This window comes from Arthrobacter sp. AL05 (assembly GCF_029960715.1).
In the GTDB taxonomy this organism is placed as follows: Bacteria; Actinomycetota; Actinomycetes; order Actinomycetales; family Micrococcaceae; genus Arthrobacter.
Window position 1 is genome coordinate 1 of the sequence record NZ_JASBRC010000005.1, and the last position, 55,766, is coordinate 55,766.

The following is a 55,766-nucleotide window of genomic DNA, read 5'->3' on the forward strand; positions in this document are numbered from 1 at the left end:
TCACTCAAGGGTCAGCCACCAGCAAGCCGCGTCACTAACCTCCGTGGTTAATACATCTAGCGCCCTGAGAGGCCCCACCATGTCCGTTGAGACCACTCCGGAAGTAAAGCCACCACCGAGCCGCAACAAGTTGCTCATCATCATCGGAGCCGCGGTCGTGGTCCTCTTGGCGGTCATCGCCATTGCTGTCTCGTCCCAGGCAATCCGGGCTGGCCAGGAAGCCGACGCCAAAGCCAGTGCTGAAGCCAGTGCCGCCTCCATGTCGGCGGCTTTGGATGCCGCTCAGAAGGTCATCGACGACCAGCGCGCAGCCGACGCCAAGGAAGCCAACACCGTTTGCGAGAAGCGGCTCATCCAGAAGCACCCCACAGCTACGGCTCAGGCGGGTAAGACTAAGTCCACCTACAAAGCTTCAGACAACAGCTACGACACCACGGGTGGGTACACCGACGTTCCGGCCGGAAACACCATCCCGATGCAGTTTGTCTGCTCCTCCATCAAGACCGGTGCCACGAGCTGGAACGTGTTCCTGAAGAATGATGGGCACGGTTCGTTGGTGCCATAGTGGGGATCTATATTCAAAAGACGGCAACCCATATGGCGTGGATTATGGAGTAAGAGAATGAACCTCAGGCAGAAGCTGGGAACAGCGGTCATCGGCGTGAGCATCCCAGCGATTGTCATCTTCGGTTCAAGCCTGCTGCAAGGCCCTACCGCAAACCAAGCGCCGAATGCCGCCGAATGGCTAAGCGCTATCTCAACGTTCTGGGGAGCGATTGCGGGTGCTATTGGAGCCATCGGTACGGCCGGCGCCCTGTGGCTAGGTGCCATTACTTTCCGCCGGCAGGTCAACGATCAACACCGCGCCCAGGCAGCCGCGGTCACACTACACGTAGCTCTAGAGGGCGGCTTAGACAACAGCCATGTCGTCCAAGTTGCAAGCAGCAATAACCTGCCCATCTACAACATGGAGCTAGTCTGTCTGGATTCCGAAGGCGGGCAGCTTGATCGTTTTGTGAAGCATGTCGTCACCCGCGAGTTCAGCCAGTACTTAGATGACGCATTGCCGTTGCACGAGGCTTTCGTTACCTTCACGGATAGCTCCGGCGTGCGTTGGCAGCGCTGGTCGAAAGGCAAGCTAATCGAGCTGGGGCGAGAGCCCGCTGATTTCGACATCGTAGAGACTCCCGCAGCCTCTTATGAAGAACGCAACAAGAAACTTCAGGAAAGGATGGTGCGGCGGCAAGCTACGCACGATGGGTAATGAAGGCCTCGTAAATCATTCTGGAGCCCGCCTGGCTGCGGCTGCCTGGCACCACAGTCGTGACGACTTGGATGCTGACGTGGCTGGTCTCATAGCCGCGGATAAGGCGGGTCACCTGGTCTCAGATTGACTTGGCTAAGTCTGCACAAACGGTTGAAAGCTTGGCTGCCATTGCTAACTCCTAGTGTGGTCAGAACTTGCTCCTTTGAGCAAGAATCGTTTTGTGAACGCCGGCCTGAGCCGCCCGTCGTGCGTAGTAGAAAAGCAAGTGGTGCGCAGCATCATGATTTTTGGGCTGAGCCACTGCCTCCTTGGCGTGCTTCGCCTTGCCACTGGGATAGACATATATCAATCCTCAGTTCGCTGGCACTTCATGCGATTTAATCAGTTAACTCGGGCAGCAAAAGTAGCGAAGATCGCCCATGCCCCGTTCTGGATTGAATCTAAAGGATTTCTTCTTATCGCTCAGAAAGTCGCCACGCGATACCTTGCACTCAATGAGTATGCATTTACCGCCGACTCTGAAACCTACGGCGTCCGCGTGCTCAATGTTCCAACAGAAGAGACGGCCAACAACGGGGTATCCTTGCCGGCTCAACATCTCAGCAGACTGTCCAAAAACCCTTCCTACCCGGCGCCACGCTTCTTGGCGAACACGGACCAGATGCCGTGGTCCCGGCATAGGCGCTGGACCCTGTTTTCGCCGGCCGTGATGCCCTTGCCGGGGAGTTCGTCGGAGATGAAACGATATCCGAACGCCGGGTCGTCGTCGTGGATGTCCAGGGCGGCGTTGACCAGGTGCGCATCCGCCCAGTCCCGGTCCGTCACCGGGCTGGCTCTCCACCGGTACTAGCCTTGCTTGCTGAATCCCAACACCCTGCAGGTCACCGCGACGGGAACACCGTCGGCGGCAAGATCCGTGACCAGCGGGTACATCATTTTGGGTTGATGTCCCTCGCCAAATCGGCAGCAGGCCGGCGCAGAATTTCATTCTCCTGCTCCAACAGGCGGTTGCGCTTCTTCAGCTCCCGCATCTCGGCCGACTCGGCGCTGCCGGGACGGCTCCGGAATCTTTACGTTCGGCGATGGCAATCCACCGTTTCAACGTGGTGACCGACAGCCCGAAATCCTTGGCAATCTGCGCCAGCGGCGCTTCGCCCTTGCGGGCCACATCAATAGCATCCTGGCGGAACTCCGCCCCATAAGCCGTCGGCATGGTCAACATCCTTCCACGAGCACCAGCTCGCTAGGTCAAGGAGTCAGCAAAACCGGGGGCAGTCCCGAACTCCTTGTGTGAGACTGGACTGGGCGGTAGGCCAAGCCCTTCATGTCATCACCCGCGGCCGTATTCAGGCTGACATCATTGAAAATTACGAGGCCGCCGCGCACTAAGGGGCATACCACTCAAAATCGGAGTCCCTCCTCTTGATCCTGATCAATGTGCCGTTTTGAGACTGCCTGTTTTTGGACGGCTTTTGAGACTGTAGGATGCGCAGAAATCGCCCTATGAGCTCGATGTAGAAAATTCTTCCGCTCCCGTCCCGGCCGCGGGACCGGACTTCGGGTTTCTAATTCGACAACAAGTCACTTCAGAAGATCAAAATACGCCGTATCGGTATTCCAAGCTATTGGATGCAGTAGCGTACCCACAGCGGGATTCAACGCGCTGTACATCATGCCGTCTCCCGCGTAGATGCCGACGTGTCCCCAGTTGTTCGCCCCTTGTGCGTTCTGGACCACCAGGTCCCCCTGCTGCGGATTGTCGGTCCGCGTACCGACCCTCCATTGCTCCACTCGCGGCAGGTTGACCCCGGCCTGCCTGTAGATCCACTGGACGTAACCGGAGCAGTCCCACGCCTTGTACGCCGTGCCACCCCATACGTAAGCACCGCCGACTCCTTCCTGGGTAAACCGCAGGATGTCCTTGCGGATTTGGCTAAGATTTGCGGGCACGACCGTGTCCGTCGGGGAAGGCACCGTATCCGAGCACCTGGCCGGAGACATCCCACCGTCGAGCGCCTCAACAATGGCCGTTGCTTCGGCCTCCCACCGCGCATACAGCTCAGGGAACGCCGACACCTGAACGGCTTGCGCAGCCTGGCCTTTATTCATGGATTGCCAACCCCGGATATCCAACAACCCCCGCGGGCTGCCACGGTTGGGGCCGGCAGGTCCGCCGTAAAAGGCCCGCACATTGAACTTGGGATCCATCAACTGCTCAACGGTCCCCCAGCCCGCAGCGGGACGTTGCTGGGCGGTGCCGAGGGAATCGTGATCGCTGCCGAGACCGTCATACGGGTACTGGAGCGACTCTGGTACATTCACGTTGGCGAGGACTCGGAGGCTGGATTCCTGAAGAGCCATCATGATTGCGATGATCTGACCCTCCCGGGGGACCCCCAATTGCTGGCCAATGGAAACGTAGTCCCCCGCGACGGCCATTTGCCTGACGGTCACACTGACCAGAGCCTGGTTGCTTGTGCGGATGCTCAGGGCACCGGATCCGCTGGTGGCTGGCTCGCCAGCCACGCCACTTTGCGAGCAGACGGACGGGGTGTCGGCTGCGCGCGCGCCGAGCACCGCCACGGCTGCGCTAAATGAAATGGAACCCACCAGGACCAAGGTTGAGGCCGCGGCCAGCGTAACCCGCAGAAGGGTCCGGCGCTTGACCAGCCCAGCCAACACCACGGCGGCCGGCATCAATAGACGATCCTGCTCGGGGCGGCGTAAAAGCCGACCATGACGCAGTGGTCCGTCGGGGCCGTCACAGCCGGCGGACAGTTCACCATGACGCTGACAGGTGCCGTATAGGTGTTGCGGGCAGAGAATGATTGATCCAGAACGCTAACGGAAGCGGTGCACACATGCAGTCCCTCCCATGGCGCTGGCCGCTCCCGAACCTTGGCCAGCTCGCTGTCGCAGTGCAGGGATTCGACCGCGGCCGAACGGTGCGCCTGCTGGTCAGCCAAAGTCGCGTAGCTTCCCGCGTTGACCCCGGTCGCTTCGAACTCCTGCACCAACACTGCCAAAGGATTGGACCCGTCCGGCAGCACGTCCCACCAGTCACGGAGCCGTGAGTAGACCTCCGAGTAGGAGGACGTTCGCGTGTCCCAGGTGTAGATCGCCGTTGCAGCCGCGGCGGCGAGCTGGCGGAAGTCAGCAGTGCGGGGTGCGCCCTCCGGATCGGCAATCACAACGTCGGGAGCCACCGTGGGAGTTTGTGCCGGCGTCCCGGGGTAAGCGTTCGCCGGGTTCTGAGGGATCGCCGTCGTCGACGGCGCTGCAACCGGAGCCTCTGCGGGCGTGGGCGACGGCCGCGTGAGAGCGAAAAGCGCCATGACCACAACCAAGAGCGCGACTGCTGCGATCCACCATCCACGCCGGCTGCTTGGACCATATTGAGCGTTCTTCTGCATCACGGACATTCGGGCCTCCTTGTCGCCGTTCATGGCGGGAGGACTGGTCCACAACATGACTCAGTAGGCAGTCCGCGGCCCGGCCTGGAGAATCCTCCAAGCCGTTCGATACAACCGGCGCGCGAAGCCGATCTGGACAGCCACATAGCGCTCGGTGACGCCCAACTGGGCCGCCAGAACTTCCAGAGCCCTCTTCCGTTCGGGTCCTCGAAGGCCGGGGCGAACGATACTTTCGGCTGTTCTGCGGAGTACCAGTGTGGGCAGGCACTCTGCTGCGTATTGGCACAAGTCTCCGATATTGCCAATGGCCCCCTGCTCAACGTCAAGCGCCTTTTGAACGGTTTTCGCCGTCTTGCGCACCACGGTCACCGCGTGCCAGCGCCGGCGGTCCTGTGGCGACGGCGGACCGTAGTGTCGCGGCCCGGTGAGACTGTCCACGGCAAGATCCCAAACTCTTGCCGGCACGCTGGCCCGGGTCAGCTCAATGATCATTCGTGCCCATTGCTGGTCAATAATCTGCTCGGCACTTTGAACTCCACCCCGGTCCATGCCCAGCAACGCCAAAGGAACAAATGCCGCCGGCCCGTCGGCATTCCCTGGTTCCATGATCAGCGGGAGTGTCTGATGGCTCAGCTCCCGACGGGTGTGCGCGGCGCACACGTTCGCGCACACCCCCTGAACCCACGCACCGAACGGAATACCGGGAAGCTGGCGGTAATGCCCCCGGGTCACCCCATCCCACACCGCGACCCGGATGTCCTGCATAACGTCGTCCACGTCGCAGGCCCGGCCGATCCGCGAGAGATGCGAAACCACGTACCGCTGTACACCGTCGACGGCGATCATGATTTGATCTACCGGAACGACAACCGTGGCGGGCTCCGGCGCACCGCGCAGGGAGATGTCGATACTTCCTACATTTGGATGATCTTGTGGGGCCTGATTCAATCTGGCTTCGACTCGCATGGTCTTCACCGCTTCAACTAAACGATTCCAATAAGTCCGGCACCGGCACGACCGGCGCTCTAAGAGTGGCAGCGAAACCCAAGGGCGACCACTACGACAGGAAAGCTATACAAACTATTTTCAAAGATAACTAAAGTATCGTCAAGACTGCGGGTCTTACTTTTCGGAGATCGTTAGGTGAGAATGGTTCCATGCCCAGGATCACTCAGCCTCACGACGAAGCCTGGTCGAACGAAGTCGAAGCCGCTGTCGCGACGTTTGGCAATAGATCACGGAACGAGATCCTCCGCTACCTCTCCGCGCACGGTCCGGCGACCCGCGGTGACATCGTGGCAGCAGTAAGCGCCGGCGAGCCGAGCGTAGCCAAGCACCTGCTTGCACTTGAGGAGACCGGCGCCATCGCGGTGGACCTTGAGCCGGGCCGACGCCATGGCCGCTCGCCGCGCTATTCAGCCAACCCCGCGCGGATCAAGGAGTTGCTGTCGGCTCATCTTCAGTATCTTCTGGAGGATTAGCTTCTGCTGCCTCTTCCGCTCCAGGATGGCGCTCTATGTCCTTGTTGAGGTATTCAGAGATGGCCCTCAACGTCTCCGGAGAAACATCACCCAGCGTCCGCGCCGCGAAGGTCTTCACCCTGGCCGCACGAAGCGACTTCACAAACTCGAGTTGCGAATCGATCCGCTCGGGCAAGTCGGCGCTGTCGCCGATCAGGTACGAGGAGTCGACGTTGAAGATGTTGCACAGCTCGGCCAAAAGCACCGGATCGCTAACCAGGCGACCAGTCCCCTCTTTCATATAGAACCAGCGCGCGCGGGACAACTTGATGCCCCGTGCCTCAAGTTCGGCCTGGACCTCGCGGAACGTTACGGGCTTCCCACGTTCGGCAACCACGACGTCGAGCAGCAAATTCAGACGACGGGCCAGCTGGGCCTGGGGAGACAACCTGTCACCGCGACCTGCCTCATCCATCCGCGCTGCCCACCCCTCGATCTGATGCGGGGCCGGAAGCCCGGTCAGGCGCTCCTACTCCCTTTTGCCCCAGTATTGCCTGAGTCATCCTGTGCGGCAATCAATTGCTCAATCCGACGGTCCACGTAGGCCATCAGGACTTGCTGGGCCGACGGGCGCAGGGGCAGGTTCCGTACCGCCGGCGCTGCCATGTCCTGACCGGCTTTGAGGAGCTCGAGCGGGAGTACGTCATTCGCGTCGAAGTGGTAGCAGACCTCGGTCAGGACTTCACTCAGAGCACGCAGGAACTCGGCCTGCTCGCGTGCGGATCCGTGTTGCCAGTACCGCTCGGCACGAAGCAGTAGCGCAGCCTCGGTGAAGGCCCTGATCTGCGGGTGGTCTGCCATGGCCTGATCCTCGATCCCTTTGGGGATTCATTGACGCGCACTGGTCTTTCCAACATGACCTCAACCGGAGTAGCCTGCTGCTGTAGACCCGTCTACAGCAACCCTTCACCATTCAACTGGTTGTGGTCCCCATGTCGAGCATTTTGATGAACCGAACACGAAGCCGAATCATCCGCTTCCTGATCAGGAACGGGCCCTCGACCTGTGGCCAGATCGGCAGGGAACTGTGCGCCTCACCTTCGGCCATCCGCAGGCAACTCGGCCTGCTCACCGAAGCCGGGCTGGTGCAGCGCTCATCGGCTCAGTTCAGTGCCTCAGCCGAGCAGGTGCAGCTCCACGCCGCGGCCCTCGAAGCGAGTTTCCAGGTCACCGTCATGCCGCCGTGATTTCCGGCGTACATGGATGGGGACAGGACTCGCGCCGGCGGTCCTCGCCGCATATCCACGAAGGGATCGGACAGGGGCATGAAACTTGAATTCTTCGAACCAGCCGAGGCTGCCACCGTCCTCAAGTGTTCAGAGGCATGGCTGAGAGACGGGGCTGCCAAGGGTGAGTTCCCGCACGCTGTCTGGGGCAAGGGGAAGATTGTCTTCACGTCGGTTCACCTCAGGGAGATTGCAGAGCTACGTGAAGTCCGAACCACTGGACCTGCGCCGCAGTCCGTTCGCATGATCGGGACGCGGGCACAGGCCCGCCAGAAGTACTCCTAGGTAACCCATCCACCCGGACGCTATCCGCGCCACACAACCGCGGAACGCTCGACGGCGTCGGCGGCATCCTGGAGCGCCTGCGGCATCAGGTGGCCATACACCTGCTCAGTCGTTCGCGTAGATGCGTGCCCGAGTCGCCTAGAGATCGTGAACAGCGAGACGCCATCCTGGATCAGCCAGGACGCGTGCGTATGGCGCAGATCGTGGATACGGGGTGACTTCTTCAGTCCACGCGCTTGGGCCGCTTTCACGGCGGTACTCCAGTAGTGGTGCCAATACAGCTTGTGGACAATTCGCTCGCCCTTGGGAGTGGTGAACAGGAGTTCTGAGCTAGGGCGGCTGGCCACCAGCGGAATCAGGACTTCCACCAAATGGGGATTCAGTGAAACCGTCCTCTTGCCGGCACCGGTCTTGGTCGCTCCAACGTAATACTCGGAGTCAGTACCGCGTTTCCATGCTTTGTTGATCCGCATCGTTGCCGGCTTCGACATCAGGTCCACGTCGGCCACAGTTACCGCAGTCGCTTCGCCAAAACGGGTACCGGTCATGACCAGGAACTCCGTGAACGACTTGTACCGCTCCCCCATGCATTCCAGGATCAGGCCGAACTCAGCATGCGTCAGGAACCTGGTCTCATCCTCTGCCTTTTCGCCAGACGGCAACTGGACGCCCCGGCACGGATTATCTTTCCGGTAGCCGAGACGGACAGCCGTCTCCATCGCCGAGAAAATCAAGCCATGGTTGTTCTTGATGGTTTTCGCAGACCGGCCTTTGGTCTGCATCGTCTTCATCCAGTAGGTCAGATGCCGGTAGTCGAGCTTGTCCACGGGTATGTGCCCGATGACGTCCGCGATGTGCAGCTTCAGCATGGTCTGATACGTGTGGACGGTGCCAACGGAGGGCCGGACCAGAAGGTCGATGTGCTCTTGGATCACGGCGGCGACGGTGGGCGCTTTGGTCTGGTTCGCGAGCATCGCATGCTGCGCGATCTCAAACGATTGGTTGTTGGCGTCAAGGAGGCGCTTCAGGGTGATCGCTTCGGATTCCGTGGGCAGCGTGATGCCTTGTTCCTGGCGGTTGGCCGGGTCCCGCCAGCAGACCATAAAGGACGTCGTACCGTCCTTTTTCGTGCGTTTTCTAATGCTGGCCATAGGAAAAATGCTACGCCGCTGTCCACACTTTAAGTACTTTTGTCCACACTCAGCACCTCTAAAAGCCACTGACCTGCGGAAACACTGTGCCCGAGGTGGGACTCGAACCCACACACCTTTCGATACCGCATTTTGAGTGCGGCGCGTCTGCCAATTCCGCCACTCGGGCGCGGAGTACACCAGGAAATAATCGCAGAGACACAGTGCTGTGAGCAACGCGATCGCTTCCAGTGCGCGAAATTACTCTACATGCAGATAGGCTGAATTCCAGAATCGCGCCAGTGACGCCGCATCGAACATGTCCGGTCCCAGCAGCGCAGCGGTGACAACCTAAGATGGTCTAGTTCCCGCCGCACCTTTCCAAGGAGTTCCCGTGTCAGAACAGACGGAGTCAAACACCACGTCCAAGCCGGCGCGCCGCGTGGTTGTCGCCGAGGACGAGACCCTCATCCGGCTCGACATCATCGAGATCCTGCGGGGTGAAGGCTACGACGTCGTCGGTGAAGCGGACAATGGCGAAAAGGCCGTCCAGCTCGCCGAGGAACTTAAGCCGGACCTCGTCCTGATGGACGTCAAGATGCCAATCATGGATGGCATCACAGCTGCTGAGAAAATCGTCAAGGCCCGGATCGCCCCCGTGGTCCTGCTCACCGCATTCAGCCAGAAGGAACTCGTCGAGCGCGCCCGCGACGCCGGCGCCATGGCCTACGTGGTCAAGCCCTTCACTCCGGCGGACCTCATCCCCGCCCTGGAGATCGCACTCTCCCGCCACGAGGAGATCAAGGCCCTCGAAAGCGAAGTGACCGACCTCCAGGAACAGTTCGCCACCCGCAAGCTTGTGGAGCGCGCCAAGAGCCTCCTGACCACCAAGATGGGACTGACGGAGCCGGAGGCGTTCCGTTGGATCCAGAAAACCTCGATGGACCGCCGCCTGAGCATGCGTGAGGTGGCCGAGACCATCATCAACCAGGTCAACTAGCCGGGCCGGGAACACCATAGCCTGATTCGCACGACAAAAGGGAGGGTCCCCGCCAGTGGCGGGGACCCTCCCTTTTGTCGGCAGTGACGGAACTAGATTTTGCTGTTCCGCTTCTTCCGTTCCGGCCACGGGCCCACCTTGTCCTTGGTGACCTCGGTGTTGCCGTGGCTTCCGGCGTCCGCGAGGTCGCCGACACGGTGTACCTTCAGCATATTCGTGGAACCGGCCTTTCCGGGAGGCGAACCGGCGGCAATAACCACCATGTCACCGTCGTCAACGAGGTCCATGTCCAGCAAGCTGCGGTCAACCTGGGCAGTCATCTCATCCGTGTGGCCCACCATCGGGACCAGCACCGGCTGGATGCCCCACGTGAGCGCCAGCTGGTTCCAGACGTGCTCCACCGGGGTGAAGGCGAACACCGGACGGATCGGACGCAGGCGCGACAAACGCCGTGCCGAGTCGCCGGACTGGGTGAAGGTACAGATGTACTTCGCATCCAGCTGATCGGCGATTTCGACGGCGGCACGGGTGATGGCGCCGCCCCGGGTCTTGGGCTTGGTGCCCAGCGGGGGGACGCGTTCCAGGCCGTGGACCTCGGTTGATTCGATGATCCGGGCCATCACCTTGACGGTCTCGATCGGGTACTTGCCCACGCTGGTCTCGCCAGAGAGCATCACGGCGTCGGCACCGTCGAGCACTGCGTTGGCGCAGTCAGAAGCCTCAGCGCGGGTCGGGCGCGGGTTGTCGATCATGGATTCGAGTACTTGGGTTGCCACGATGACCGGCTTGGCCCAGCGTCGTGCAAGTTCGACGGCTCGCTTCTGCACGATCGGCACTTCCTCCAGGGGAAGTTCCACACCGAGGTCGCCACGGGCCACCATAATGGCGTCGAACGCGTCAATGATCTCCGGGAGCTGCTCAACGGCCTGGGGCTTCTCGATCTTGGCGATCACCGGTACGCGGCGGCCTTCTTCGTCCATGATCTCGTGGACGCGGGTGATGTCCGAGGCATCGCGGACGAAGGAGAGGGCCACCATGTCCACGCCGCGGCGCATGGCCCAGCGCAGGTCGTCCTCGTCCTTTTCGCTCAGTGCCGGGACGTTCACGGCAACGCCGGGCAGGTTGATGCCCTTGTTGTTCGAGACGTACCCGCCAACGATCACCTGGGCAACCACCTTGACGGCGTCGACGTCGATCGCCCGAAGGGCAACCTTGCCGTCGTCGATCAGCAGCGCATCGCCGGGGTTGACGTCCTCGGTGAGGGTCTTGAGGGTCGTGGAGCAAATGTCCTTGGTGCCCGGGACATCCTCGGTGGTGATGGTGAAGGTGTCGCCTACAGCCAGCAGGTGCGGCCCGTCCACAAACCGGCCGAGGCGGATTTTCGGCCCCTGCAGGTCGGCCATGATGGCAACTGCCTTGCCCAGCTGACCGGCAGCCTTGCGGACGTTCTCGTATGTGTTGTCGTGCACGGCGTAGTCTCCGTGGCTCATGTTCATCCGGGCCACGTCGACCCCGGCTTCCAGCACGGCGAGCGTGTTGTCAAAGCTCGCGATCGCCGGTCCGAAGGTGGCCACAATTTTTGCGCGTCTCATATACCTACCCTAGTTGTCTCTTGGTTGTTTTAAGTTGTCGCGGGGACGAACGGCTGGCGTCCGTCCCGGCACCGGGAGGGGCCGGACTACAGGACGGCCATGGCCCGGTCGCTCGGGGATACTGGTGCCGGAAGAATGGTGCTGCCCATCAGGAACTTATCCACCGCCGCGGCGCAGGCGCGTCCCTCCGCGATGGCCCAGACGATGAGTGACTGGCCGCGGCCAGCGTCTCCGGCGACGAAGATTCCCTCCGTGTTGGTCATGTAGTAGCCGTCGCGGGCCACGTTGCCGCGGCCGTCGAACTCGGCGCTGACCTGCTCGGTAATCCCTGCCGGTTCCGGACCGGTGAAGCCGAGCGACAGCAGGACCAGATCGGCCGGGATGATCCGCTCGGTGCCGGCCTTCGGGAGCCGCTTGCCGTCGACGAATTCGGTTTCGGCTACCTTAACTCCGGTAACTACGCCGTTCTCGCCTACGAACTCCACTGTGGAGGCGAGATAGGTGCGCTCGCCACCTTCCTCGTGCGCGCTGGCCACTTCGAACAGGGTCGGGAACGTCGGCCAGGGCTGGTGGCCGGCCCGCTCCGCCGGCGGCTGCTTACCGATCGCCAAGGTGGTCACCGACGCAGCCTGGTGCCGGTGCGCGGTCCCGAGGCAGTCCGCGCCGGTGTCGCCGCCGCCGAGGATCACCACGTGTTTGCCGGCCGCGCTGATCTGGTTCTCCACGCTCTCCCCCGCCACCACACGGTTGGCCGGGACAAGGTAGTCCATTGCGAAATGCACTCCCTCAAACTCGCGGCCCGGGATCGGCAGGTCACGCGGTACGGTGGCGCCGGTGGCGACGACAACTGCGTCGTACCGGCGCCGGAGCTGCTCCCAGGTCACGTCGCTGCCGACGGCGACGCCGGTCCGGAAGCGGGTGCCTTCGGCCTTCATCTGCTCCAGGCGGCGGTCAACGTGCTCTTTCTCCATTTTGAAATCAGGGATTCCGTACCGCAGGAGGCCGCCGATCTTGTCATCGCGCTCGTAGACGGCGACAGTGTGGCCTACCCGGGTCAGCTGCTGGGCGACGGCGAGTCCGGCGGGACCGGAACCGACGACGGCGACCGTCTTACCGGACAGGCGGGCCGGCGGCAGCGGGTTGACCCAACCATTCTCGAACGCCTGGTCAACGATCGAGACCTCCACCTGTTTGATGGTGACTGCCGGCTGGTTGATCCCCAGCACGCAGGACGCCTCGCAGGGTGCCGGGCAAAGCCGGCCGGTGAACTCGGGGAAGTTGTTGGTGGCGTGCAGCCGTTCCATGGCTTCCTCGCCCTTATCCCGCCAGATGAGGTCGTTCCACTCCGGAATGAGGTTGCCCAGCGGGCAGCCCTGGTGGCAGAACGGCACACCGCAGTCCATGCAACGGCCGGCCTGGGCCTTCAGGACACCGTTTTCCTGCGCCTCATAGACCTCTTTCCAGTCCATGATGCGGACCGGGACGGGGCGGCGCGGCTGTGTTTCGCGCTGACGTACTTTCAAAAATCCGCGTGGATCAGCCACCGGTCACCTCCAGGATTCGAGACCAAACTTCTTCACCGTCGGGGTCCAGCCCCTCTTCGATGGCATCAAGACGGGTTTGCAGGACTGCCGCATAGTCGCGCGGCAGCACCTTGGTGATGCGGGCCGCTGTGTCGTCGAAGTTCTCCAGCAGCCGTGCCCCCAGCAACGACCCGGTTTCCTCGGTGTGCTTGAGCAGCAGTCCGTGGACTATATCCCGGTCCTCGGCATCCAGCTCGTGCAGCTGCAGTTCGCCGGATTCCAGGGCCTGCTTGTTCACGCGTTCGGTCTTCAGGTCCAGCACGTAGGCCGTCCCGCCGGACATGCCGGCACCGAAGTTTCGGCCGGTACGCCCGAGGACGAGCGTCTGGCCGCCGGTCATGTACTCGCAGCCATGGTCGCCGATTCCTTCAGCCACCGCCGTAGCGCCTGAGTTGCGGACCATAAACCGTTCGCCGACCTGGCCCCGCAAATACATCTCGCCGCTCGTGGCACCGTAGCCGATCACGTTGCCGGCGATCACATTGCGTTCCGCCGGGAAGACATTTGTGCGGTCCGGCCGGACAATGATGCGGCCTCCGGAAAGCCCCTTGCCGACATAGTCGTTGGAGTCGCCGAACATCCGCAGCGTAATACCGGCCGGCAGGAAGGCTCCAAGTGACTGCCCAGCGGTGCCCGTCAGGGTGATGTCGATGGTGTCCGTCGCCAGCACGTCGGTGCTGAAGGTCTTGGTGACCACATGACCGAGCATCGTGCCGACAGAGCGGTCGGTGTTGATAACATCCACGGCGATCCGAACCGGGGTCCGGTCACTTAGGGCTTCCGCAGCCATCGCAATCAGGCGCTGGTCGAAGTGCTTGTCCAGCTCATGGTTCTGTCCGGTGAGGTTGCGCAGCGGGGCCTCGTCGTCGAACTCGAGCCCATGCAGAATCGGGTCCAGGTCCAGCCCGTCGGCCTTCCAGTGATTGATCGCTTCGCGGGTGTCGAGCATCTCGGCGTGGCCAATCGCTTCCTGAATGCTCCGGAAGCCAAGCTCGGCCAGGATCTCCCGGACCTCCTCGGCGAGGAATTCGAAGAAGTTCACCACAAATTCCGGTTTACCGCTGAAACGGGAACGCAGCTCCGGGTTCTGCGTTGCGACGCCCACCGGACAGGTGTCCAGGTGGCAGACACGCATCATAATGCAGCCGGACACCACCAGCGGGGCAGTGGCAAAACCGAACTCCTCACCACCGAGCAGCGCGGCGATCACAACGTCCCGGCCGGTCTTGAGCTGCCCGTCCACCTGCACCACCACGCGGTCGCGCAGCCCGTTGAGCATCAGGGTCTGCTGGGTTTCGGCGAGTCCGAGTTCCCACGGCACACCGGCGTGCTTCAGCGAGTTCAGCGGCGAGGCGCCGGTTCCGCCGTCGTGCCCGGAGACCAGCACAACGTCGGCCTTGGCCTTCGTCACGCCGGCGGCTACCGTGCCGATTCCAACCTCGGAGACCAACTTGACGTGCACCCGCGCGGAGGGGTTGGCCCGCTTCGCATCGTAAATCAGCTGGGCGAGGTCCTCGATCGAGTAGATGTCGTGGTGCGGGGGCGGGGAGATGAGCCCGACGCCGGGCGTCGAGTGCCGTGTCCGGGCCACCCAGGGGTAAACCTTCTGTGCCATCAGCTGACCGCCTTCGCCGGGCTTGGCACCCTGCGCCATCTTGATCTGGATGTCATCGGCGTTGGTCAGGTAGAGGCTGGTCACGCCGAAACGCCCGGAGGCAATCTGTTTGACCGCCGAGCGCCGCGTCGGGTCGAGCAGCCGGTCCACGTCCTCGCCGCCTTCACCGGTGTTGGACTTTCCGCCCAGCCGGTTCATGGCGATCGCGAGGGTTTCGTGGGCCTCCTGGGAGATCGAGCCGTAGCTCATCGCGCCGGTGGAGAACCGCTTGACGATGCTGGAAACAGATTCCACTTCCTCCAGCGGGACCGCGGGACGCAGCCCGGCCTTGAACTTCAGGAGCCCGCGAAGGGTCATGAGGTTCTCGGACTGGTCGTCAACGCCGCGGGTATAGGCCTTGAAGATGTCATAGCGGCGCTCACGGGTGGCGTGCTGCAGCCGGAACACGGTCTCCGGGTTGAACAGGTGCGGCTCGCCATCGCGGCGCCACTGGTACTCACCGCCGCCGAGCAGCGGCTGGTGGGGCTGCTCAATGCCGTTTTCGGGGTATGCCATCCGGTGGCGGGCGGCGACCTCCGCGGCAATGACGTCCAGGCCGATCCCGCCGAGCTGGGAGTGGGTGCCGGAGAAATACTCGTCCACCAGGTCCTGGCCCAGGCCAAGGGCTTCGAAGGTCTGGGCCCCTGTATAGGAGGCCACTGTGGAGATGCCCATCTTTGACATGATCTTCAGGACACCCTTGCCGAGGCCCTTGATCAGGTTGTAGACACCGTCATGCTGGGTGACCCCAACAACGTCGCCCGCGGAGATCAGCTGTTCCACTGATTCCATCGCCAGGTACGGGTTCACGGCGGAGGCACCGTAACCGATCAGCACGGCGACGTGGTGCGTTTCCCGGACGTCGCCGGCCTCGACCACAAGGGCAGTCTTGGTGCGGTTGGCGCTGCGCAGCAGGTGGTGGTGCACGGCGCTGACAAGCAGCAGCGAAGGGATCGGCGCCCACTGGGCGTTGGAGTCGCGGTCCGAGAGTACAACGTACTGCACTCCGCGGTTGATGGCACCGGACACCTGCTCGCAGATTTCAGTCAACCGAGCGCGCAGCGCGTTCTCGCCGCCCTCGGGGCGGTACAGGCCGCGGACCTTCATGGCGACCCTGTCCCCGTCGGGGCTCTCGATGTTCGCGATCTTGGCGAGCTGGTCATTGTTGATCACGGGGAACGGCAGCGAAACCTGCGGCTGGCGGACCTGCTTGGTGTCCAGCAGGTTACCGTTTGGGCCGATGGCACAGGTCAGCGACGTGACCAGTTCCTCGCGGATGGCGTCCAGCGGCGGGTTGGTGACCTGTGCGAAGGACTGCACAAAATAGTCGAACAACAGCCGGGGCCGCTTGGAGAGCACAGCCACGGGAGTGTCCGATCCCATGGCTCCGAGCGGCTCCGCGCCGGTCCGGGCCATCGGGCCGAGCAGAATCTTCAGTTCCTCGGTGGTGTAGCCAAAGGTGCGCTGGCGGATATTGACCGAGGCCGCCGTATGGACCACGTGCTCGCGTTCGGGCAGGTCCTTCAGGTCGATCAGGTTTTCCTTGACCCAGTCCGCCCAGGGGTTGGCCGCCGCCACCTCGGCCTTGACCTCTGCGTCGCTGATGATCCGGCCGGCGTCGGTGTCCACCAGGAACATCTTCCCGGGTGAGACGCGCCCCTTTTTCACCACCTTGGAGGGTTCGACGTCGATCACACCGACCTCGGAGGCGAAAATGATCAGGCCGTCTTCGGTGATCCAGAACCGGCCCGGACGGAGCCCGTTGCGGTCCAGGGTGGCGCCGACGAGGTTGCCGTCGGTGAAGGAGACGGCGGCGGGACCGTCCCACGGTTCCATCAGCATGGAGTGGTATTCGTAGAAGGCACGGCGGGCCGGGTCCATCGTGGCGTGGTTTTCCCAGGCCTCGGGGATCATCATCATGATCGAGTGCGTGATCGGCCGGCCCGAAAGCCAGAGCAACTCCGCTACCTCGTCGAAGGAGGCCGAGTCGGAAGCGCCCGGGGTGCAGATCGGGTACAGCTCCTCCGGCGAATCCCCCAGCAGCGGGTTGGCCAGCTGGGACTGGCGGGCACGCATCCAGTTGCGGTTTCCCTTGACCGTATTGATTTCGCCGTTGTGGGCGATGGTCCTGAAGGGCTGGGCCAGCGGCCAGGACGGGAAGGTGTTGGTGGAGAAGCGGGAGTGGACGATCGCGAGCTTGGTCTTAAAGCGTTTGTCCGAGAGGTCCGGATAAAACGGCTCGAGCTGGGCCGTTGTGAGCATGCCCTTGTAGACGATGGTCCGGGAGGACAACGACGGGAAGTACACGCCGTATTTGTTCTGCGCCCGCTTCCGGATCCGCCAGGCCCGCGAGTCGAGTTCGTTGCGCTCCAGCACTTCCCCGTTGCTGGAGGCAAAGAAGGGCTGGGAGAAATACGGCATGCAGGCCCGGGCCATCGCCCCGACCAGGTCAGCGACGATCGGCACCTCACGCCAGCCGAGGACCGTCATGCCCTCGTCCGCGGCAAGGCTTTCGATGCCCGCCTTCGCGGCGTCGGATTCGCGCTGCTCGGCCGGGAGGAATGCCGTCCCCACCACAAACTGGCCGGGGGCGGGAAGCTCGAAGTCGGTAACTGCGCGGAAGAATTCGTCCGGGACCTGCATCAGCAGTCCGGCGCCGTCGCCGGTTCCCTCGTCGGCGCCCACGGCACCGCGGTGCTCGAGGTTGCGCAGGGCTGTCAGGGCCGCGTCAACAATGTCGTAGCCCGGCTCGCCCCGCAGCGTGGCGATAATGGCGAGGCCGCAGGCGTCCTTCTCCTGCTCCGGGTTGTAGAGTCCGGCCGCTTCGGGAAGCGCCGCGAACCGCTTGAAAGGTGACATGGCGGCCTGGTTCGGCTCGGACCAACTGGGGCTGTGCAGGGTTTGGGTCATGGGAGACGTCCTTCCTCCTGATCGTGCGTATGGGAGGGACAACATTGGCCCGAATCGGTGCGCCGGTGTGACGGGTGCAACAGAGTATGTTCTTACTCGAATTGTAGGCCAGCGCCGCTTCCTGCACTAACAGTTACGCGGCCCCGGCCCGGGCTTGCTCGAAACACCAACTGTTTAATGTCCGTTGCTTCCCTGCCGCCACGACGCTGTGGAACGGGCCTTGCGGGGGGTGACCCCACAGCCCGGCTTTCGGGGACTGAGCTACTTGGTGCCCTCAGCCTCCGGCGCGGTCCCGGTGCTCTGGCGTCCGGGTGTTCCGGCTGCCGGTGCTCCCGCGGCGGGCTTGGTGCCGCCGCCGGGTTCCTGTGACGTCCCAGCTGGGGCGGAAACGTGACCTGGACCGCTTTGGTTCTCAGGGAGAGTATCACGCAATTCACTATCTGAGACAGCAGAATCCGAATGGTGGACGTCGCCAGAGGACGCCGGAACGGTCGCCGGCACCTTGTTTTCCGCGCCGTTTCCGGCCTTAGTACCCTCCGCGGTGGGGGCGTCATCTGCGGCATGGGCCGCGTCATGGTCGTCCGGAACCGTGATTTCCTCCGCATCCGCGTCGGCGTCCGTATCCGCATCGGCGTCCGACGGCGCACGGCCCGCCAGGTACACGGTGTCGAGCTCGGTGCGCTTGCGCAGGCCCAGGATGACGAAGATGGCCAGCGCGCCCAGCAACACGACGATGCTGGTCCACACGTTCAGCCGGGTGGTAATGCCGAAGAAGGTGATCTGCTCGGCGTCATCGATCCGCATCGCCTCGATCCAGACCCGGCCCAGCGTGTAGTAGACCGCATACAGGGCGAACAGCCGGCCGCGGCGGAAACGGAACTTGCGGTCCAGCAGCAGCAGGATGCCCACCCCGGCCAGGCTCCACAGGGATTCGTAGAGGAAGGTCGGGTGGAAGAGTGTGCCAGCGGCCATACCCGGCGGGAAGTTCGGATTGTCCGCGTCGATCTGCAGCCCCCACGGGAGCGTGGTGGGCCCGCCAAAGAGTTCCTGGTTGAAGTAGTTTCCCCAGCGGCCGACCGCCTGGGCCAGCAGCAGCCCGGGTGCGGCGGCGTCGAGGAACCCGCTCAGTTTGACACCTGCCCTGCGGCAGCCGATCCACGCGCCCACGGTGCCAAGCAGCACGGCGCCCCAGATCCCCAGACCGCCGCGTTGGAGCTGCGGGATCAGGGACAAGTCGCCGGTGCCGTCGAAGCCGGGGCCGAAATAGGCATCCGGCGAGGACACCACGTGGTAAAGCCGGCCTCCGATGATGCCCAAGGGGATGGCCCAAATGGCGATGTCCCAGACGCTGCCCTCCGGGGCGCCGCGCTTGGCCCAGCGGACGGACGTGAGCCACAGCCCCACGACGATGCCCAGCAGGATGCACAGGGCGTAGGCATGAATGCGCAGTGACCCCCATGGCAGCGGGATGTCGAAACCGGACCATTCCGGGCTCGGAATACTCGCGGGGATCATCGCTGCCGCGTGGAGGACTGACTGCATGTGTTTAAGCTTCTTCCCTGGTGAGGCCGGTACTGAGGTCTTTCGTCAAGGACGCTACCGCATCGACGCCGCCGTCGCCGATGGCCACGACCAGCGCGGTGCCAACAATCACGCCGTCCGCGTAGGCGGCAATCTCGCGGACCTGGTCCGCGTTGGAGACGCCCAGTCCCACGCAAACCCGTTCAGCGCCGGCAGCACGCGCGGCGGCGACGACGTCCTTGGCCGCGGAGCTGACCGACGTCCGGGCCCCGGTGACGCCCATGATCGAGACGGCGTAGACAAAGCCCCGGCTCGCGTCAACGGTGCGCTTCATCCGCGCCGGTGAGGAGGACGGTGCCACCAGGAACACCCGGTCCAGGCCGTATTTGTCCGAAACGGCCATCCATTCGGCGGCTTCGTCCGGGATCAGGTCCGGGGTGATGAGACCGGCTCCCCCGGCTTCGGCGAGCTGGCGGGAAAAGTCCTCCACACCCATCCGGACCACGGGATTCCAGTAGGTCATGACCAGCACCGCAGCGTCAGTCTTGCTGGTAATGCCGCGGACGACGTCGAAGACATCCTTAACGTGGAAGCCCTTGGCGAGGGCCTGCGTCGTCGCTGCCTGGATGACGGGGCCATCCATCACCGGGTCCGAATACGGGATGCCGATTTCGATCAGGTCCGCGCCGTTCTCCGCAAGGGCGATGCCGGCTGCGATGGTGTCTTCCACGCTGGGGAAACCGGCCGGAAGGTAGCCGATCAGAGCTGCACGGCCCTCGGCCTTGGCGCGGTCAATGGCCGCAGCGGACTTGCTGGCGGTCCGGGCCGCCCCGGCGTCGGTCAGGTCATTCACAGCTGTTCCCCTTCGGCGGCGATCTCGTGTTCGGGTGAATCCTTATCCAGCAGGTCGAACCATTCGGCGGCGGTAGCCACGTCCTTATCGCCGCGGCCGGAGAGATTAACGATCATGATCTTCTCGGCTGCCCTTCCGGGCCCGACTTCGGCAGCGAGCCGCTGGCCCACCTTGATAGCACCGGCCAGCGCATGCGCGGACTCGATCGCCGGGATAATCCCCTCGGTGCGGCAGAGCAAGCGGAAGGCGTCCATGGCTTCACTGTCAGTGATCGGTTCGTAGCTCACCCGTCCAATGTCCGCGAGGTAAGAGTGCTCCGGTCCGACGCCGGGATAGTCCAGGCCTGCCGAAATAGAGTGCGATTCGATGGTCTGGCCGTCGTCGTCCTGCATCAGGTAGGAGCGTGCGCCGTGCAGCACTCCGGGCTTGCCGAGCGTGATGGTGGCGGCATGGCGGCCGGTTTCGACGCCTTCGCCGCCGGCCTCGAATCCGTAGATCTTCACCGAAGGATCATCCAGGAAGCCGTGGAAGAGGCCAATGGCATTGGAGCCGCCGCCGATGCAGGCGCACACCGCGTCGGGCAGGCGGCCGGTCTGCGCCAGGATCTGGGCGCGGGCTTCCTCGCCAATGACCTCGTGGAAGTACCGGACCATGGCCGGGAACGGGTGCGCCCCGGCGACCGTGCCCAGCAGGTAATGCGTGTTGTCCACGTTGGCCACCCAGTCGCGCAGCGCCTCGTTGATGGCATCCTTGAGGGTCTGGGAGCCGTTGGTCACCGGAATGACAGTGGCCCCGAGCAGTTCCATCCGGGCCACGTTCAGGGCCTGCCGGCGGCAGTCTTCGGCGCCCATGTAAACAACGCATTCCAGGCCCATCAGGGCGGCGGCAGTAGCGCTGGCGACGCCGTGCTGCCCGGCGCCGGTCTCGGCGATGAGCCGGGTCTTGCCCATCCGCTTGGCCAATAGTGCCTGGCCCAGGACGTTGTTGATCTTGTGCGAGCCGGTGTGGTTCAGGTCCTCGCGCTTGAGGAAAAGCCGGATTCCGCCGGCGTGCTCGGCGAAGCGCTTGGCTTCGGTCAGCAGCGAAGGCCGGCCGGAGTAGTTCTTGTTCAGCTCCGCAATTTCTGCGGTGAACTCGGGATCGGCCTTGGCCTTCTCGAAGGTGTCTTCCAGCTCATCCAGGGCCGCGATGAGTGATTCCGGCATCCATCGGCCGCCGTAGGAGCCGAAGTAGGGTCCGGGGGCATGCCGCAGGGATTCTCCACCCTGCAGGAACGCGTCCACGGTGCTTTCGCCTGAGCTGGCTGCTGGCGCATCGACCATCAGTCTCACCATCCTGTTCCACTGCTTATTTGATCTGGGGGCCGCACGGAAGCCTGGCCGGCTCCGGACGGGCATCGCCCGGCCGGAGCACGGATCAGGAACGTGCGGCGATTTCTTCTGCTCCTGCGGCCATAAATTCGGCGATCCGCTCCCGCGGGGTCGCGTCGCTGACCAGCGTTTCGCCCACGAGGACGGCATTGGCGCCGTTGGCGGCATAGTGCCGGACGTCGTCGACGCCGCGAACACCCGATTCCGCGATGACCAGCGCGCCGGCGGGGATGTCACCGGCGAGTTCGGCGAAGACGGCACGGTCGACGTCGAGTGTCTTAAGGTTGCGTACATTGACCCCGATGATCCGGGCATCGGCAGCAACAGCCCGTCCGACTTCTCCGGCGGTGTGCGTCTCGACAAGTACGTTCATCCCGAGTTCGCGGCTAAGGGCCGTGAACTCGCGCAGTTGCGCGTCGGACAGGGACGCCACGATCAACAGGATCAAGTCCGCCCCGTGTGCCCGGGCCTCCCAGATCTGGTATTCATCGATCATAAAGTCCTTGCGCAGCAGCGGAATGTCCACGGCTGCCCGAACGGCGTCGAAGTCGGCCAGCGAGCCGTTGAAGCGGCGCTGTTCGGTCAGGACGCTGATCGCGGCGGCACCGCCGTCGGCGTACTGCACCGCCAACGAGGCGGGGTCAGCGATGCTGGCGAGGTCGCCTTTGGAGGGACTCCGGCGCTTGATTTCGGCGATGACCTTCAGCTGCTCCCGGCTCGCCGAAGCGCCGCCAAGGGCGGTCCAGGCGTCGCGCGCAGGCGGGGCTGCAGCCGCGCGCTCCTTCAGTTCTGCGAGCGTCACAAGGCGCTGGCGGCCAGCCATATCCTCCCTGACACCGGCATTGATGTCATCGAGAACGCTCACCCTTAGTGGCCGGCGTTCTTCAGCTTGCTGCCGCCAACACCGTATCCGGCTTTGCGCATGGCGAAACCAATGACCAGGCCGATCGCCATCACCACGCCGCCGGCGATGAAAATCGGGGTGTTGGCGATAACAAAGGCGATCGACATAATGAGCGCGCCGACCAGCATGACCAGGACGGTGGTCCAGGCGGCCGGGCTGTTGCCGTGGCCCGTCGGTTCGCTGTGGTCAACGTCGTCGTAGGAGTAGCCGGTTCCGGCAGCCGGCTTGGGGGCGGAAACAGGGGCATTGCTCATGGGAATCTCCTCAGGGTAAATACTGCTTACATTCTGCCATTTATTGTCCGTGTAGTTGGCCGCGCCCGCGGAATCGGCTCAAGTGGGGTCGTCACCGCGGGACAACCGGTCCCAGCTGTCGATCTCGTCAGTTGGGCCGGCCGGCGCCGCAGCCCCGCCGGCGGCGGCAGTTGCCGCGGTGTCATATTTTGTGCGCGAGCGCCAAAAGCGGCCTGCGGGGATGATCAGCAACGCGCTGAGCCCCAGCAGGACGCCGGCGACGACGGCGAGGACCGGGAACACCGTCACGTCCACCTGGACGTCGCTGCCGGAGATTCCGGTGGCGGCGGCGATGGAGCCCTGGGCTGCGGCCGCCGGGTCCGCGAGGACGAGCACGGCGGCGCCGACGATGCCGGCGGCGGCGAGCAGGATCAGCGCGGTGATGATCCAGCGGGCGATCCGGCCGGCAATCGACGCGGCCAGGCCGCCGGCGAGTGCCACCAGGGCCAGTGCCGTGACTGTGGTGGCGGCTTTGCTGCCTTGCACGTGCAGGCCGTCCTGGCTGCTGACGGCCGCCCCGAGCTGGGCCGGATCGAGGTGGACGGTTAGCCAGCCCTGCGTTGTGGTGCCAAAGACGGCAAGTGCCAGCGCCGTAATGGCCAGGACCAGGGTGGACTTACGTGCCCAGCGCGGAACCACCGGGCTGGTGCTCTTCACGACGGTGCCGCTCATGGCTGCGTCCCGGGAATGGAAATCGAGTCCGCCGTGATGTTGCGCAGCGACCGGGCAGAGTGGACGGCCCGCATCGGGGCGGCGGCCTTGTTGACCGTCTCCAGCGCCTCGGCGGCGTTGACGGAGTCGGCCACAATGCCGCCACCGGCCTGCACGTAGGCGCGTCCTTCCCGCAGCAGGGCAGAGCGGATGGCAATCGCCATGTCCATGTCGCCGGCGAAGTCAAGGTAGCCCACCACTCCCCCGTAGATCCCGCGGCGGTGCGGCTCAAGTTCGTCAAGCAAGCGCAACGCCCGCGGTTTAGGAGCGCCCGAGAGCGTTCCGGCGGGAAATGTCGCCTTCAGCACTTCGTAGGCGGTGGCGTTGGGGGCCAGTTTGCCCACCACTGTGGAAACCAGATGCATGATGTGGCTGAACCGCTCGACTTCCATAAACTGGGTCACGTCAACGGATCCGGCGACGCAGACCTTGGACAGGTCGTTGCGGGAGAGATCCACAAGCATCAAATGCTCGGCGCGTTCCTTTTCGTCGGCGAGGAGTTCTTCAGCCAGCGCCGTGTCCGCCTCAACGGTTTTGCCCCGCGGTCTGGACCCGGCGATGGGATGGGTGATGACGTCCTCGCCGGTCACGGTCACGAGTGCTTCCGGGGAGGACCCGACGATGGAGTACTGCCTGCCGGCAGTATCCTCGAGGCTGAAGATGTACATGTACGGGCTGGGGTTGGTATTCCGCAGAACCCGGTAGACGTCCAGCGGATCCGCGCCGCATTCCATTTCGAAACGCCGGGAGATGACCACCTGGAACACTTCGCCGTCGACGATCGCTTCCTTGCCGCGGTCCAGGGCGGCGAGGTAGTCCGCTTCCTCCCAGCGTTCCTGCACGCTCGAGGCGAAGTCGAGTGCGGCGGCGTCGAGCACGGAGACCGGCTGCCGGACGGGGGCGCTGACCTTGGCCAGCAGGGCCTTGACCCGGGCGACGGCGTCGTGCCACGCCTCGTCGACGCGCTCGGTGCTGTTGTCGAAGTTGATGGCGTTGGCAATCAGCAGCACGGTGCCGTCCATGTTGTCGTGCACGGCCATGTCAGTGACGAGGTTCAGCGCCATGTCGGGCAGCTGAAGGTCGTCCTCGGGCGGGCTGGTCAGCTTTTCCCAGTGCCGGACGGTTTCCCAGCCGAGGAATCCGACCAGGCCGGAGGTGAACGGGGGCAGGCCTTCGAACCGGTCGGTGCGGAGGGCCTCGACGGTGTCGCGGATCGCGTCCACCGGGCTGCCGCCGAGCGGGACGCCGACCGGCGGTTCGCCGAGCCAGTGCGCCTGACCGTCCTTGGTGGTTAGGGTGGCCCGGGACCGGGCACCGATGAAGGAGTAGCGGGACCAGGCGCCGCCGACAGCCGCGGATTCCATCAGGAACGTTCCGGGCTGGCCCTGGGCGAGTTTGCGGTACAGCCCAATCGGGGTCTCGGCGTCAGCCAGCACCTTGAGCCGGACGGGGATAACACGGCTGTGGCCTGCGAGTTCACGGAACTCCGCCAGGCTTGGGCTAATGATTCCAAGGTCCTGCATGGCTGTGATTTCCGCCTGTTCTTTCAGTGGTGGTCCTGATGGTTGCTTGGCTCTGGCCGGATAGCGGCGCCGCCCCGGTGCGGTTGTCCGCCGCGGTCAACTGCCGGGTCAGTCGGCGGGGCCGGTGACAGCGTCGAGATCGCGGCCCGCAAAACAGGTCCGGGTCCCGGTGTGGCAGGCGGCACCGACCTGGTCCACCCGGACCAGCAGCGCATCGCCGTCGCAATCCATGGCGAGCGACTTGACCCACTGCACGTGACCGGAAGTGTCGCCCTTGCGCCAATACTCCTGGCGGGAGCGGGAGAAGAACGTCACCCGCCCGCTGGTCATGGTGCGGCTAAGTGCCTCGTCGTCCATCCAGCCCAGCATCAGCACTTCATGGGTGTCAAACTGCTGCACAATCGCTGCGACCAGCCCGGCGCTGTCGCGTTTTAACGCTTCGGCGAGCCCTGCGGGGAGCGGGCCCGCAGGCGCGGCAGGAACGGTCGCGGCGACGGCGTCCCCGTTATCCGGAGATCCATCAAGCGGGTGGGCACTACCAAGGGCGGGGGCGGGCTGCTCAGACATCAGCTCAAGTCTAGTGCCTTCACTCGGGCCGGCGCCCAGTTGGCCCGCGGTCCGCTTGCAGCGCGGTCCGCCGAGGATCGGCGCCACCGCGATAAGATCGGGGCCGCTAATGCCAAAACTACGGCAATTCAAGTGCACACGAGCCGCTGTCTCGTGCTAGTTTCACAAGTGATGCATTTCGTCGATCCCTCCCGAGAATTCTTGGCCGAAACCCTGCTCGCGGCCGGCCCTGACTCCCCCACGCTCTGTGCCGGGTGGCAAACCCGGGACCTTGCCGCGCACTTGTACCTGCGCGAGCGGAAGGCCGCCGTTGGTCTGGGGCTGCTGGTGAAGCGGCTGGCCAAGGCATCGGACCAGGCCACGGCCGCACTGGCAGCGAAGCTCACGGCGCCGGAGGAGTACACCAAGCTGGTGAGGTTATTCCGTGCCGGTCCCTCCGCGTTCTCGCCAATGAAGATCAAGGCCCTGGACGAAAGCGCCAACCTGATCGAATACTTCGTCCACACGGAAGACGTCCGCCGTGCCGTCGACCGCTGGGCGCCCCGTGCCCTGGACGAGGACTACTCCGACGCCCTCTGGGACGATCTGATCAAGCGCGCCGCCATCTTGTACCGCGGCGTGGACCTGGGCATTGTGCTGGTGCGCCCTTCTGGCCCCCGGCACGTCGCCAAGCGCGCACCGGTATCCGTGGCGATCGTTGGCGAGCCGGGCGAGCTCCTGATGCACGCCCACGGCCGGACCCGACATTCGCTCGTAACCTTCGAAGGCCAGCCGGACGCCGTCGCGCTCCTGCAGTCAGCCGAAGTCGGGCTCTAGGCCGCGCAAACGCCCTCACCCCGCAAGCTCGGCCAGCGGACCCTGCGGGCGTGGCCCAGGCGCGACCAACCTTCTTTTTGCGTAATTGCGCTTAGCGGACGTCGAACCCTGCTGCCCGGATGGCTGCCTTGACCTGGGCGATCATGTCCAGCGGTCCGAAGTGGAAGACCGACGCGGCGAGGACAGCGTCCGCGCCGGCCGCCACCGCCGGCGGGAAGTGCTCAGGTTTCCCGGCTCCGCCGGAGGCAATGAGCGGAACCTTGACTGCTGCCCGCGCCAAGCGGATGAGCTCCAGGTCGAAGCCGTCCTTGGTGCCGTCGGCGTCGATCGAGTTCAGCAGGATTTCGCCGACCCCGCGGTCGGCAGCTTCACGGGCCCATGCGATTGCGTCGATCCCGGTGCCTTGCCGGCCGCCGTGTGTGGTCACCTCGAAGCCGGAGGGGGTGGGCTGCGAGCCGGGGCGGGTGCGCCGGGCGTCGAGGGACAGGACGAGGACCTGGGAGCCGAAGTGCCGGGTAATCTCATCGATCACCCCGGGACGCGCGACGGCAGCGGTGTTTATGGCGGCCTTGTCCGCGCCGCAGCGCAGGAGCCTGTCCACTTCTGCAACACCACGGACGCCGCCGCCGACGGTCAGTGGAATAAAGACTTCCTCCGCGGTCCGCCTGACGACGTCGAACGTGGTCTCCCGGTTACCCGATGAGGCCGTGACGTCCAGGAAGGTCAGCTCGTCCGCGCTGCCGTTGTCATACCGGTGCGCGAGTTCGACAGGGTCGCCGGCGTCGCGAAGCCCTTCAAAGTTGATGCCCTTGACGACGCGGCCGGCATCGACGTCCAGGCACGGGATAACGCGGACAGCTACAGCCATGACTTCTCCTGGTATTGGCTCACGAAAAAATTTCCGACGCCGCTCAGATGCGGCAGGCGTGGATGGTGCTCACCAGAATGGCGCGGGCACCCAGGTCGTATAGTTCGTCCATGATCGCGTTTGTCTGTTTCTTCGGCACCATCGAGCGGACGGCAACCCAGTCCGAATCGCGCAGCGGCGACACTGTGGGCGATTCCAGGCCAGGGGTCAGGGCTGCTGCTGCTTCCACCAGCTCCTTGCGGATGTCGTAGTCCATCAAAACGTACTGCCGCGCCACGAGAACACCCTGCAGGCGCCGGATCAGTACCTCGGCGGCGGCGTTCCGCTCGCCGGCGCGGCCGATCAGCACGGCTTCGGAGCGCAGGATCGGCTGGCCGAAAATCTCCATGCCTGCTGCTTTGAGGGTGTTGCCGGTTTCAACGACGTCGGCGATCGCGTCCGCGACGCCGAGCCGGACGGAGGACTCAACGGCGCCGTCAAGGCGGACCACCCGGGCGTTGATGCCGCGCTCGGCAAGGTAGCCGCGGAGCAGTCCGTCGTAGCTGGTGGCGAGGCGTTTGCCTTCAAGCTCTTCGACGGCGGTGAAGTCGCCGACCGGGCCGGCGAAGCGGAAGGTGGAGGCGGCGAAGCCGAGCGGAAGCAGTTCCGCGGCTTCAACTTCGGCGTCCAGGAGCAGGTCGCGGCCGGTGATGCCGACGTCGAGCGTTCCCTGGCCGACGTAGACGGCAATGTCACGCGGACGGAGGAAGAAGAATTCAATGTCGTTGTCCGGGTCAACCATGACCAGTTCGCGGGTGTCGCGGCGCTGGCGGTAGCCGGCCTCGGCGAGCATGGCGGAGGCAGCTTCGGACAGGGATCCCTTGTTCGGGACGGCAACTCTGAGCATGGGGAAGGTCTCTCTTGGTTGGGACGAAGTCCGTTCAGAAACAGTCCGTCCGGGAATTGTCGGTTCAGGCACAGCGGGCCACGCAGTACACCGGGTTCGCAGGCACGGCCTGCCGGTTCCCGGAGCGGACGTGGCTAGAGATGCTTGTAGACGTCTTCCAGGCTGAGTCCCTTGGCCAGCATCAGAACCTGCAGGTGATAGAGCAGCTGGGAGATTTCTTCAGCGGCGGCTTCATCGGATTCGTACTCGGCAGCCATCCAGACCTCGGCTGCTTCCTCCACGACCTTTTTTCCAATGCCGTGGACTCCGGAATCCAGTTCGGCGACGGTGCGGGAACCCTCCGGACGGACGGCTGCCTTTTCACTCAGTTCTGCGAACAGCGATTCGAAATTCTTCACACCCGCAAGCCTACTTCCTCGAGGGGGGAGGGTGCCTGCCGGGCCGTTCCGTGACGGGCGGGATGTGGGCGATGACACAGTCCGCAAGGTCCGGCCGGCGCTGCCCGGGGTACGGCCGGCGCTGCCCGGGGTACGGCCGGACCCCAACCGCCGCGGCTTAGCTGAATTGTTTGAGCGTCACCGCTGTCGCCAGTGCGGCGGTGACGGCCTCGTGGCCCTTGTCCTCGGTTGAGCCGGGCAGCCCCGCCCGGTCAATACCCTGCTGTTCCGTGTCACAGGTCAGCACACCGAAGCCGACCGGAACGCCGGTGCGCACGGAGACTTCCGTCAGTCCGAGCGTGGCTGCTTCGCAGACGTACTCGAAGTGCGGGGTGCCGCCGCGGATTACGACGCCGAGCGCGGCCACCGCGTCGAAGTGCGGTGCCAGCCGGGCGGCGGCGACGGGGAGTTCGAAGGTGCCGGGGACCCGAAGCACTGTCGGCTCGTCGATGCCGGCGTCTTTCGCTGCGCGCAGGGCGCCCTCCAGAAGCCCGTCCATGATCCGGGTGTGCCAGCTCGCTGCCACAATGGCCAGTTTCAGCCGGGAGGTCTCCTCCGGCTGAAAGGTGCTGAGGTCAATCTGTGGTGCGCCGTGTCCGCTCATCTGGGAATCCTTGTTCTGCTCAGTTGTGGTGTGCGTGTCAAAACGTGGGAGCGGCCCGTGGCGGGCTGCTGCCGGTTAGTCAGTCGTGGCTGTTCTCGAAGCCGCCCGGACCCGATGCCGGCGCCACCGGCTGCACGTCCAGGACCAGCCGGTGGTCCATCCGGTCCTTTTTCGTCTGCAGGTACCGGATGTTCTGCTCGCGGGATGGAACTTCGGTGGGCACCATCTCCACAACACGGACCCCGGCCTGCGCCAGCCGGTCCTGTTTGTCCGGGTTGTTGCTCAGCAGGCGGACCTCGTGGAGGCCCATGTCCGCGAGGATCTGTGCCGCGGCCTGGTAGCTGCGGGCATCCACGGGCAGTCCGAGCTGTTCGTTGGCCTCGACCGTGTCGAAGCCTGCCTCCTGCAGGGCGTAGGCCTTCATTTTGTTCGCCAAGCCGATTCCCCGGCCCTCCTGGCCGCGAAGGTACAGCAGGGTTCCGCCGAACTCGTTGATCATCTCGAGGGCATACGCGAGTTGCTCGCCGCAGTCGCAGCGGTACGAGCCGAAGACATCTCCGGTGAGGCACTCAGAGTGCAAGCGGACCAGCGGAGCCTGCCCGTCGACCGGTGGCAGCGGGGAGCTGACGGCCAGGTGCTCGGCGCCGGTGGCCTGATCGGTCCAGGCTTGCGCCACAAAGTTGCCGAAGGCCGTGGGCAGCTGGACGATCGGGCCTGCGCTGACCGGATGCGGCAGGTGTTCGGCCGCCAGCTGTTCTTGTGCTTCAGACGTCGTCATCGTTTCTCCTCCATTAAACGGGGTCCGTTGGATGACTGGCGGGCTGCGCCGCCTCGAGGTAGGCCACCAGATCCGCAATCGAGATCAGCGGGCAGCCGTGCTCAAGGGCGAAGCCGCGAAGTCCGTCCAGCCGCATCATCTCTCCGTTGTCATACACCACTTCTGCAATCACACCCACGGGCTCGAGTCCGGCCAGCTTGCACAGTTCTACAGCCGCTTCGGTGTGCCCGGCGCGTTCCCGCACTCCCCCGTTAACGGCCCGGAGCGGAAAAACATGCCCGGGGCGGGTCAGAGCCGCCGGCTGGCTCCCGGGATCGGCAAGGATCCGGGCTGTCAGGGCGCGGTCCGTGGCGGAGATCCCGGTGCTCACGCCCAGCGCGGCGTCGCAGGACACTGTGTAGGCGGTGCCCTTGGCATCCTCGTTGATGTCAACCATCGGAGGCAGCGCGAGGGCCTCGGCCCGGCCGCCCTCGAGCGGCACGCAGATCACACCGGAGCTGTACCTGATGGTCCACCCCATCAGCGACGGCGTGGCATGCTGCGCGGCGAAGATGATGTCGCCTTCGTTTTCGCGGTCCTCGTTGTCCACCACCAGGACGGGACGGCCGGCGGCAATTGCGCGGACGGCGTCTTCAATCAGGTCGAGCCCGGCCGGCGCGGTAACGGGTGCGGGCCCGGCCGCGTCGCCGGCTTGGCTAAGGATGCCTTGACGGGCAGGAATGTCCTTGACGGTGTTCACGCTGTTGCCCCCTCCGCGCGTACTGCTGCTCCCCCGGCTGCAGCGCCGGAAAAGGCGAGCAGGCGCTCAGTGTACTTCGCCAGCACGTCAACTTCGAGGTTCACGCGCCCGCCAAGTGCTTTGGCGCCCAGTCCGGTGTCGGAGAGTGTGGTGGGGATCAGCCCCACTTCGAACCACGGGGCCGGTTCGGCGGCCGGGCTCACCGCCGTCACGGTTAGCGACACGCCGTCGACGGCAATCGAGCCCTTCTCCGCGATATAGCGGGCCAACCCCACCGGAACACCGAAGCGCAGCCGGTCCCAATTGCCCAGCGACTCGCGTTCGAGCAGTTGCCCGACGCCGTCGACGTGGCCCTGGACAACATGCCCGTCGAGCCGGCCGCCGGCCGGCACGCAGCGCTCGAGATTAACGGGGTCCCCGGGGGCAAGCTCGCCTACTGTGCTGCGGGTGAGCGTCTCGCCCATCACGTCTACGCTGAAGTCCCGGCCGTCGATCGCCGTGGCCGTGAGGCAGACGCCGTTGACGGCGATGGATCCGCCTAGGGCCAGCCCCTCGGTGCTGGCGGGAGCGTGCAGCCGGACGGTGGCGCTGATGTCACCATTGCGTTCAACGGACAACACCTTCCCCTGCTCGGCAATAATTCCGGTGAACATCAGTTGCCTCCTGCGGCGGTGTCCGCGCCTGCGCGGGACGGGGTTGAATCGGCTGAAGAGTTGTGGGCGGCCGGCACTGCAGCCGGCGCGTTGCCGGTCCCCGCCGGGGTGGTTGGCGTGGGGCCGGTTGGCGTGGGGCCGGTTGGCGTGGGGCTCAAGTGCAGCCGCAGGTCTCTGCCAAGCAGCTGAACCGCGCCGCCGGACGCCGGATCCCAGTCCCACCTCTGGGCGTTCGCCAAAGTGGAGATGCCCAGGTCGTCCAGGGCCGGAGTTCCGGAACCGAGCAGGGTTGGGGCCAGGTAGACGATCAGTTCATCCACGAGCCCGGCGGCCAGGAAAGCACTCAGGATCCGGGAGCCGCCTTCGACCATAAGGTGGCGGACACCGGTGGAAAACAACGACTCCAGGGCCTCCAACGGCTCACGGGTGGGCAAGTGCAGCACCTTGCCGTCGGAGCCGTGAACGGCGGCGTCTTCGGGGATCCCCCGCAAACCCATCACAGCGCGCAACGGTTGCCGGCCGGCGGGTTTCCCGTCCGGTCCCCGGGCAGTGAGCCGTGGGTTGTCGACCAGGACCGTTTGTGTGCCGACCAGGATTGCGTCGATCCGGCCACGGAGGGCATGGTTGTCCGCCAGCGATTCGGGGCTCGAAATCCATTGGCTGGTGCCGTCGCTGGCGGCGATCCGGCTGTCGAGGGTCTGGGCGATGTGCAGGGTGACAAAGGGCCGGGCGGCAGCAACGGCGTCGAACCAGCGCCGGTTCATGTCCAGCGAGGCCTCGGCGCAGAGCCCGGAGCGGACGCGGACGTCCGCTCCGCGTAGCGTGGCCGCACCACCGGCCGCCGGGTCGTGTGGGTCATCTACCGCGTAGACGACGTCGGTAATACCGGCTTCAATGATCGCCTGGGTGCACGGCCCGGTGCGCCCGCGGTGGTCACACGGTTCCAGTGTGACCACCATCGTGGTGCCACTGAGGTCGATGCCGGCGGCTTTGGCTTGGTCAATGGCGTCCGCTTCGGCGTGCGCGGTGCCCGCCCCGCGGTGGTAGCCGGTGACGATGGGGGTTCCCGCGGCGGAAATCACGACCGCGCCAACCAGCGGGTTCGCGCCGCGCGGCCCCTGCAGCGCCGCAGCCAGGGCGGCGTCCATGGCGGCAAGCTCGGCGGTACTGAAGCCTGCAGCGGCCAGCGCCTCGACCGTCGTATCGGGCGTGGTATTCAGGACGCTCATCAACACCTCACCGGGCTTTCGCAAACCGTGGTGGTGGTCAAGAGCCATCGCAGAGAGTACATCTGGTTGCCGTTCCTTCCCTCAAAAGCGCGATGGCTCCGGGGGCATACGACAGCAACATTCCGCGGCGCCGGCAGGGCTCCGCAGTAACAGCTGTACGTGCTTCTCTCATCCAGACTTTAACTGTCGGTACCGGAGTTCCACCGGTTCAACCGTTTGCCGGCTATCTTCCCGAGGGAGGCGCCGGCGCGCGGGTCGCGGACTATAACCGCCGGTTCGGACTTACACCGACCCCGGAGCACGTATGTGTGTAGCTATTCTGGCACAACCGCCGGGCAGCCGCGGGTATTCCCCCGACCGGATGTTACGGCGTTGGTCCTTGGCGCCCGCGTTGCCGGCCTCAGCGTTAGCGTTGCCCGGCGGCCCGAAGCCGTTCGATGGCCTCTCCCGGATCCTCGGCACCGTAGACGGCGGAGCCGGCGACGAACACGTTGGCACCGGCGTCCGCGGCGCGGCGGATGGTGTCCTCGGTGATTCCGCCGTCGACCTGCAACGCCACCTGGAGGCCGGACGCGTCGATCGCCGCGCGGGCCCGGCGGATCTTGGGGAGCGTGAGGTCCAGGAAGGCCTGGCCACCGAAGCCCGGCTCCACAGTCATGATCAGCAGCATGTCCAGTTCCCCGAGCATGTCAAGGTATGGTTCGACGGCGCTGCCCGGCCGAAGGGCCATCCCGGCCTTCGCGCCGCGGGCCCGGAGCTCACGCGCGAGCTTGATCGGCGCGATGGAGGCTTCGGCGTGGAAAGTCACCGACGCGACCCCGGCCTCCGCGTACGCCGGAGCCCAGCGGTCCGCATCGTTAATCATCAGGTGGGCATCCAACGGCACCGGGCTGACCTCCTGCAGCCGTGCAACGACAGGTAAGCCCAGCGTGAGGTTGGGCACAAAGTGGTTGTCCATCACATCGACATGGACCGCATCCGCGTTGCCGATCCGGCGCAGTTCTCCTTCGAGGTTCGCGAAGTCGGCGGAAAGAATGCTCGGGTTGATACAGCACGTGGCCATGTGGAATTCCTTGTCATTCTGCTCGGATGTCCCGGTGCGGGTCGCTGCTCTTTAGTGCTTCAGTATTTCGTGTTGCTCAGGCTAATTTGTGGATTAGCGCCAGGAACATGGCGTCGGTCCGGTGCACGTGGGGCCACAGCTGGGCAGTGAGCTCGTGTCCGGCGTCGAGGTGGCCGGTGAGGCTGACGCTGTCCAGCACCGCACCGGCGTCGAGCAGTTCAAGGTCGTCGCGTTTGCGCAGCACATCGCTCACAACTGCGGTCGTTTCCGCCGGGTGCGGCGAACACGTCACGTAGGCCACCACGCCGCCGGGCTTCACGGCGTCCACTGCGGACTTGAGCAGTTCCCGTTGCAGCGGGCCGAGGTCCGTCAGGTCCTTGGGGGTCCGGCGCCAGCGTGATTCCGGCCGGCGGCGCAGGGCGCCCAGGCCGGTGCAGGGCGCATCAACCAGGACACGGTCGAAGCTTTCCGGCATCTCGGTGCCCACCTCGCGGCCGTCCCCGGTGCGCACATGCCAGACTTCGTGCGGGACCGCGGCGAGGGCCTGCCGGACGAGCTTCGCGCGGTGCGCGGCGGGCTCGTTGGCCAGCAGGGTGGCCCCGTGTTCGCGGGCCAGTGCGCCGAGCAGGGCTGCCTTGCCTCCGGGTCCGGCGCACATGTCCAGCCATCGTTCAGCCGGACTTTCCGACCCGGCGGTGCTGTCGCCGGTTCCTCCCTCGCCGGTCCTCGTTGTGCTGCCGCCAAGGTCGACGGCGGCCAGGGCCCGGGCCACGAGCTGGGAGCCAACGTCCTGAACACGGGTGGTGCCTTCCCGCACGGACGCGAGCCGGCCGAGGTCTCCGCCGCTGGAGAGCGCCGAGCCTTCGACGAGTTCCCCGGGTGTGGCGCCGCCTTCGAGCGCCTCGTCCAGGCTGCCGAGCCCGGGCAGCGCCACAAGGTTGACCACGGGAGCGGCATTGTCCGCTTCAAGCAGGTCACCGATTTCGCTGACGGGACGCCCGTGGGCCACCAGGGACTGCCGGAGCGCCCGGACAATCCATTCGGGGTGTGCGTAGCGGATGGCTGCCTTTTTGGTCTCATCCGTCTCATCGCTGAGCAGCAATTCCAGCCACTCCTCAAAGTTTCGGGCTGACACCTTGCGCAACACGGCGTTAATCAGGGTCGATGGCCCGGCGCCGATCACCGCGCGGGCCAGGCCCACTGTCTGGTCCAGCGCCGCGTGGGCGGGGACCCGCATGGCCAGCAACTGGTGTGCCCCGATCCGCAGCGCATCAAGGATCGCCGGGTCCAGCTGGTCCAGGGGCCGGTCCACGCAGCGGGCCAGGATGGCGTCATAGGTTCCCTGGCCACGCAGGGCCCCGTAGCTCAGTTCCGTGGCAAACCCGGCGTCGCGCTTGTCCAGGCCGTGGTGCCGGATCCGGGCGGGGAGGACGAGGTTCGCGTAGGCGTCCTCGGCTGCGACCGCGCGCAGCACTTCGAAGGCCACAAGCCGGGCCGGGTCCGCCCGGCGGGTTCGCTGGGACGGCGCGTTCTCGGTGAAACCGCGCTGCGGACCACGGTTCCGTTCCCGGCCCTGAGCATTCCGATGGCTGCCGTCGCGGCCGCGGCCGCCCTGGCCACCGCTTTGTCCGGCGCCGCGCTGGCCGCCTGAACCGCCGCGCTGGGGGCCGTTGCCCCGGCCGCTCGTCCCGGACTCACTCATTCGAATACCACGCTTTCCAGTGTTGCCTGTCCGCGCGCCCAATCAGCGGCGGTCATCATTTTTTTGCCTGACGGCTGGATCCGGGTGAGTTCCACCGGGTGCGAACCGGTGCCCACCAGCACTCCTTGACCCGCCAGTGCCAGCTGACCCGGTTCCAGGTCGCGGCCCGCTGGCCGCAGCAATACCGGTTCCAGCTTGATCCGCTGGCCGCCGAGGGTAGTCCACGCACCGGGTTCAGGGGTGACCCCGCGCGCCCGTCGTCCGATGGCCAGGGCCGGTTGCTGCCAATCGAGCCGGCCGTCGTCGAGGGTCAGTTTGGGGGCTGCGCTGATGTCGCCCTGCTGCGGCACCGCGGCGGCTTGGCCTGCGTCCACCGCGGACAGGGTCTGGGTCAGCAGCACGGCGCCGCTGTGGGACAGCCGCTCGAGGAGGGCACCGGCGGTGTCCTCCGGCAGGACTGCTTCGGTCAGGGTACCGAACACCGGGCCGGTGTCCAGGCCTTCCTCCAGCAGGAAGGTGACCGCGCCGGTGACGTCGTCGCCGGCGATCAGGGACCGCTGCACGGGAGCCGCGCCGCGCCAGGCCGGCAGCAGAGAGAAATGCAGGTTGATCCAGCCATGGCGGGGAATGTCCAAGGCCACCCGCGGGATGAGCCCGCCGTAGGCCACAATTGCTGCGACGTCCGGGGCGGCAGCCGCTATTTCTGCGGTCACGGCGTCGTCGACTTTCGAGGCATGGATGATCTTGATGCCCAGTTCCGCGGCGCGGGCAGCCACTGGCGACGGCGTCAGCACGCGTTTGCGCCCGAGCGGCGCGTCCGGCCGGGTCAGGACGGCGACAACGTCAAAACCCGCCGCCACCAGCGCATCCAGGGAGGGCACAGCCACGGCCGGTGTTCCGGCGAAAAGGACCCTCACTGGGAGTTGCCGAAAGCGCCGAAACTGCTGGAACCGAAGCTGGTGCCGACTGTCCTGGCCCGTTTCGCCATGGTCTGCTCCGTAATGGAGTCGTAGTTGGCGTTCCGGATCGCGCGCAGTGCGCTCTTGCGGTCTTCGCCCTCCAGCCGGTCGGTGAAGAGGATTCCGTCCAGGTGGTCCGTTTCGTGCTGGAAGGCCCGCGCCAGCATTCCTTCGCCCTCCACCGTGACCGGGTTTCCGTGCAGGTCCACGCCGGTGACACGGGTGTGGCGCCGGCGGCGGACCGGAAAACCAAGACCCGGGATGGAGAGGCACCCCTCAACTTCGTCGGGTTGGAAGTCTGCACTGTTCTCCAGCACAGGGTTGATGATGTGTCCCTCGACGCCGCCGATCCGGTAGGTGAAGACCCGCTGGCTGACGCCGACCTGGGGTGCGGCCAGGCCCGCACCTTCGACGTCTTCCATGGTTTCGGTCATGTCGGCAACAAGCTTCGCCAGCTCAGGCCCGAACTCCGTCACGGGATCGGCAACTGTGCGCAGCACAGGATCCCCGATGATGCGGATATTCAAAATGGCCATGTGCAGTCTGTCCTTACAGTGGGCGGCGATGGGATCCAGTCCAGTTTAGTTGCACATCAGCCCTTGACCCGGACGCGGCCAGCAAATCCGTCCGGGTGGATCGATGGTCTGCTCGCGCGGTGTAGGTGTCCGGTTTGACTGGCTGTGGCTTCCGGATGCCGGGGCTGGTCCGTTCTGAGGGCAGGGAAGCGGGCCGGGATTAGGGCGGGGATCTGCGGTCCGCACGGAGTCGCCAAGGCTGTGTCGCGCAAAATGTCAGACCCCCCGAGCAGAATGTTTATATGGAAGCCAGCAGGGATTTCATCACCGTCCGGGACACGGACCGGCGCGTAACTCCGGCCGGGCAGTCCGGAGTGGATGATGCCCTTGCCACACTCCGCGCAGTGGGCTCGACGGCAGTCGAAGCTGCTGCGGGGCTCGGGTTCGCGTCAGCGTCGGATTTCGCCGGCACCGTAGAGGAGCTCTCGCGGGTCGTGGAGTATTTGCAGGTTGTGGCAACCGGCGCGGTGGAACGGACCCGGAAGCAGGCGGCGGCCACAACAGCAGGCATTGTCGCTGGCAACTCGTGGACCACGGGCTGGCGGGAGGACCCCGGCACCGGGGCCGGCTGCGGCACGGGTGCGGGTGCGGGTGCAGAACCCGAGGTTCGTGCTGCCGGCCGGGAGGTCGCGGCCGGGTTGGAGCGCGCGGCTTGGGGCGAACCGGCACGGCGATCCTTGGACGCTGCGCCGGCCCCGGCTGTTGCGGTGGACGACGGGTACCGGAACGTCACGGAGTTCCTAAGGGCGCGGTTGCGGATCAGCTCCGCGGAGGCCCGGCGCCGGCTCTGCCTCGCCGGAACCCTGTTGCCCCGGCAGGGATTCACCGGGCAGGACCTGCCTGCGCTGCGCGCCGAGCTTGGTGCCACGGTGGCAGCCGGAGAGGTCCCGTCCCGGTCCGCGACCATCATCACCCTGGCCCTGGACCGGGTGCGGCACGTCTGCGACGAGGCAACCGCCGCCCGGATGGAGCACGCGCTGACCCGCACCGCCGCGGACAACGACCCGGACTTCCTCGCCCGCGTGGCCCGAAGCTGGACCGATGCGATTGATCAGGACGGCGCCGAACCCTCCGAAGAACTGCTCCGCCAACTCCAGGGCGCCTTCATCCGCAAACCCCGCCAAGGCCTCGCGCACCTGGAAATCTTCGCGACCACCGAACAGTTCGAGCACCTCCTCACCGTCATGAACACTGCCACCAACCCGCGGACCAGCGCTGCAGTGTACGCCGAAGCGTCAGGTGCATCGGATGCGTCAGGATCGTCGGGTGCGTCAGGAACGTCGGGTGATCCGGGTCTCGGAGGGGCCGCGGCAGCACAGTTGGACCTTCGTTCGCGCCCACAGAGGCTGCTGGACGGCCTGGTCGGAGCCTGCAAGGTCGCCCTCGCCACGGGATCCCTGCCGGCCGCGGGTGGACTCAGGCCGCAGGTTATGGTCACCATCGATTACCGCGGGCTACTGGCCCTGCTCCGAACCAGCCAGGACAGCCGTTCAAACCAGACCAGCCGTGCAAACCGGCAGGCCGGCACCAGTGATTCCGCCGGCCGGACGATGGCCCATACCGGGTCCCTGCTCTTCTCCGGGCCTGTCAACGCCGCCACGGCACGGAAGATCGCCTGCGACGCGGACATCATCCCGGTGCTGCTCGGCAGCGAAGGCAGGGTCCTCGACATCGGCAGGGCCACACGGGTATTCCCGCCGCACATCCGCAAAGCCCTCATCGCCCGCGACCAGGGCTGCGCGTTCCCCGGCTGCACAATCCCGGCGTCCTGGTGCGAGGCCCACCATGTCGACTACTGGTCACGCGGCGGCACTACCGGAACTGACAACGGAACCCTGCTGTGTTCGCACCATCACCATGTAATCCACAAGGAGCAATGGACCATCCAGGTCCGCACCGGGGTTCCCTGGTTCATCCCGCCACCGCACGTCGACCCACGCCAGCAACCCCGGCGCAACACCTACTTCCACCTTGCAAGCACAGAATTCACCGCCAGTTAGCTCTGCCAGGCAGATACACGGCATAGCCACAAGCACGGTGTCGGCTGGCCCATGCACGGCGCATGCGGATTGGTGCCCCGCGTTCCTGCCACCGGGGACCGAATGTTTTAGGGTAGGCCGATGCCTGGCATCGAGGGGTACTGGCTGCCACGTTTGTCACTGGCACGCACCTTCTAGACCCCATCGACTACCGGGAAGTCAAGGCTCGGCTCGAGTCAGCTGGCGGTGGTTGGGTTCGGCCCCCAACTAAAGTTCCTCTTTGGCAGATCCTGAACCGCCTAGCCGACGACGCGGCATATCCTTTGCACGGCTCCGCCGATCCGGGAATTAACGTTTTTGAAACGCCGACCCCTGTTGACTACTCGCCTGATGACTTAAGCGAGCAGAAAGCGGTCTTCGCTCCCAGTGACGTACGGATACCCCTGGCTGGCCTAGATCCAGAGTCCGAGCAGGGTATTCCGAGGCGGCGCCGCGAAATGCCACGCTTGGCTGCGTCCGAACCGCTGTTTCTGCTGACATCCAGGTGGCGGAGTTCCGCAGCGACGCCTGGAAACGATGACGCTGACGTGACGGCGCCCGGAGCCACCTCAGCGGGCTACCGGCGGCGCGATCGGCAGGAGGGCAGTTCCGGCCGCTGTGGTGTCGGCGGACATTTCCCAGACGCGCCGCAGGGCGCAGAACTTCCACCAATGGTGCTTGAGGACGTCAGGGTTGGCGCGCAGCGGACGGACTTCAGTCTGCCCAATCGCCACCGCTAACAGGATCGGGGATTCACCGTGCTGCCAGGCTTCCCACTCCCCTGCCACGGGATCCACCAGGCTTTCCTCGGCCTTCATGCCGGCCACGAGCTGCATCACCACTTTGTCATCGAGTGGTTTGACTGTGCCATCTCGGCTGGTGCCCTTGGTTTTGTAGTCGATGAGGCAGGTGCGGCCGTTAATCCTGGCGACAAGGTCCAAGGTCCCGGCATAGCCTACGGTCTTGTTCCAGACCGTGATTTCCGGGGCAACGGGTTCCACTTGGAAGAGTTCCCACCACTCGTCGAACCTGGCCGCGAAAGCTTCCTCACCGTTCTCGGAGAGGGCCTCGCGGGTTTCCTTCATCTGGTGCGGCCGGCCCAAGGCACGCAAAGCCACTTGCTCACAATAGTTGTGCACCCGGTCTCCGCGTTTCGCGGCATCGTCGCGGTAGGTTCCGGCCGCTTTGGCGGCACGGCTCACCGCCTGGCGAAGCTTGGCCGGACTGCCGAGAATACCGGGCAACCCGGGGTCCTGGGCGAGGCTGTTGGCGCCCATGTAGCCAAACCAGCCGTCCAGGCCATGGGGCTGCTGGCCGATCACTGTGGTAATCGAGGGCACGGAAAACTGCTCCGACGTGGACCGGGCATACATCCGGCCGTGATCCGTGGCGTGGGCAAGAAGTGGGGCGGTCATAACAAGACTCTTTCACGGGGGTAAGACAGTGCAGAACACCGCGATCCGCTCAACCGAGGCTCACACCATGCGGCTCACCAGAACGATCGCCGGTGGCAGGAACTCAGGACGAAGCCCGCAGCATTTAACTGAATGGTCCGCCCCGCTCACTGAGCGGGGCGGACCATTTAGTGCGTGGGCGATACTGGGTTCGAACCAGTGACCTCTTCGGTGTGAACGAAGCGCGCTACCACTGCGCCAATCGCCCCAATGCCATTGAATGCTAGCCCACCCTGAGCAAATTTAGAAATCGGGGCGGCACGCTACCGTGATGGCGCCGTATGCGTCCTTCAACACTGCCCTGCTGAACTGCGGCCCGCTGGGAGGGCCACCGGGCTGCGACCGGAAAAGCCTTCCCTAATTACATGGCTGTAATTCGAAAAAAACCCTAGAATTCAGGGATACAGCGGTCTTGAAGTCAGTCATCGTCGGCTCGATTTGTAAGTTCCCTGAACCTCCTATAGAGTTCTTACTCGTTGGAACGCGAGGAATTGCCGATTGCGGCGGGGATTTGCTGACAATAATGCGGACGTAGCTCAGCTGGTAGAGCACCACCTTGCCAAGGTGGATGTCGCGAGTTCGAATCTCGTCGTCCGCTCGCAGGACACTGTCACGGTAAGGTTCTTTGGAATCGTATCTACACGGTGGGTTGGCCGAGAGGCGAGGCAGCGGCCTGCAAAGCCGTATACACGGGTTCGAATCCCGTACCCACCTCGGTGAAAACCCTGGTTTCCGGTGCAGATCGGATGCAAGGGGCGATTGGCGCAGCGGTAGCGCGCTTCCCTGACACGGAAGAGGTCACTGGTTCGATCCCAGTATCGCCCACCAGAGCAAGGCAACTTGCTTGATGCAGTACCACCGGCCAAGCCGGCATGGACTAAAATGCGGACGTAGCTCAGCTGGTAGAGCACCACCTTGCCAAGGTGGATGTCGCGAGTTCGAATCTCGTCGTCCGCTCTCTTCATTGCAATTCCACTCCGGATACTTCCGGTTGCGGGCGATTGGCGCAGCGGTAGCGCGCTTCCCTGACACGGAAGAGGTCACTGGTTCGATCCCAGTATCGCCCACCACAAGAGCAGCTCCCCCGGAGCTGCTCTTTTTTGTGCCCGGCCCCTTGTCCAGGGTTATAGGGTTAGCGGCCAAAATGCGGGTTATAGGACAAAATGTGTGTCAATGCCGGGCGCGTCAGGTGCGTCCTGCCCATCCTCTTCTGGCCCACAGCCCTTCGTCAGCTCTGAGTCCGGCCCCTCCGGTCTGCTGGCCTGAACGCTGGGAGGAATCGCCTCTTACCCTGTGAGCGGACACCCTTGGCACCCCCGCCAGCTCCGGTTAGGGTAGAAAATGCAGGAGCGATCTGGCTCCACGACCGAAGGGAGGTGCCCGTGGGATTACTTGACGATCTAAAGGGCAAGGCTCAGCAAGTTATTGGTGGCAACGAACGAGCCATCAAGGACGGCATCGAAAAGGCCGGCGACTTCGTCGACTCTAAGACCGGCGGAAAGCACGCCGACAAGATCGATGCCATGCAGCGCGGCGCTTCCGGCTTCGTGGACAAGGCGAACGAGAAGCCCAATACGGCTCCTGTCGCCGATCGAACTCCCGTGGCCGATGAGCCGCCCGCCGCCGGCGAAGACCGCCGGCCAGGCCTCTGACCCAGATACGTCAGCGAGGTGCCGGTCCCGCCGAGAGGCGGTGCCGGCACCTCCGGCGTTTAACGGCTCCGGCGTTTAACGGCTCCGGCGTTTAACGGCTCCGGCGTTTAACGGCGCCTCGACTACACGGACCAACCACTGGCCAAGGCGAGCCCCCTACGGCACGCCAGCGAATGACTCGCCGCAGCTGCGGAGCAGGATTCGCTACGAGGGCTCGCGGTTCTGGCCTTCCCTGGCCAGTGCGGTAAGGCGTGAGACGGCCCGGAAGTACTTCTTTGTATACCCGCCGGTCATCATTTCTTCGGTGAAAAGCTGGTCGAACGGCACACCGCTGGCAAGGATGGGCACGTCTTTGTCGTAGAGCCGGTCCGCGAGTACCACGAACCGCAGCGCCACTGCCTGCTCGGTGATGGTGTGGACGTTTTTCCAGACCACGCCTTCGATCCCGTCGAGCAATTGACGGTAACGGCTCGGGTGGACACCGGCCAGATGGTCGATCAGGGTGCTGAACTCATCGCGCGCCACTGTCTTTCCATGGAACTCCGCCTGCATGCGGTGCGTCAGCTGTTCGTTGGGCAGCGGCTGCGGCGCGGCGGGCAGACCTCGGTGGCGGAAGTCCTCACCATCAATCCGGACCACGTCGAACTGGTCCGCCAGGACCTGGATTTCCCGGGCGAAATCGACGGCGGCAAACCGGCCGTCGCCGAGTGAACCGGGCAGGGTGTTTGAGGTGGCCGCGAGCTTGACCCCGGCGTCGGCCAGTTCGCGCATCAGCCGGGACATCAGCACGGTGTCGCCCGGATCATCGAGCTCAAATTCATCGATGCAGACCAGCTTGTAGTGGCTCAGCGCCTCCACGGTTTTGCGGAAGGAAAGCGCCCCGACCAGGTTTGTGTATTCCACAAAGGTGCCAAACGCCTTGGGCCCCGGGGCGGCGTGCCACAGCGAGGCGAGCAGGTGGGTCTTGCCGACGCCGAAGCCGCCGTCGAGGTAGATCCCCGCCCGGGAGATGTCCTTTTTGCCGAAGAATCGTTTGAAGAGGCCCTCCCCATCGCGCGACCCCACGTTGGCCGCAAAAGCTTCCAGCGCGCCGACGGCGGCACTTTGGCTGGGTTGGGCCGGGTCCGGCCGGTAGCTGGAAAACGACACCTCACCAAAGCGCGGCGACGGATAAAACCCGTTAAGGAGTTCGTCCACTGAAACGGCCGGGGTGCGGGCGGTGAGCTGTTCGATCTGTACCAAGGTGGTCCGTTCTGCTGGTCTCTTGTCCCCAAAAAGAATACCGGCAAAGCGCGCGCCGACTGTCGGCCCGAGGAGTGTAGCCGGACGGCGCGTGACGAAGGCCATATTTCCGTCCGTGAACCAGGGGAGGAAATCCCGGCGGGCCGTGGTTAGTGTTGGAGAAGGCCCGGCGCCGTGCTCGATCCTGCAACGGCCCGGCCTCCTGACCGTTTCAGTGAAAGGCCACCAAATGCCCTACCCCGTTGAGCAGAATGAGAAGTTCGCCGGCTACGCCCACCCCGAGCGCCTAGTGTCCACCGAATGGCTGGCCGCCGCGATCGAATCCGGCGACCTCAACGACGGCCGGCTGGTGGTGGTGGAATCCGACGAGGACGTCCTGCTCTACGAGGTCGGCCACATTTCGGGAGCCGTGAAAATCGACTGGCACACGGACTTGAACGACGAGGTTACCCGCGACTACGTCGACGGCGCGGCGTTTGCTGCCCTCGCGGCGGCGAAGGGAATCTCCCGCGACAGCACAGTTGTCATCTACGGCGACAAATCAAACTGGTGGGCCGCCTACGCCCTCTGGGTCTTCGAGCTCTTTGGCCACAAGGACGTCCGGCTGCTCGACGGAGGCCGGGACAAATGGGTCGCCGAAGGTCGGCACCTCACCACGGACAAGCCTGCCGTCGCCCCGGGCGAGTACCCCGTCGTCGAGCGGAACGACGCTCCGATCCGTGCCTTCAAGGAAGACGTCATGGCACACTTCGGCAAGCCCCTGATCGACGTCCGCTCCACCGAGGAGTACACCGGCCAGCGCACGCATATGCCCGCCTACCCCGAGGAAGGCGCCCTGCGTGGCGGACACATCCCCACTGCGGCGTCCATTCCCTGGGCCCGGGCAGCCGCCGAGGACGGCACCTACCGGACCCGCGCCGAACTTGAGTCGTTGTACCTTGGCGAGGCCGGGCTGAAGGCGGGAGACGATGTTGTGGCGTACTGCCGCATCGGCGAGCGTTCCAGCCACACGTGGTTTGCACTCAAGTACCTGCTGGGCTTTGAGTCAGTGCGCAACTACGACGGCTCCTGGACCGAATGGGGCAACGCGGTCCGCGCCCCGATCGTCAAGGGCGCTGAACGCGGCAGCGCGCCGGCTGCCGGGTAGCCCGCAGGCTGCTCCGGGCTCCGGGCGGAATGCGGGCGCCGAGCGTGCGGAAGCTGGAAGACGTAAGCTGGACGAGATGAATACTCCTGCCCTCCCCACCGCACTGGCCGAAATCGTTGACGACTTCCAGGCCGTCACGGAACCCGACCGGCTCCAGCTGCTCCTCGAGTTCTCCCGCGAACTTCCGGAACTTCCGGACCGGCTCAAGGACCACCCGGAGCTGATGGAGCAGGTGGTGGAATGCCAGTCGCCGCTGTATCTGACCATTGAAACGGAGCAGTCCGACGGCGGCGCGGCAGAACGCGTACAACTCTTTTTCAAGGCTCCCCCCGAAGCCCCAACCACCCGCGGCTTTGCGAGTGTCCTGCATGCGGGTCTTGACGGCCTGAGCCCGGCCGAGATCCTGGCAGTCCCGGACGACATGCCCGAACTGCTGGGCCTCACCCGCGCCATCACGCCGCTTCGGATGCGCGGGATGACCGCTATGCTGGGCCGGATCAAACGCAAAGTTGCTGCCCTTCCGCAGCAGCCCTGACCGACGCACGGATCGTATGGCACGCAAGCAAGCTTCACAGGGAACCCCGGCGACCGCCGCGCTAACGGCTGCCGGGGTTCCTTTCCTCGTCCACCCCTACAGCCATGACCCGGCCGCCGCCAGCTACGGGCTGGAAGCCGCGGAGGTACTCGGCGTCGATCCCGCACGCGTGTTCAAAACCCTGATGGTCGACGTCGACGGCCGGCTAGCCGTCGGTGTTGTGCCGGTGAGCGGCAACCTGGACCTCAAGGCGATGGCGGCCGCCCTCGGCGGCAAGAAGGCGGCGATGGCGGACCCCGCGGCGGCCGAACGCCGCACCGGCTACGTTTTGGGCGGCATCTCGCCGCTGGGACAACGGCAGCCCTCCCCCACCGTGGTCGACGCCAGCGCACTGGCCCTGGAAACGATATTTGTCTCCGGCGGTCGGCGCGGCCTGGACCTTGAGCTAAGCCCGGCCGAATTGATCCGGCTTACCGGCGCCCGCACGGCCCGGATCGGCACCGGCAGGAACTAGCCGGCTTCCGCACGCCGGGGGTGCAGAAAAGAGCAATGTTGTCGGCAAACATTGCCGTCAACTGTCAACCCGGCGGGGCTCCGGCTCCGGATTCGGCTGGCCAGGGTTAGGGCGGGGCGCAATCTGCTGCCCCAGCCAAGCCGTGACCAGCCGCTCCCAGCGCTCCGGATCCACATTCCACTCCTTGGTGTGGCGGGCGCGGTCGAAGGTCTCGAAGGTAACCATCTCCGGGTTCTTCTCCGCCAGGGCCGCGGACGGGCCGTAGGGGACGTATTCGTCGTCGACGCTGTGGATGATCAGCGTCGGCGTCCGCAGTTCCACCGCACGGGATACCCAGTCCATCGCCTTCAGGTCCACCGGGGCGGCGAGGCCGGTCAGCCGCCGGCCCAGCTTGTGGCTCATCATAAGCTGCCCGTAGCGGCCGACCGCAGAGGGAATCCTGTTGAGTTCTGCATGGTGCGCCAACACATTCACCCAGTTAATGACCGGGGCATCGAGCACCATCGCGCGGATCAGGGGGTGGTAGCGGGACAAATCGGCGGTCTGGAGGCAGATGGCCCCGCCCATGGACCAGCCAAAGAGCACCACTTCACGGGCGCCGTGGCTGAGGGCAAAGCCGATGGCGGCCTCAACGTCGCGCCACTCGGTGGAGCCCAGACCGTATCGTCCGTCGTTCGCCGAAGGCGCCAGCCCGTCATTGCGGTAGGAAATCAGCAAGCTGGTCAGGCCCAGTTCCCGGGCAGTCGGGACGGCCCGGAGGCATTCCTGCCGGCTCGCCCCCCGGCCATGGACCATGATCGCCCAGATCCCGGACTCGTGCGGGCCCCGGACCAGCCAGGCCGGCGCTGTTCCGCCGTCGACGTCGATGTCCACGTCTTCCGGGGGCAGGCCGATGCTGGCGGGATCCGGGAACGCGGCTCCGCTCCAGTAGCCGCGGCGGGCCGTGCTGAGGTCGCCGCTGTAGACAGCCTCGACTTCCCGCTGCACGGTGCGCTCTGCCGGCGAATAGGACACGATCCGGCCGATCCGGGCGTGTCCGCGTCCGCCGTCGAAGAACAATCCATAGACGCCCTCGACCGTGGACTCGGGCGTCGCGGCGAGGATCACCTGCAACCCGTGTCCGGCCCGGATGACGGCGAGAATTTCCTGGTCCTCGTCCTTGACCTTGGCGGGGGTGATCACGCGGCGGGCGAAATACAGGGCGAGTGCGGAGGATCCGGCAGCCAGCAGCCCGGCCGCTGCACTGCCGCCAATGATGCCGCCGAGGGCCCATTTAGCAATGCCCTGGGCCGAAGCGTCGGTTGCGGTGGCAGCAGCGGAGCGGGTGGCCCGGCCGCGGGCGGCGGGGATCCGGTGCGGATCCGGCAGGAGGCGGAGGGAAGAAGCCATGGCACCATTCTTACCGAAGTCCGCGCCCGGCACGGCATCCGGGGACATCTGGCCGCAAACCGTGCGGGCGTACCGGTGCGCGACTAGGCTGGGGGCATGAGTGATCCAATCGTCATTTTGACAGAAGAGCCCCTCGGCGCGGACGACCGCGTCAACATTGAAACACTGCTCGCCGGAGGTGATACCCCGCTGGTGGTCCTGGTTCCGGCCAGCACGGAGCGGCACCTGCTGGTGGATTTCCTGGAGAATCTCTCCTTGCTGGAAATTTCCAAGGCCTTCCGTGAACTGACGGCACACTCCGACCCTGCGGGGGAACGCGCCGAAGCCGCGGAAACCCTGGCCGCCTCGCTCGCAGCGCTGGCAGGACTCGGCAGCGGCGTGACCGGCGAAATCGTTGAGGGCAAAGCCGTCGACGGAATGGTCGCCCGGGTCAAGGAACTCGGCGCCGGGCAGGCAGTTGTCATCACCCGTCCGCATGCCGTGGCAGACACCTTCCACACGGACTGGGCCACCAAAGCCCAGGACAAGCTGGGTCTTCCGGTCCTGCATCTTTATGCCGGATCGGGATTTATCGGGGACTCCTGAGCGTTACTGAGGCTATGAGCATCTTTACAAACAGGCCAAAAGTCACGCCCGTCAAGGATCCCGCCGCCGAAAGCGCGGGCGGATCCGATGCCGGCAACGCCAGCCCGACGGTGGAAAAATCCGACGAGCAGTGGCGCCAGGAACTGAGTCCGGAGGAGTACCGCGTGCTCCGCCAGGCAGGGACCGAGCGCCCGTACACCGGCGAGTACTGGGACTCCCACACCGCTGGCGTTTACCAGTGCCGCGCCTGCGGCACGGAGCTCTTCACCAGCAAGGAGAAGTTCGATTCGCACTGCGGCTGGCCCTCCTTCTGGGCCCCGCTGGCGGACGGCACCGTCCGGTATATCCATGACCGCACCCAGGGCATGGAGCGTGTGGAAGTCCGCTGCGCCCACTGCGATTCGCACCTGGGGCACGTGTTTGAGGGCGAGGGGTACGGAACCCCGACCGACCAGCGCTTCTGCATCAACTCCGTTTCCCTGAAGCTGGTTTCGGCCGGCGACGCCGGGCAGTAGTCCGCACCGGGTACGGCTGCGACCAGGACCCCCGGCGGCACCGCAGCAGCGGCGCCGCCGGGGGTCCTCTGCAGTGCTCGCCGGTTCGCCCCGCCCGAATCTCCGGGAAGCCCCGCGGCCGCTGGAGCTGGCCGGGGTCCTGCGGGCGGTTTGCCCCAGACTTTCTTATGCTCAAGCTTGTTTTGTGTTAGTACCTCTGTTTGCTTGCTACGCTCGTTTCAGCTACTGACGAGCGACGCTCCCAGCAAACAGAAAGGCGCCAGCTGACGATGACTACCACTGCTGTCACCACCACTGCCCCGATCACGGCCGACTCCCCGGCGTGGATGGAGCTCAAGGCCGCCGCCACCGCGCTGCAGGCACTCCAGGTCCAGGACGGCTCCGTGCCGGAGACCGCCAACCACGAACCGGCCCGCGGATATGTCCGGACGATCTCGTCGTCCATCACGGCTCTCGCGCCGTCCTTTCCGCACGACGCCGACTACCTCACCCTCCTTGTGACCGACTTCGGCCGCTGGGCCGACGGCGGCTTTGGCGTGCCCGATTTCCTGGACTCCCTGCAGGCCTTCCAGCCGCAGCAGCACCGGGTCAACGGCCTGCAGCACCTTGTGGTCTTTCCGATGTACACGCAGAACGGCAGCAGCAACCGCCTGGTCGAGGCCGTCCTGATCGAGGTCATCTGGCCCGAGTTCATTGCCGGGCTGGAGGAGGGCGACTACTCCAACAAGCTCTTCGTGCCGATTCGTTTCCTGGATTTCACCCCCGGTTACAACACCAATTCCGCGGTGCTGTTCCCGGAAACCGTCGCGGTCCGCCAGACTCCTACCTTCACCTGGGGCGCCATCTTTGCCGACCGTGAAGCAGCCCGCTTCCGCCGCGTGCTCAGCGCCGCCGCGGACATCACCTCGCTGCAGCTGCCGGAGGACGCGGCAGCCCTGCTGACGGACCAGGAGCTGACCCAGGAAACCTTTGTGATGTGGGACCTGATCCACGACCGCACCCACATGCGCGGTGACCTGCCCTTCGACCCCTTTATGATCAAGCAGCGGATGCCGTTTTTCCTGTACTCCCTCGAGGAATTGCGCTGCGACCTGACCGCATTCCGCGAATCCGTGAAAATCGAAAAGGACGAGGACGCCGATCCGGAGGCCCGCCGGCACGCCAAGCTGGTCCAGTACGCCGTTATCTTCGACCGGATCTTCCGCTTCGCCATTACCGGCAGCCGGGTGCGCAACTACGACGGTCTGGGTGGCCAGCTGCTCTTTGCCTGGATGCACCAGCACCGCGTCCTGCACTGGACCGACAGTAAACTCAGCATCGACTGGGACGAGGCCGCCGACGTTGTGGTTGAACTCGGCGCCAGGATCGAAGAGCTCTACTGGCGCTCCATCGACCGGCCGAAGATGGCGCACTGGCTGGCCGCGTACGAGCTGATTTCCGGCACCGTCACACCCAACCCTTCGTCCGTCTGGGCCAAAGGTCCGGATGCGCTGCCGCTGGCCGGCCCGCCGCGCGGACTCACCGACCAGGTCCTCGACGACGAGTTCCCGCTCTCGATGTTCTACGAGGCACTTGAGAAGAAAATGCGCCCGGTCATCGAATCCACGGCCGGCATCACGGGCACCTCGGAGACCTCAAATACCAGCACGGCCATGAACGCCGCATGAGCGCCGGACGGCCCCTGAACGTGGTGGTCACCGGCGGCAGCGGCCCGTCCGGAATCGCCGCGGCGCGCGCGCTGACTGGGGCCGGGCACACGGTCTTCACCGTGGGCTCGGACCGGGCCCGGATTGAAGCGGCCGCCGCGGAAGCCGGAAGCGCAGTCACGCCACTGGTGTGCGACCTCGCGGACCTCGCTGCAGTCCGGTCGCTGCACTCCACCGTGCACTCGATGCTGGCCGGAAAAGGCGGGGGCGTCGACGGCGTCATTCATCTGGTGGGCGGCTGGCGCGGCGCCAAGGGCATCACCGACCAGAGCGACGAGGACTGGGACTTCCTGGAACGCGGCGCAATCACCACGCTGCGCAACGTCTCGCGCGTGTTTTATGACGATCTTGCGGCGTCCGACGCCGGCCGCTTCGCCATGGTGTCCTCCACGGCCGTAGGCCGGCCGACGGCTGGCGGTGCCAGTTACGTGGCTGCCAAGGCGGCAGCCGAAGCGTGGACCCTGGCCGTGGCCGACGGTTTCCACCGCGGGCAGGCGGGGGCCGCCGGTCCCGGCAGTGCCGCCGTCCCCGTTGAACAGCACAGCGCGGCGGTGATTTTTGTGGTGAAAGCCCTCGTGGATGCCGCCATGCGCGCGAAGTCGCCGGAACGCACCTTCCCCGGATTCACCGACGTGACGGAACTGGCTGCGGCCGCCGTCGGGCTCTTCACCTCCCCCGCGGCGGAACTCAACGGCCGGCGCGTACTGCTTGGGCAGGTTCCGCAGCCCTGACCGACCCCTTGCGGCTTAGTGCCGGGGCCCGGATCTCCTTAGACTGAAAGAGTGAGCAAATCGATGACAAGCACAGTTGAAACTGCCCCCGCCAGCACAGCGGTGCGGCTCCACGATCCCGCCGTCCGCGGCTTTGCCTCGGATAACTATTCCGGCGTACATCCGGAGGTACTGGCGGCCCTGGCCGCCGCCAACGAGGGCCACCAGGTTTCCTACGGCGAGGACGACTACACCGCCCGGCTCCAGCAGTTGATGGAGGGCTACTTCGGCGCAGGGATCGAGTGCTTCCCGGTCTTCAACGGCACCGGCGCCAACGTGCTGTCGCTGCAGTCCCTGCTGCCTCGCTGGGGGGCCGTGGTTTGTGCCTCCACCGCACACATCAACATGGATGAGAACGGCGCCCCTGAGCGGATCGGTGGCATCAAACTGCTCCAGGTCCCCACAGCGGACGGCAAGCTGACTCCGGAGCTAATCGACAAGGAAGCCTGGGGCTGGGGCGACGAGCACCGCGCGCAGCCGCTGGCCGTGTCCATCACCCAGACCACCGAACTCGGCACCTGCTACACGCCGGACGAAGTGCGGGCGATCGCCGAGCATGTCCATTCCAAGGGCATGAAGCTACACATGGACGGCGCCCGGCTGGCGAACGCTGCAGCCCACTTGAATGTGCCGCTGCGGGCCTTCACCCGCGACGCCGGCGTCGACATCCTCTCCTTCGGCGGCACCAAAAACGGCTTGCTCTTCGGTGAGGTCGTCATCGCCCTGAACCCGGCCGCGGCCCAGGGCCTGATCTACCTGCGCAAGATGAACATGCAGCTCGCCTCCAAGATGCGGTTTATGTCCGCGCAGTTCATCGCCCTGCTCGAAGGGGACCTGTGGCTGCGCTCCGCCTCGCACGCCAATGCCATGGCTGCCCGGCTTCGGGCCGGCGTCGAATCCATCCCCGGCGTCGAGCTAAGCCAGAAGACGGAGTCCAACGGCGTGTTTGCGGTCCTGCCGCCCGGCGTGGCGGACCGGCTGCGCGCGTCCTTCCGTTTTTACGACTGGAACGAGGCGGCCGGCGAGGTTCGCTGGATGTGCTCCTTCGACACCACCGAAGACGATGTTGATTCCTTTATCGCCGCCATCAAGCGCGAGCTCGCCGCCGGTTGATCCCGGCAGCGGGCCCGCCGCCCTCGCCCGCCCAAAGCCGGAGCGGGCAGCGGCGGCGAGCCTGCAGGGCTTGTGCACACTCCGTGCATAATCTTCCATTGTGAACGCACTCGACCAGGTTCCGGCAGATTTTCTTTTTGCCCTGGGAACCCTTCGGCAGGCACGAACCCGGGGTGAACTGCGCCTGGAAGAAATCCCGGCCCCGGCGCGGCTGGCACCGTTCGCCGTGGCACTCGGGGCGGAGGTTGTTGCGCCCGGCGCATCAACGTCTTCCGGCGCAGTCCATGGACCCGCGGCGGCCGCCCTGACGCGAGCGTCCGAGAGCGAGGACATCGAACTGGCCACCGGCCGCTTTATCCTGCTGCACGATCCCGACGGCTCCGCGGTCTGGGAGGGGGAATTCCGGATCGTTACCTACATCCGCGCCCAGCTGGAACCGGAGATGGGCAATGACGAACTGCTGGGTTCCGTTGCCTGGACCTGGCTCGTTGAAGCCCTGGAGGACCATGCCGCACCGTACCGCTCGGCCGGCGGCACCGCGACCAGGGTACTGTCCGAAAGCTTCGGAACCCTCGAAGGCCGACCCAATTCGATCGACATCGAGCTCAGGGCATCCTGGACTCCGGCCACCCCGGACATCACCTCGCATCTGGAAGCCTGGTCCGACATGGTCTGCACGTTCGCCGGCCTGCCGCCGCTGCCCGACGGTGTCACAGCCCTGCCGCGCCGGCGCCGGGGACGGGCCTGGTTTGGAAGCTGACATCGGCCGCAAGGACGGGCACACCGACTCCTTTTGGCGGATGCGCGGCCCGCAGCACCGTGTTATCGGTAAACTAAACCCATCATGACCCCTCAAATTCCGGAAATCAGCACGGCAGGCACCGTACAACATCAGACCGAGGCCGCTGACGCCACAGCCCACATCGCCGTGGACGGCTTCGACAGCCTGGTTCCCGAGGTGATCGACCTTGACGCCCCCCGCGACGGTGTGCCGCTCGTTATTGAAACCATGTCCGGGCTGGAACGCTGCGCGGCTGCCCTCGCCGCAGGCCATGGCCCTGCCGGAGTCGACGCCGAACGCGCTTCCGGTTTCCGCTACGGCCAGCGCGCCTTCCTGGTGCAGATCCGCCGGGAGGGCTCCGGCACCTGGCTGATCGACCCGGAACCCTTTGGCGACCTTGGCATCATCAACGAGGCCCTGCGCGGCGTCGAATGGATCCTGCACGCCGCCAGCCAGGACCTGCCGTGCCTCTCCGAACTCGGCATGTGGCCGGACAGACTCTTTGACACCGAACTCGCCGCCCGCCTCGCCGGGCTTCCCCGGGTGGGCCTCGCTGCGGTGATCGAGCAGCTGCTGGGCTTTGGCCTCGCCAAGGAACACTCAGCGGCCGACTGGTCCACCCGGCCGCTGCCGGAACCGTGGCTCCGCTACGCGGCACTGGATGTCGAAGTTCTTACCGAACTACGCGAGGAGCTTATCGAACTGCTCACCGCCGACGGCAAACTGGACTTCGCCGAACAGGAGTTCGCCGCCATCCTGGGCGCCGGCCAGGCACCACCCCGGGTCGATCCGTGGCGGAAAACGTCCGGACTGCACCAGATCCGCGACCGGCGCCAGCTCGCCGCGGTGCGCGAGCTATGGCTCGAACGGGATTCGCTGGCGCAAAACCGCGACGTCGCCCCCGGCCGGCTGATTCCCGACTCCGCCCTGGTCGCGGCGGCGAAGGCGATGCCCGGCACCGTGCCCCAGCTGCTGGGGACCAAAGGCTTCCACGGCCGCGCAGCCCAGCGCGAGGCACCGCGCTGGCTGCGCTGCATCACCGCCGCCCGCGCCCTCGAGGACCTTCCTCCCCTGCACCTGCCCACCAACGCTCCCCCGCCCCCGCGGGTCTGGGCCGACCGGGACCCGGAGGCCGCCGCCCGGCTCGCCACCGCCCGCCCGCTGCTGCAGGCCAAGGCCGAAGAACTGAACATGCCTTTGGAAAACCTGTTGACCCCGGACTACCTGCGCCGTGTCTCCTGGCGTCCGCCCGTGGAGTTCAGCGAAGAGGGAATCGCCGAGGAACTGGCGAACCTCGGGACCCGGCAGTGGCAGATCGAACTGGTCACCCCGCTCATCGCCGAAGCCTTCCGCAACCCGCAGCCACTGCCGGTCAAGGAAGCCAAGACCGTGCCGGCCCCGGACAAAGCAGGCTAAGCCCGGCAGCCGCCCTCCCGGCCCGTTGCCAACCCGCCTCCATGCGGCCCGGCCACCTACTCCTTGCCAGCTATGTTACTGACAAGTAACATGTTGTCTGATGTCGCCCGGTTCTGCTGTCCTCGGCGTTTGCGCGCGGGGCAGGGGTCCGGCACCCAGGTCTCGATGAGGAGTAACACGTGAGCCACACCCGGAGCACCGCGAATCCGCGCACCATCCGTGAGGTCGTCTTCGTCGACGGCGTCCGCACCCCGTTCGGCCGGGCCGGCGAGAAGGGCATCTACGCCGGAACACGGGCCGATGACCTCGTAGTGAAATGCATCCGCGAGCTGATGCGCCGCAACCCGTCCCTGCCGGCCGAACGAATCGACGAAGTGGCCATCGCCGCGACAACACAGACCGGTGACCAGGGACTGACAATCGGCCGCACCGCGGCCCTGCTGGCCGGACTGCCGCGGACCGTACCCGGCTTTGCGATTGACCGGATGTGCGCCGGCGCCATGACGGCCGTGACCACCACCGCCAGCGGTATCGGCTTCGGTGCCTACGACGTTGTGATCGCTGGCGGCGTGGAACACATGGGCAACCACCCGATGGGGGCCGGTGCGGATCCCAACCCGCGCTTTATGTCCGAGCGGATTGTGGACCCGGCAGCCCTGAACATGGGCAACACGGCAGAGAACCTGCACGACCGCTTTCCCGCCATTACCAAGGCACGCACCGACGCCTACGCCGTCGCTTCCCAGGACAAGCTTGCCGCAGCATACGCGAAAGACCAGATCCAGCCGGACCTGGTCCCCGTGGCCACCATAAAGCCGGGCCGGGGCTGGACCGTCAACACGGTGGATGAGCCGCCGCGCCCGGGCACCTCCGTGGCGGACCTCGCCACGCTCAAAACCCCCTTCCGCGCCCACGGCCGGGTCACGGCAGGCAATGCAGCAGGCCTCAACGACGGCGCCACCGCCGCACTGCTGGCCTCCGCCGAGGCGGCCGAGGAACTTGGCCTGCCGGTGAAGATGCGCCTGGTCAGCTACGCCTTCGCCGGCGTCGAGCCGGAAGTTATGGGCATCGGCCCGGTCCCGGCCACCGAGAAGGCCCTGAAGAACGCCGGACTCGGCATCGAGGACATCGGCCTGTTCGAAATCAACGAGGCCTTCGCCGTCCAGGTGCTCAGCTTCCTGGACCACTTCGGGATCGCCGACGACGATCCCCGCGTCAACCGCTACGGCGGTGCGATCGCCGTCGGGCACCCGCTCGCTTCGTCCGGCGTCCGGCTGATGAACCAGCTGGCCCGCCAGTTTGCCGAGGACCCGGGCGTTCGCTTCGGAATGACCACGATGTGCATTGGCCTGGGCATGGGGGCCACCGTCATCTGGGAAAACCCGCACCACGCCGATTACGGCACCGACTACACCACCACCACGACTGGAGCCGCAGCATGAGCGCCGCCGATTTCCATAAGCTTGCCGAGCTGTTCCCGAACGAGACGGTAACGCACTCCTACGTCCAGGACATCGCGCTGCCGGCTGTCAACGGCAAGAGCCCCGGCACCTTCGCGCTGCTCACGCTCGACAACGGCCTGGACCACTCCAAACCCACTACCTTGGGCCCGAACACGCTGATCGAGCTCGGCACCGCCCTGGAGGGGCTGCGGGACCGTGCCGCGCGTGGCGAGATCGCCGGCGTTGGCGTCACCGGCAAGCCGTACTTCCTGGTCGCCGGCGCCGACTTGTCCACGGTCAAATCGGTCAGCGGCCGCGAGCAGGGCCTCTGGATGGCCCAACTCGGCCACGATGTCTACGCCACGCTGGCAAACCTCGGGGTTCCCAGCTTCGCCTTCATCAACGGACTGGCCCTCGGCGGCGGGCTGGAGATCGCCCTGCAGTCCACCTACCGCACCGTCTCCACCGGCGCCGGTGCGCTGGCACTGCCGGAGTCGTTCATTGGCCTGATCCCGGGTTGGGGCGGCGTCTACATCCTGCCGCGGCTGATCGGCCCGGAGAACGCCGTTAAGGTGATGATCGAGAACCCGCTGAGCAACAACCGCACCCTGACCGGACCGCAGGCCTACAAACTCGGCGTAGCGGACGCCATCTTCGAGCCCGCCGACTTTGTCGAGCAGTCAGTCGCCTGGGCTGCGCAGGTTATCGCGGGCGCCCTCACGCCCGAACGCGCCAATGCCGTCGACCCCGCCGTACCGGAGGTGGCCGATCGCTGGGCCGGTGCCGTCGCCGCGGGCCGCGCCTTTGTCGAAACCAAGACGTCGAACGCCTCCCCGGCCCCGGCCGAGGTGCTGGA

General features: G+C 65.3%; 53 protein-coding genes, 7 tRNA genes, 1 pseudogene and 1 riboswitch (1 of these 62 running past the window's edge). Of the genes and pseudogenes, 26 read left to right on the forward strand and 35 right to left on the reverse strand.

All coding sequences use genetic code 11. The features are described 5' to 3' along the window. Window positions 1-79: 79 nt before the first annotated feature. Both QK287_RS08170 and QK287_RS08175 read left to right on the forward strand, forming a co-directional pair. The gene (locus tag QK287_RS08170) at window positions 80-565 is read left to right on the forward strand and encodes a hypothetical protein (protein ID WP_282359804.1); all 486 of its coding nucleotides are present in this window, start codon (window positions 80-82) and stop codon (window positions 563-565) included. Between the two features lie 57 nt (window positions 566-622). Continuing rightward, window positions 623-1,264 carry a hypothetical protein gene (locus QK287_RS08175; protein WP_282359806.1) on the forward strand — a complete coding sequence of 214 codons (642 nt, stop codon included), beginning with the start codon at window positions 623-625 and terminating at the stop codon, window positions 1,262-1,264. Between the two features lie 636 nt (window positions 1,265-1,900). On the opposite strand, the pseudogene QK287_RS08180 reads toward QK287_RS08175, so the two are convergent. The 4 genes and pseudogenes from QK287_RS08180 to QK287_RS08195 form a co-directional block, all read right to left on the reverse strand. Next, a pseudogene (locus tag QK287_RS08180) lies at window positions 1,901-2,480 on the reverse strand (transposase); the annotation flags it as partial. Window positions 2,481-2,848: 368 nt separating this feature from the next. Next, window positions 2,849-3,964: an NlpC/P60 family protein gene (locus QK287_RS08185; RefSeq protein ID WP_282359899.1), complete on the reverse strand. Its 1,116-nt coding sequence runs from the start codon at window positions 3,962-3,964 to the stop codon at window positions 2,849-2,851. After that, window positions 3,964-4,713: a hypothetical protein gene (locus tag QK287_RS08190; RefSeq protein ID WP_282359807.1), complete on the reverse strand. Its 750-nt coding sequence runs from the start codon at window positions 4,711-4,713 to the stop codon at window positions 3,964-3,966. The genes QK287_RS08185 and QK287_RS08190 overlap by 1 nt, the downstream gene beginning before the upstream one ends. Window positions 4,714-4,740: 27 nt before the next feature. Then, entirely contained in the window at window positions 4,741-5,655 is a 915-nt protein-coding gene (locus QK287_RS08195) for a hypothetical protein (protein ID WP_282359808.1), read from the reverse strand. 182 nt (window positions 5,656-5,837) lie between these two features. Between QK287_RS08195 and QK287_RS08200 the strand changes: the two genes are divergently transcribed. Further along, window positions 5,838-6,161, forward strand: a complete 324-nt coding sequence (locus tag QK287_RS08200; protein ID WP_282359810.1) for a helix-turn-helix transcriptional regulator — start codon at window positions 5,838-5,840, stop codon at window positions 6,159-6,161. Here QK287_RS08200 and QK287_RS08205 read toward each other — a convergent pair. Together QK287_RS08205 and QK287_RS08210 are read right to left on the reverse strand one after the other, a co-directional pair. After that, entirely contained in the window at window positions 6,115-6,615 is a 501-nt protein-coding gene (locus QK287_RS08205) for a hypothetical protein (RefSeq protein ID WP_282359812.1), read from the reverse strand. The two genes, QK287_RS08200 and QK287_RS08205, sit on opposite strands and share 47 nt — an antisense overlap. Before the next feature lie 44 nt (window positions 6,616-6,659). Further along, complete coding sequence (locus QK287_RS08210; RefSeq protein WP_282359813.1) at window positions 6,660-7,001, reverse strand: hypothetical protein; 342 nt, start codon at window positions 6,999-7,001, stop codon at window positions 6,660-6,662. A gap of 146 nt (window positions 7,002-7,147) precedes the next feature. On the opposite strand from QK287_RS08210, the gene QK287_RS08215 reads away from it, so the two are divergent. Further along, window positions 7,148-7,387 carry a helix-turn-helix domain-containing protein gene (locus QK287_RS08215; protein WP_282359815.1) on the forward strand — a complete coding sequence of 80 codons (240 nt, stop codon included), beginning with the start codon at window positions 7,148-7,150 and terminating at the stop codon, window positions 7,385-7,387. Window positions 7,388-7,465: 78 nt separating this feature from the next. Further along, on the forward strand, window positions 7,466-7,711 hold the full coding sequence (locus QK287_RS08220) for a hypothetical protein (protein ID WP_282359816.1): 246 nt from the start codon (window positions 7,466-7,468) through the stop codon (window positions 7,709-7,711). A 20-nt stretch (window positions 7,712-7,731) separates the two neighbouring features. On the opposite strand, the gene QK287_RS08225 is transcribed toward QK287_RS08220, so the two are convergent. After that, window positions 7,732-8,862 carry a site-specific integrase gene (locus tag QK287_RS08225; protein ID WP_282359817.1) on the reverse strand — a complete coding sequence of 377 codons (1,131 nt, stop codon included), beginning with the start codon at window positions 8,860-8,862 and terminating at the stop codon, window positions 7,732-7,734. 87 nt (window positions 8,863-8,949) lie between these two features. Beyond that, window positions 8,950-9,031, reverse strand: a tRNA-Leu gene (locus tag QK287_RS08230). Window positions 9,032-9,235: 204 nt separating this feature from the next. On the opposite strand from QK287_RS08230, the gene QK287_RS08235 reads away from it, so the two are divergent. Further along, window positions 9,236-9,841 carry a response regulator gene (locus tag QK287_RS08235; RefSeq protein ID WP_282359818.1) on the forward strand — a complete coding sequence of 202 codons (606 nt, stop codon included), beginning with the start codon at window positions 9,236-9,238 and terminating at the stop codon, window positions 9,839-9,841. Between the two features lie 92 nt (window positions 9,842-9,933). Here QK287_RS08235 and pyk read toward each other — a convergent pair whose 3' ends face one another. The 11 genes from pyk to hisI form a co-directional block, all read right to left on the reverse strand. Beyond that, window positions 9,934-11,433: a pyruvate kinase gene (gene pyk / locus QK287_RS08240; protein WP_226774842.1), complete on the reverse strand. Its 1,500-nt coding sequence runs from the start codon at window positions 11,431-11,433 to the stop codon at window positions 9,934-9,936. Window positions 11,434-11,519: 86 nt separating this feature from the next. Beyond that, on the reverse strand, window positions 11,520-12,977 hold the full coding sequence (locus QK287_RS08245) for a glutamate synthase subunit beta (RefSeq protein WP_282359820.1): 1,458 nt from the start codon (window positions 12,975-12,977) through the stop codon (window positions 11,520-11,522). Continuing rightward, on the reverse strand, window positions 12,970-17,580 hold the full coding sequence (gene gltB, locus QK287_RS08250; protein WP_226774840.1) for a glutamate synthase large subunit: 4,611 nt from the start codon (window positions 17,578-17,580) through the stop codon (window positions 12,970-12,972). Before gltB ends, QK287_RS08245 begins: the two co-directional genes overlap by 8 nt. Window positions 17,581-17,841: 261 nt before the next feature. Next, entirely contained in the window at window positions 17,842-19,122 is a 1,281-nt protein-coding gene (gene lgt, locus QK287_RS08255) for a prolipoprotein diacylglyceryl transferase (RefSeq protein ID WP_226774839.1), read from the reverse strand. Between the two features lie 4 nt (window positions 19,123-19,126). Continuing rightward, window positions 19,127-19,954 carry a tryptophan synthase subunit alpha gene (gene trpA, locus QK287_RS08260; RefSeq protein WP_226774838.1) on the reverse strand — a complete coding sequence of 276 codons (828 nt, stop codon included), beginning with the start codon at window positions 19,952-19,954 and terminating at the stop codon, window positions 19,127-19,129. Next, a complete protein-coding gene (trpB, locus tag QK287_RS08265) occupies window positions 19,951-21,276 on the reverse strand; it encodes a tryptophan synthase subunit beta (protein ID WP_226774837.1) in 1,326 nt (441 codons plus the stop codon). Before trpB ends, trpA begins: the two co-directional genes overlap by 4 nt. Window positions 21,277-21,370: 94 nt before the next feature. Next, entirely contained in the window at window positions 21,371-22,189 is an 819-nt protein-coding gene (gene trpC / locus QK287_RS08270; RefSeq protein ID WP_282359822.1) for an indole-3-glycerol phosphate synthase TrpC, read from the reverse strand. Window positions 22,190-22,191: 2 nt separating this feature from the next. Next, window positions 22,192-22,482 (reverse strand): HGxxPAAW family protein, encoded by a 291-nt coding sequence (locus QK287_RS08275; RefSeq protein ID WP_226774835.1) that lies wholly within the window; start codon window positions 22,480-22,482, stop codon window positions 22,192-22,194. Between the two features lie 78 nt (window positions 22,483-22,560). Further along, window positions 22,561-23,193 carry a Trp biosynthesis-associated membrane protein gene (locus QK287_RS08280; RefSeq protein WP_226774834.1) on the reverse strand — a complete coding sequence of 211 codons (633 nt, stop codon included), beginning with the start codon at window positions 23,191-23,193 and terminating at the stop codon, window positions 22,561-22,563. Continuing rightward, on the reverse strand, window positions 23,190-24,755 hold the full coding sequence (locus QK287_RS08285; RefSeq protein ID WP_226774833.1) for an anthranilate synthase component I: 1,566 nt from the start codon (window positions 24,753-24,755) through the stop codon (window positions 23,190-23,192). Before QK287_RS08285 ends, QK287_RS08280 begins: the two co-directional genes overlap by 4 nt. A 108-nt stretch (window positions 24,756-24,863) precedes the next feature. Further along, window positions 24,864-25,322 (reverse strand): phosphoribosyl-AMP cyclohydrolase, encoded by a 459-nt coding sequence (gene hisI, locus QK287_RS08290; protein WP_226774832.1) that lies wholly within the window; start codon window positions 25,320-25,322, stop codon window positions 24,864-24,866. Window positions 25,323-25,493: 171 nt separating this feature from the next. Between hisI and QK287_RS08295 the strand changes: the two genes are divergently transcribed. After that, complete coding sequence (locus QK287_RS08295) at window positions 25,494-26,138, forward strand: TIGR03085 family metal-binding protein (protein WP_226774130.1); 645 nt, start codon at window positions 25,494-25,496, stop codon at window positions 26,136-26,138. Between the two features lie 91 nt (window positions 26,139-26,229). On the opposite strand, the gene hisF is transcribed toward QK287_RS08295, so the two are convergent. The 12 genes from hisF to def all read right to left on the reverse strand — a co-directional run bounded on the left by hisF (window position 26,230) and on the right by def (window position 36,592). Continuing rightward, entirely contained in the window at window positions 26,230-27,006 is a 777-nt protein-coding gene (gene hisF, locus QK287_RS08300) for an imidazole glycerol phosphate synthase subunit HisF (RefSeq protein WP_253033081.1), read from the reverse strand. A gap of 43 nt (window positions 27,007-27,049) precedes the next feature. Next, entirely contained in the window at window positions 27,050-27,892 is an 843-nt protein-coding gene (gene hisG / locus QK287_RS08305) for an ATP phosphoribosyltransferase (protein WP_226773562.1), read from the reverse strand. Between the two features lie 134 nt (window positions 27,893-28,026). Continuing rightward, window positions 28,027-28,290 (reverse strand): phosphoribosyl-ATP diphosphatase, encoded by a 264-nt coding sequence (locus QK287_RS08310; RefSeq protein WP_024367461.1) that lies wholly within the window; start codon window positions 28,288-28,290, stop codon window positions 28,027-28,029. A 157-nt stretch (window positions 28,291-28,447) separates the two neighbouring features. After that, a complete protein-coding gene (gene ribH, locus QK287_RS08315) occupies window positions 28,448-28,933 on the reverse strand; it encodes a 6,7-dimethyl-8-ribityllumazine synthase (protein WP_226773561.1) in 486 nt (161 codons plus the stop codon). A 79-nt stretch (window positions 28,934-29,012) separates the two neighbouring features. Beyond that, window positions 29,013-29,711 carry a GTP cyclohydrolase II gene (gene ribA / locus QK287_RS08320; RefSeq protein ID WP_226773560.1) on the reverse strand — a complete coding sequence of 233 codons (699 nt, stop codon included), beginning with the start codon at window positions 29,709-29,711 and terminating at the stop codon, window positions 29,013-29,015. Between the two features lie 13 nt (window positions 29,712-29,724). Beyond that, complete coding sequence (gene ribB, locus QK287_RS08325) at window positions 29,725-30,414, reverse strand: 3,4-dihydroxy-2-butanone-4-phosphate synthase (RefSeq protein WP_226773565.1); 690 nt, start codon at window positions 30,412-30,414, stop codon at window positions 29,725-29,727. Between the two features lie 32 nt (window positions 30,415-30,446). Next, window positions 30,447-31,103: a riboflavin synthase gene (locus QK287_RS08330; protein ID WP_282359827.1), complete on the reverse strand. Its 657-nt coding sequence runs from the start codon at window positions 31,101-31,103 to the stop codon at window positions 30,447-30,449. Then, entirely contained in the window at window positions 31,103-32,332 is a 1,230-nt protein-coding gene (ribD, locus tag QK287_RS08335; protein ID WP_226773558.1) for a bifunctional diaminohydroxyphosphoribosylaminopyrimidine deaminase/5-amino-6-(5-phosphoribosylamino)uracil reductase RibD, read from the reverse strand. Before ribD ends, QK287_RS08330 begins: the two co-directional genes overlap by 1 nt. Before the next feature lie 155 nt (window positions 32,333-32,487). Next, a riboswitch (FMN riboswitch) is annotated at window positions 32,488-32,638 on the reverse strand. Window positions 32,639-32,738: 100 nt separating this feature from the next. Further along, a complete protein-coding gene (gene rpe / locus QK287_RS08340; RefSeq protein WP_226773557.1) occupies window positions 32,739-33,395 on the reverse strand; it encodes a ribulose-phosphate 3-epimerase in 657 nt (218 codons plus the stop codon). A 76-nt stretch (window positions 33,396-33,471) separates the two neighbouring features. Further along, window positions 33,472-35,097 carry a transcription antitermination factor NusB gene (locus QK287_RS08345; protein WP_226773556.1) on the reverse strand — a complete coding sequence of 542 codons (1,626 nt, stop codon included), beginning with the start codon at window positions 35,095-35,097 and terminating at the stop codon, window positions 33,472-33,474. After that, the gene (gene fmt / locus QK287_RS08350; protein WP_226773555.1) at window positions 35,094-36,014 is read right to left on the reverse strand and encodes a methionyl-tRNA formyltransferase; all 921 of its coding nucleotides are present in this window, start codon (window positions 36,012-36,014) and stop codon (window positions 35,094-35,096) included. The genes QK287_RS08345 and fmt overlap by 4 nt, the downstream gene beginning before the upstream one ends. Beyond that, a complete protein-coding gene (def, locus tag QK287_RS08355; RefSeq protein ID WP_226773554.1) occupies window positions 36,011-36,592 on the reverse strand; it encodes a peptide deformylase in 582 nt (193 codons plus the stop codon). The genes fmt and def overlap by 4 nt, the downstream gene beginning before the upstream one ends. Before the next feature lie 281 nt (window positions 36,593-36,873). Between def and QK287_RS08360 the strand changes: the two genes are divergently transcribed. Then, window positions 36,874-38,631, forward strand: coding sequence for an HNH endonuclease signature motif containing protein (locus QK287_RS08360; protein ID WP_226773553.1), 1,758 nt, complete (start codon window positions 36,874-36,876; stop codon window positions 38,629-38,631). 587 nt (window positions 38,632-39,218) lie between these two features. Here QK287_RS08360 and QK287_RS08365 read toward each other — a convergent pair. Together QK287_RS08365 and QK287_RS08370 are read right to left on the reverse strand one after the other, a co-directional pair. Continuing rightward, complete coding sequence (locus QK287_RS08365; RefSeq protein ID WP_226773552.1) at window positions 39,219-40,064, reverse strand: cytochrome; 846 nt, start codon at window positions 40,062-40,064, stop codon at window positions 39,219-39,221. Between the two features lie 175 nt (window positions 40,065-40,239). Next, window positions 40,240-40,311, reverse strand: a tRNA-Val gene (locus QK287_RS08370). A 317-nt stretch (window positions 40,312-40,628) separates the two neighbouring features. On the opposite strand from QK287_RS08370, the gene QK287_RS08375 reads away from it, so the two are divergent. From QK287_RS08375 to QK287_RS08400, 6 genes are all read left to right on the forward strand, one after another. Continuing rightward, a tRNA-Gly gene (locus QK287_RS08375) sits at window positions 40,629-40,701 on the forward strand. Window positions 40,702-40,746: 45 nt separating this feature from the next. After that, a tRNA-Cys gene (locus tag QK287_RS08380) sits at window positions 40,747-40,817 on the forward strand. A 39-nt stretch (window positions 40,818-40,856) separates the two neighbouring features. Continuing rightward, window positions 40,857-40,931 (forward strand) — tRNA-Val (locus QK287_RS08385). 56 nt (window positions 40,932-40,987) lie between these two features. Next, a tRNA-Gly gene (locus QK287_RS08390) sits at window positions 40,988-41,060 on the forward strand. A gap of 38 nt (window positions 41,061-41,098) precedes the next feature. Next, window positions 41,099-41,173 (forward strand) — tRNA-Val (locus tag QK287_RS08395). 312 nt (window positions 41,174-41,485) lie between these two features. Next, the gene (locus QK287_RS08400) at window positions 41,486-41,755 is read left to right on the forward strand and encodes an antitoxin (RefSeq protein ID WP_282359829.1); all 270 of its coding nucleotides are present in this window, start codon (window positions 41,486-41,488) and stop codon (window positions 41,753-41,755) included. Window positions 41,756-41,959: 204 nt separating this feature from the next. On the opposite strand, the gene zapE is transcribed toward QK287_RS08400, so the two are convergent. Then, window positions 41,960-42,997 carry a cell division protein ZapE gene (zapE, locus tag QK287_RS08405; RefSeq protein ID WP_226773564.1) on the reverse strand — a complete coding sequence of 346 codons (1,038 nt, stop codon included), beginning with the start codon at window positions 42,995-42,997 and terminating at the stop codon, window positions 41,960-41,962. A 229-nt stretch (window positions 42,998-43,226) separates the two neighbouring features. Between zapE and QK287_RS08410 the strand changes: the two genes are divergently transcribed. From QK287_RS08410 to ybaK, 3 genes are all read left to right on the forward strand, one after another. Next, window positions 43,227-44,144 carry a sulfurtransferase gene (locus QK287_RS08410; RefSeq protein ID WP_226773550.1) on the forward strand — a complete coding sequence of 306 codons (918 nt, stop codon included), beginning with the start codon at window positions 43,227-43,229 and terminating at the stop codon, window positions 44,142-44,144. 76 nt (window positions 44,145-44,220) lie between these two features. Next, on the forward strand, window positions 44,221-44,679 hold the full coding sequence (locus QK287_RS08415; protein WP_226773549.1) for a SufE family protein: 459 nt from the start codon (window positions 44,221-44,223) through the stop codon (window positions 44,677-44,679). Window positions 44,680-44,695: 16 nt separating this feature from the next. Next, window positions 44,696-45,193: a Cys-tRNA(Pro) deacylase gene (gene ybaK / locus QK287_RS08420; RefSeq protein ID WP_226773548.1), complete on the forward strand. Its 498-nt coding sequence runs from the start codon at window positions 44,696-44,698 to the stop codon at window positions 45,191-45,193. A 57-nt stretch (window positions 45,194-45,250) separates the two neighbouring features. On the opposite strand, the gene QK287_RS08425 is transcribed toward ybaK, so the two are convergent. Continuing rightward, complete coding sequence (locus tag QK287_RS08425) at window positions 45,251-46,582, reverse strand: alpha/beta fold hydrolase (RefSeq protein ID WP_226773547.1); 1,332 nt, start codon at window positions 46,580-46,582, stop codon at window positions 45,251-45,253. A gap of 96 nt (window positions 46,583-46,678) precedes the next feature. On the opposite strand from QK287_RS08425, the gene QK287_RS08430 reads away from it, so the two are divergent. The 9 genes from QK287_RS08430 to QK287_RS08470 form a co-directional block, all read left to right on the forward strand. After that, window positions 46,679-47,167, forward strand: coding sequence for a hypothetical protein (locus QK287_RS08430; protein ID WP_226773546.1), 489 nt, complete (start codon window positions 46,679-46,681; stop codon window positions 47,165-47,167). Window positions 47,168-47,181: 14 nt separating this feature from the next. Continuing rightward, window positions 47,182-47,682, forward strand: coding sequence for a peptide-methionine (R)-S-oxide reductase MsrB (gene msrB, locus QK287_RS08435; protein WP_226773545.1), 501 nt, complete (start codon window positions 47,182-47,184; stop codon window positions 47,680-47,682). 269 nt (window positions 47,683-47,951) lie between these two features. Continuing rightward, window positions 47,952-49,349: a DUF6421 family protein gene (locus tag QK287_RS08440; protein WP_226773544.1), complete on the forward strand. Its 1,398-nt coding sequence runs from the start codon at window positions 47,952-47,954 to the stop codon at window positions 49,347-49,349. Next, window positions 49,346-50,119, forward strand: coding sequence for an SDR family oxidoreductase (locus tag QK287_RS08445; RefSeq protein WP_282359831.1), 774 nt, complete (start codon window positions 49,346-49,348; stop codon window positions 50,117-50,119). Before QK287_RS08440 ends, QK287_RS08445 begins: the two co-directional genes overlap by 4 nt. Before the next feature lie 63 nt (window positions 50,120-50,182). Next, window positions 50,183-51,271 (forward strand): low specificity L-threonine aldolase, encoded by a 1,089-nt coding sequence (locus QK287_RS08450; RefSeq protein ID WP_226773542.1) that lies wholly within the window; start codon window positions 50,183-50,185, stop codon window positions 51,269-51,271. A gap of 97 nt (window positions 51,272-51,368) precedes the next feature. After that, entirely contained in the window at window positions 51,369-52,031 is a 663-nt protein-coding gene (locus QK287_RS08455) for a DUF3000 domain-containing protein (protein WP_282359900.1), read from the forward strand. A gap of 84 nt (window positions 52,032-52,115) precedes the next feature. Beyond that, window positions 52,116-53,468: an HRDC domain-containing protein gene (locus QK287_RS08460; protein WP_282359832.1), complete on the forward strand. Its 1,353-nt coding sequence runs from the start codon at window positions 52,116-52,118 to the stop codon at window positions 53,466-53,468. Between the two features lie 179 nt (window positions 53,469-53,647). Next, entirely contained in the window at window positions 53,648-54,910 is a 1,263-nt protein-coding gene (locus tag QK287_RS08465; protein WP_282359833.1) for an acetyl-CoA C-acyltransferase, read from the forward strand. Further along, window positions 54,907-55,766: the 5' end (the start) of a 3-hydroxyacyl-CoA dehydrogenase NAD-binding domain-containing protein gene (locus QK287_RS08470; protein ID WP_282359834.1), read on the forward strand. It continues 1,303 nt past the right edge of the window; only the first 860 of its 2,163 coding nucleotides appear in the window; it begins with the start codon at window positions 54,907-54,909; its stop codon lies beyond the right edge, outside the window. The genes QK287_RS08465 and QK287_RS08470 overlap by 4 nt, the downstream gene beginning before the upstream one ends.

Excerpts from the sequence above, each read along its gene's own strand:
- QK287_RS08170 (WP_282359804.1), top strand. The coding sequence starts at position 80 with ATGTCCGTTGAGACCACTCCGGAAGTAAAGCCACCACCGAGCCGCAAC.
- QK287_RS08175 (WP_282359806.1), top strand. The coding sequence starts at position 623 with ATGAACCTCAGGCAGAAGCTGGGAACAGCGGTCATCGGCGTGAGCATC.
- QK287_RS08185 (WP_282359899.1), bottom strand. The coding sequence starts at position 3,964 with ATGCCGGCCGCCGTGGTGTTGGCTGGGCTGGTCAAGCGCCGGACCCTT.
- QK287_RS08190 (WP_282359807.1), bottom strand. The coding sequence starts at position 4,713 with ATGAACGGCGACAAGGAGGCCCGAATGTCCGTGATGCAGAAGAACGCT.
- QK287_RS08200 (WP_282359810.1), top strand. The coding sequence starts at position 5,838 with ATGCCCAGGATCACTCAGCCTCACGACGAAGCCTGGTCGAACGAAGTC.
- QK287_RS08205 (WP_282359812.1), bottom strand. The coding sequence starts at position 6,615 with ATGGATGAGGCAGGTCGCGGTGACAGGTTGTCTCCCCAGGCCCAGCTG.
- QK287_RS08210 (WP_282359813.1), bottom strand. The coding sequence starts at position 7,001 with ATGGCAGACCACCCGCAGATCAGGGCCTTCACCGAGGCTGCGCTACTG.
- QK287_RS08215 (WP_282359815.1), top strand. The coding sequence starts at position 7,148 with ATGAACCGAACACGAAGCCGAATCATCCGCTTCCTGATCAGGAACGGG.
- QK287_RS08220 (WP_282359816.1), top strand. The coding sequence starts at position 7,466 with ATGAAACTTGAATTCTTCGAACCAGCCGAGGCTGCCACCGTCCTCAAG.
- QK287_RS08225 (WP_282359817.1), bottom strand. The coding sequence starts at position 8,862 with ATGGCCAGCATTAGAAAACGCACGAAAAAGGACGGTACGACGTCCTTT.
- pyk (WP_226774842.1), bottom strand. The coding sequence starts at position 11,433 with ATGAGACGCGCAAAAATTGTGGCCACCTTCGGACCGGCGATCGCGAGC.
- gltB (WP_226774840.1), bottom strand. The coding sequence starts at position 17,580 with ATGACCCAAACCCTGCACAGCCCCAGTTGGTCCGAGCCGAACCAGGCC.
- lgt (WP_226774839.1), bottom strand. The coding sequence starts at position 19,122 with ATGCAGTCAGTCCTCCACGCGGCAGCGATGATCCCCGCGAGTATTCCG.
- trpB (WP_226774837.1), bottom strand. The coding sequence starts at position 21,276 with ATGGTCGATGCGCCAGCAGCCAGCTCAGGCGAAAGCACCGTGGACGCG.
- QK287_RS08275 (WP_226774835.1), bottom strand. The coding sequence starts at position 22,482 with ATGAGCAATGCCCCTGTTTCCGCCCCCAAGCCGGCTGCCGGAACCGGC.
- QK287_RS08280 (WP_226774834.1), bottom strand. The coding sequence starts at position 23,193 with ATGAGCGGCACCGTCGTGAAGAGCACCAGCCCGGTGGTTCCGCGCTGG.
- QK287_RS08285 (WP_226774833.1), bottom strand. The coding sequence starts at position 24,755 with ATGCAGGACCTTGGAATCATTAGCCCAAGCCTGGCGGAGTTCCGTGAA.
- hisI (WP_226774832.1), bottom strand. The coding sequence starts at position 25,322 with ATGTCTGAGCAGCCCGCCCCCGCCCTTGGTAGTGCCCACCCGCTTGAT.
- QK287_RS08295 (WP_226774130.1), top strand. The coding sequence starts at position 25,494 with ATGCATTTCGTCGATCCCTCCCGAGAATTCTTGGCCGAAACCCTGCTC.
- hisF (WP_253033081.1), bottom strand. The coding sequence starts at position 27,006 with ATGGCTGTAGCTGTCCGCGTTATCCCGTGCCTGGACGTCGATGCCGGC.
- hisG (WP_226773562.1), bottom strand. The coding sequence starts at position 27,892 with ATGCTCAGAGTTGCCGTCCCGAACAAGGGATCCCTGTCCGAAGCTGCC.
- ribH (WP_226773561.1), bottom strand. The coding sequence starts at position 28,933 with ATGAGCGGACACGGCGCACCACAGATTGACCTCAGCACCTTTCAGCCG.
- ribA (WP_226773560.1), bottom strand. The coding sequence starts at position 29,711 with ATGACGACGTCTGAAGCACAAGAACAGCTGGCGGCCGAACACCTGCCG.
- QK287_RS08330 (WP_282359827.1), bottom strand. The coding sequence starts at position 31,103 with ATGTTCACCGGAATTATTGCCGAGCAGGGGAAGGTGTTGTCCGTTGAA.
- ribD (WP_226773558.1), bottom strand. The coding sequence starts at position 32,332 with ATGAGCGTCCTGAATACCACGCCCGATACGACGGTCGAGGCGCTGGCC.
- rpe (WP_226773557.1), bottom strand. The coding sequence starts at position 33,395 with ATGGCCACGTGCTGTATCAACCCGAGCATTCTTTCCGCCGACTTCGCG.
- QK287_RS08345 (WP_226773556.1), bottom strand. The coding sequence starts at position 35,097 with ATGAGTGAGTCCGGGACGAGCGGCCGGGGCAACGGCCCCCAGCGCGGC.
- def (WP_226773554.1), bottom strand. The coding sequence starts at position 36,592 with ATGGCCATTTTGAATATCCGCATCATCGGGGATCCTGTGCTGCGCACA.
- QK287_RS08360 (WP_226773553.1), top strand. The coding sequence starts at position 36,874 with ATGGAAGCCAGCAGGGATTTCATCACCGTCCGGGACACGGACCGGCGC.
- QK287_RS08365 (WP_226773552.1), bottom strand. The coding sequence starts at position 40,064 with ATGACCGCCCCACTTCTTGCCCACGCCACGGATCACGGCCGGATGTAT.
- QK287_RS08410 (WP_226773550.1), top strand. The coding sequence starts at position 43,227 with ATGCCCTACCCCGTTGAGCAGAATGAGAAGTTCGCCGGCTACGCCCAC.
- QK287_RS08415 (WP_226773549.1), top strand. The coding sequence starts at position 44,221 with ATGAATACTCCTGCCCTCCCCACCGCACTGGCCGAAATCGTTGACGAC.
- ybaK (WP_226773548.1), top strand. The coding sequence starts at position 44,696 with ATGGCACGCAAGCAAGCTTCACAGGGAACCCCGGCGACCGCCGCGCTA.
- QK287_RS08425 (WP_226773547.1), bottom strand. The coding sequence starts at position 46,582 with ATGGCTTCTTCCCTCCGCCTCCTGCCGGATCCGCACCGGATCCCCGCC.
- QK287_RS08430 (WP_226773546.1), top strand. The coding sequence starts at position 46,679 with ATGAGTGATCCAATCGTCATTTTGACAGAAGAGCCCCTCGGCGCGGAC.
- msrB (WP_226773545.1), top strand. The coding sequence starts at position 47,182 with ATGAGCATCTTTACAAACAGGCCAAAAGTCACGCCCGTCAAGGATCCC.
- QK287_RS08440 (WP_226773544.1), top strand. The coding sequence starts at position 47,952 with ATGACTACCACTGCTGTCACCACCACTGCCCCGATCACGGCCGACTCC.
- QK287_RS08445 (WP_282359831.1), top strand. The coding sequence starts at position 49,346 with ATGAGCGCCGGACGGCCCCTGAACGTGGTGGTCACCGGCGGCAGCGGC.
- QK287_RS08450 (WP_226773542.1), top strand. The coding sequence starts at position 50,183 with ATGACAAGCACAGTTGAAACTGCCCCCGCCAGCACAGCGGTGCGGCTC.
- QK287_RS08460 (WP_282359832.1), top strand. The coding sequence starts at position 52,116 with ATGACCCCTCAAATTCCGGAAATCAGCACGGCAGGCACCGTACAACAT.